This window comes from Paraburkholderia sp. JPY465, from assembly GCF_050436725.1.
Taxonomy (GTDB): domain Bacteria; phylum Pseudomonadota; class Gammaproteobacteria; order Burkholderiales; family Burkholderiaceae; genus Paraburkholderia; species Paraburkholderia youngii.
The window spans coordinates 1,307,910-1,362,539 of sequence record NZ_JBNDMT010000006.1; the positions used below are offsets into that span (position 1 = coordinate 1,307,910).

Genomic DNA, 54,630 nt, shown 5'->3' on the forward strand with positions numbered 1-54,630 from the left:
TCGACCAGCCTGGCGATATCAAGGGCCTGCTGAGTCAGACCCAGACGGATGCGCAGGCCGCGTTCAAGAAGCAGTAACACCTCCACGAAGGCGGGTCGCCCGGCGGCGGCCCGCCTTGTTTTCCGGTAGAGACGCGAGATGAGGAAACACGATCGGCTATGGCGCGTGGTATTTCTCGCGCTGCCCCTGGGGTTTTTCGGAATACTGGTGGTGGGCCCCCTGCTGTCGTCGTTCTACTACAGCTTTACAGACTGGAATGGCTTTTCGTCCGACTATGATTTTGTCGGGTTGTCCAATTTCACGCGGATTCGCGACGATCATCTGTTTTCGCATGCGGCGCTCAATACCGCGCTGTGGATCGTTGCCGCTATCGCGTTGCCGACGCTGTTGGGCTTAGGTCTGGCGCTGCTGCTCGATTCGAAGGTGCCCGGTTCCCGGGTGTTCAAGAGCATCTTCTATCTGCCGATCTGTCTGTCGGCCGTGATCGTCGGCCAGATTTGGATCTGGATCTATCAGCCCGACTGGGGGCTGCTCAACCTGTTTCTGTCTCACGCGACAAGAACCCCTCACGACTTTGCGTGGCTCGCTAAACCGAATACGGCGCTGTGGTCCGTGATCGTCGCGTGGTCGTGGCAACAGACCGGGCTGTCGATGGTGATCTATCTCGCCGGGCTCACCGCGATTCCCGAAGACTTGCAGGAGGTATGCCATATCGAAGGCGCGAGCCGCTGGCAGCGCATCCGCCTCGTGATTCTGCCGTTGTTGACGCCGTCCACCGTGGTCGCGGTGGCGCTGTCGGTGATCAACTCACTGAAGGGTTTCGACATTCTCTACATCATGACCGGCGGTGGACCGTTCAACAGTTCCGATACGCTGGCCATGCACATGTACAACGAGAGCTTCAAGAAATATCACATGGGCTATGGCAGTGCGATTTCCGTGGTGCTGTTCCTGATCGCCGTGTCGGTGATCGGCCTGTATTTCCGTCAGTTGCGCAAGGTGGACCGCATCTATGGATGAGCGTCTGTATGCCCGCTTCAATCCGGCGAGAGCGGCCACTTTCACGATTCTCGTGGTGCTGGCGGTGCTGTTCCTGTTACCCACTGTCGGCGTCTTGCTGTCGTCGGTGAAGGAGCAGCGCGACATTGCGCTGGGCGATCTCTGGAGCTTGCCGGTCAGGCTGTACCTCGGCAATTTCATCGAAGTGCTGTCGAAGCCCGCGGTACACCAGTATTTCGTGAACACGCTGACCGTCACCGTGCCCGCCACGATCGTCTCGACCGCGCTCGGCGTGCTCGCCGGTTACGTATTCGCGAAGTTGCCTTTTCGCGGCTCGAATGGCCTGTTCCTGGTGCTGGTGTCCGGCATGTTCTTTCCGCCGCAGGTGATTCTGATTCCGCTGTTCCGGCTCTTCAATTTTTTCGGCCTGATCGACACACTGTGGCCGGTCTTCCTCGTGCATACGGCGCTGGGTATTCCGATCTGCTCGCTGCTGATGCGCAACTTCTTCGCAACGGTGCCGAGCACGCTGCGTGAAGCCGCGATCATGGAAGGCGCATCGGAGCCGCGCGTGCTGCTGTCGGTGGTGCTACCGCTCAGTTTGCCGGCGCTCGCGGTGCTGGCGACGCTGCAGTTCACGTGGATCTGGAATGACTTTCTGTGGCCGCTGGTGTTCACGCAATCCGACGACAAACGCACCATCATGCTCGGCATCGTGAATCTGAATGGCCAGTATTCCGTCGCCTGGGGCGTGCAGGGCGCGTTGTCGATTCTGGCGAGCTTGCCGACGCTGCTGGTGTTTCTGTTCTTCCAGCGCTACTTCATCAAGGGCATGACCATGGGCGCGGTAAAAGGGTGATCGAATGGCGCAATTGAGTCTGCAGGGCATACGCAAATCGTTCGCTGGCCATGAGGTCATCCATGGCGTCGATCTGAACATCGCCGACGGCGAGTTCGTGGTGTTCGTCGGCCCGTCGGGCTGCGGCAAATCGACGATGCTGAGAATGATCGCCGGCCTCGAAGACGTGTCGGGCGGGACGATCCATATCGATGGCCGGGATGTGACGCAGGTGCATCCGTCGAAGCGTGAAATAGCGATGGTGTTCCAGTCCTACGCGTTGTTTCCGCACATGACGGTGGCTGAAAACATCGGCTTCGGATTGCGGCTCGCGGGCGTCGACAAGCGCGAGATCAGGCGGCAGGTGGGCGAGGTCGGCAAGACGCTGCAGCTCGATCATCTGCTGGAACGCACGCCGAGAGAATTGTCGGGCGGGCAGCGGCAGCGCGTGGCGATCGGGCGCGCCATCATTCGCCATCCGAAGATCTTTCTGTTCGACGAACCGCTCTCGAATCTCGATGCCGCGTTGCGGGTGCAGATGCGCCTCGAGATCGCGCGACTGCATGCCGGGTTGCGGGCGACGATGGTGTACGTCACGCACGACCAGGTCGAGGCGATGACGCTGGCGGACCGGATCGTCGTGTTCAACGGCGGCAAGATCGAGCAGGTCGGCACGCCGATGGAGCTCTATGAACGGCCCGCGAATCTGTTCGTCGCGCGCTTTATCGGCGCGCCTGCGATGAACGTGCTACCGGCGTCGGCCTGGCCGTATCTAATGAGCCGGGATGATGCCGGTCCGCGCAGCGCGCCGGATGGTGTGGACTGTATCGGTATCCGGCCCGAGCACATCACACTTTGCGCGCGCGGGCAGGCGAGCGTTGGCGGGCGCATCGAACTCGTCGAGCAGCTTGGCGCGGAGACACTGTATTACCTCGGCATCGGCAATGGCCTGCCGACGCTCACGGTGCGCTCGCCGCTCGCGCACGCGGTGCGCCGCGGAGACGAAGTCGGACTGAATGTGGAAAGCTCAAAGCTGCATCGCTTCGACCCGGACGGAATCGCGATCGGGAATCACGCCACGCGAAGCGATGAACGCAAACCATCGCCAACAGAGACTATTCAAATAGAGGAAGAAAAATGACGGGATCTCGTTTTCGCGTGGGGATCATCGGTGCGGGTCGCATCTCCGATCTGCACGCCATCGAATACCTGCAAAATCCGCTGGCACGCATCGTCGGCGTCTGTGACCGGGATGTGGCGCAGGCGCGCAGCAAGCTCGCTGCTTGGGGCATTCCCGACGTCGCGGTCGAGGAGGACGTGGATCGCTTCCTCGCGCGTGAGGACATCGATCTGGTCGAGATTCTGTTGCCGCATCATCTGCATCTGCCGGTGGCGCTGAAAGCGATGGCGGCGGGCAAGATCGTCTCGCTGCAAAAGCCGATGTGCGTCGATCTCGCCGAGGCGGACCAACTCGTGGCGGCCGCCGAGGCCTATGACCGGCCTTTCAAGGTCTTCGAGAATTTCATCTTCTATCCGCCGGTGCTGAAGGCGCGCGAGCTGATCGATCAGGGCGCGATCGGCACGCCGCTGTCGATCCGCATCAAGTCGAACCCGGCGCGCAGCGCGACGGCGTGGGAAGTGCCACCGTCCGCATCGGCATGGCGCAGTGAGAAGTCTCACGCGGGCGGCGGGCCGCTCGTTTTCGACGACGGACATCACAAGTTCGCGCTCGCCTGGCATTTCATGGGTGATCCGGAAGAGGTGCATGCGTTTATCGGCGATACCGAAGGTCCGGGCGGCATGCGTTTCGATGCACAGTCGATCATCTCGTTCCGGTTTCCCGGCAATCGTGTCGGCAATCTGGAGATCGTCTATTCGCCGGACATGGAACTCGTGACGCGCCACTATGCGCAGGACGATCGCGTCGAGATCACCGGCACGTCGGGTGTGCTCTTCATCAACGGCGGCCATGGACGGCTCGGGGCGACGCCGCCCGTGACCCTGTACCGCGACGGCCAGCTCACGACCTACGACGTGCCGAGCGGGTGGGAGCAGAGCTTCGTGCTGTCGACCCGGCATTTCCTGAATGCGCTGCAAACGGGTGGGGCGCCGGTGCTAACGGCGAGGGAGGCCCGCGAGGTGCTGCGTTTCTCGTCGGCGGCCGAGCAGTCGGCTCGTGAAGGCAAGGCGATTCGCCTGGCATTTTGATCCCGCGAGGCACAACCATGTCTGATCTCGTTACTCCGTCGAAGCAGCTTCCGGTCACGACAGAAAGCCGCGCCGCCTGGTTGCGCGAGGCGGGCGGGCTGAGCGAGGCGTTGGCGGACGGCCTGCTTTCCGATGTCGTCGAACTGCCTTTGGCCGAAGCGCTCGTGCTGGGTTTGATGAAGCAGGGCGTGACCAAGTATCTGGCGATCTTCGGACACGGCAATACCGCGATTGCCGAGATTCTGCGTATCTACGAGGCGCACGGTCTCGTGAAATGCTGGCAGTTCCGCAACGAAGTGGAAATGGCGCACGCGGCCACCGCGCTTTCCTGGGTCTACGGCGAAGTCGCCGCGGTGCTCACGTCGATCGGGCCCGGCGCGTTGCAAGCGCTCGCCGGCTCGCTGGCCGCTGCGTCGAACGGGGTCGGCGTCTACCATCTGTATGGCGACGAGACGACGCACGGCGAGGGCTACAACATGCAGCAGATTCCTCGCCCCGGGCAGGGACTGTTTGGGTCCCTGACAGAACGGATGGGGGCGTCCTATACGTTGCATACGCCCGCTGCATTGCGCGACGCGTTGCGCAATGGCAGTGCGGCCGTGTTTCATCCGTGGCGGCCCGCGCCGTTCTATCTGAATCTGCCGCTGAACACGCAACTGGCGCGGGTGTCGCTGAGACTCGATGCGCTTGCGGCCCGACCCGTTTGGCCGCGTTTGCCGATACCGGACGAGGCGTCCCTGGCCGTGGCTGCGAAGCTGATCGCGGGCGCGGACCGGGTGGCCATCAAGGTCGGCGCCGGTGCGCGTCATGCTGCGGCGGCGGTGCGGCGGCTGGCCGAAGCCAGCGGTGCGGTCGCGGTCCTGAGCCCCGGAACGGTTGGTGTGCTGCCCGACGCCCATCCGCATAACCTGCACGTGGCGGGCTCGAAAGGGTCGATCAGCGGCAACTGGGCCATGCAGGAGGCCGAGCTGCTGATCGTGATCGGCAGCCGCGCGGTGTGCCAGTCGGACTGCTCGGGCATCGGCTGGCCCAAGGTTCGTCATGTGGTCAATATCAACGCCGATCCGACCGACGTCCAGCACTACAACGAAAGCACCGCGTTGCTGGGAGATGCGGCGGCCATCTGCGAGCGGCTGGCGGTGGCGCTGGCCGGTTCTTTGACGCCGGCGAAATCGGCGTGGCTCAAAGAGGCCGCGCGCAAGAAAGCCGAGTGGCTGGCCTTGCGCGACGCGCGCGCCGGCGGCCCTCGATGTTTCGATGCGGTCTGGCGGCGCGAGGTGCTGACGCAACCGCAGGCCATCGCCATCGCCGAGCGTTTTTGCCGCGAGATCGGTGCGCTGAAGTTTTTCGATGCCGGCGACGTGCAGGCTAATGGCTTCCAGGTGATCCGCGACGACTTGCCCGGCGAAACGTATACCGAGTCCGGTGCGTCGTATATGGGTTTCGCCGTTTCCGCGCTGCTGTCTCAGGCGATCGCGGGGAAAGGATGCTATGGCGTCGCGTTCACCGGCGACGGCTCGTTCATGATGAATCCGCAGATCCTGATCGACGGTATCGAGCATGGCGTGCACGGCACCATCCTGCTGCTCGACAACCGCCGCATGGCGGCGATCAGCAGCTTGCAGGAAGCGCAGTTCGATACCGATTACCGCACCAACGATTCGGTCGCCGTCGATTATGTGGCGATGGCGGGAGCCGTGGCGGGCGTGATGGCATTGTCGGCGGGTGATACGGAGCGAGGTCTGCGCGATGCGCTCGCGCAGGCGCACGCTCACCCGGGCCTGAGTCTGATTCACGTGCCGGTCTATTACGGTGCGGACCCCGCGGGCGGGATGGGTGCGTATGGCCAGTGGAACGTCGGCCCATGGTCCGACGGCGTGCAGGACGCTTATACGAAGACGCGAATCTGAAAGGGGCGAGCATGTACGAATCTGGTGGCCTGCTAATCGATGGCGCGTGGCGCGGTGCGTCCGACGGCGCATGTATCGAAGTCAGAAGTCCGGCGACCGGCGAGCTGGTTGGCAGCGTGCCGGCAGCGACCGAAGCCGACGAAGCGGCTGCGCTTGCGGCAGCCGGGCGCGGGTTCGCGCTGTGGTCGAAGACGTCGGCGTGGGAGCGGGCCGCGGTGCTGCGCCGTGCAGCGGACCTACTGAGAGCCCGGATTGACACGTACGCGTTCCTGATGAGCGGCGAGACCGGCAAACCATTGCTCGAGGCGCGTGGCGAAATCAATGCGAGCGCGGATCAGTTCGAGTGGTATGCGGAAGAGGCCAAGCGCATCTACGGACACACTATTGCCGGGCGCCATGTCGACGAGCGGCTTGCCGTCGGGTATCAGCCAGTGGGTCCGTGCCTCGCGCTGTCGGCATGGAATTTCCCGATGTTGCTGCCGGCGCGCAAGATCGCCGCGGCGCTGGCGGCCGGCTGTAGCGTGATCGCGCGTCCGGCTTCGGAAGCGCCGGGGAGTTGCATGGCGCTCGGGCAGGTTCTGCTCGATGCGGGCTTGCCGGCCGCGGTGCTTGGCATCCTGACCGGTCACGCCAAACCGATGGTGGCCCGGCTGGTTCAATCCGCGGTGATCCGCAAGGTGTCGCTGACGGGGTCGGTGCCGGTCGGCAAGGAGATCTTGCGGCTCGCCGCCGATCACGTGAAGAAGGTTACGATGGAGTTGGGCGGACATGCACCCGTGATCGTCCATGCCGACGCGGACCCTGTGGAAAGCGCGAAAAAGCTCGCAACGACCAAGTTCCGCAATTGTGGTCAGGTGTGCATCTCGCCGTCGCGTTTCTATGTGCACCGCTCGATTCTGACGCCGTTTGCCGAGACGTTTGCGGCCGTTGCGAGGGAACTCAGGATAGGGGATGGGCGTGACCCCGAAACCACCCTTGGTCCGATGATTCGCGCCCGCGCGGTAGAGAGCGCACTGTCGCTGATCGAGGATGCCCGCGGCCGTGGTGCGCGAGTATTGGCTGGCGGGCAACGGCCGCCATATCTCGAACGAGGACATTTCATCGAGCCGACCGTGCTGGTTGACGTTCCCGACGACGCGAGGATCATGTGCGAGGAGCCGTTTGCACCCGTTGCGCCGATTGCGGCTTTCCACGACCTCGCGGACGTGATCGCGCGCGCCAATGCAACGGAATTTGGTCTGGCGGCCTACGTCTTCACGCACAACTCGGCACTGGCCGCGATGACCGCGGAAGCGCTCGAGGCAGGCATGGTCGGCATCAATGAGACGCTGTTGGCGACGGCCGAGGCGCCCTTCGGTGGTATCAAGGAATCGGGCTTTGGCCGCGAGGGCGGCAGCCTTGGCATACTGGACTACCTGACGCCCAAATACATCCGTCATCGCCTGATCGTAAGGAATGGGACATGAACCAAAAACCGCGTGGCCTGAACAATGGCCTGACGAACTACGGTGATCACGACTTCGCGCGCTATCTGCGCCGGTCGTTTGCCAAATCGATGGGCTACACCGGCGAATCGCTCGACAAGCCGATCGTCGGGATCTGCACGTCGGAGAGTGGTTTCAACAACTGCCATCGCCACTTCCCCGAAATGATCAAGGCGGTCGAACGCGGCGTGCTCGCGGCGGGCGCGTTGCCGGTGGTGTTTCCGGTGATTTCGCTTGGCGAGGTATTCCTTTCGCCGACTTCGCTGGTCTATCGCAATCTGATGGCGATGGCCGTCGAGGAAATGATCCGCGCCCAGCCGATGGATGCGGTGGTAATGCTCGGCGGATGCGACAAAACCGTACCGGCAATGTTGATGGGCGCGATCTCCGCAGGGCGGCCCGCGGCCATGGTGGTGGCCGGTCCGATGATGACCGGACGGCATCGCGGCGAGCGGCTTGGCGCCTGCACGGACTGCCGCCGCTTCTGGTCGAATTTCCGCGCGGGGAAAGTCCCGGAGCAGGAGATCAGGCAGGTGGAGGGGCGTTTGGCCGTCACCTCGGGAACGTGTGCGGTCATGGGTACGGCGTCGACCATGGCGCTGATTGCGGAAACGCTGGGCATGATGCTGCCCGGGTCGGCGGCGATTCCGGCCGTGCATGCGGATCGACTGCGCAATTGCGAGGAGACCGGAGCGCTGGTTGCGCGCATGGCCCTCGATGGCGGACCGAAACCGGCCGAGATCGTGACGCCCGCATCGGTGCGCAACGCGTTGCGTGTGCTGCTGGCGGTCTCCGGTTCGACCAACGCCGTGATTCATCTGGCGGCGATCGCCGGTCGTATCGGACTGAAGATCGATTACGACGAGTTCAACCGGCTGTCGGATGAAACGCCGGTACTCGTGGATCTCAAGCCGGTAGGCAACGGCTACATGGAGGATTTTCATGCTGCAGGCGGGCTGGAGGGTGTTCTGCGCGGCTTGATGCCCCAACTCGATCTGACCTGTCGCGACATCGCCGGGCAGAGCCTCGATGAGCGTTTGAACAAGCCGCTTGCCGATCCGATCGATACGGCCGTGATCCGCTCGACCGAGCAACCGATCAGTGCCGAGGGCGGCCTGATCGTTCTGAACGGTAGTCTTGCCCCCGGCGGCGCGGTGCTGAAGCGCGCCGCCGCGACTCCCGAACTGCTGGAACACGAAGGGCGCGCGGTGGTATTTACCTCGCTCGAAGATCTGGCCGCGCGCATCGACGCCCCTGATCTGGACGTTCGCGCGGACGACATCCTCGTATTGCAGAACGCGGGGCCGCGCAGTGCTTCAGGCATGCCCGAAGCCGGATATCTGCCGATTCCGCAGAAACTTGCACGGGCGGGGGTGAAGGACATGGTGCGGATTTCCGATGCGCGCATGTCGGGCACTGCATACGGGACGATCGTGCTTCACGTGACGCCAGAGGCGGCGCTCGGCGGCCCGCTGGCGCTAGTGCGCAACGGCGACCGGATCCGGCTGTCGGCGCGCGACAAGCGGATCGATCTACTGGTTGACGAGACCGAGCTGGCGCATCGTGCCAGTGAGTTTCGTCCGGCGGAAGGAATGTATGCGCGCGGTTACCAGCGGCTTTATCACGATCACGTGCTATCCGCCGCGGCAGGATGCGACTTTGATTTCCTCACGGCATTTCCTGCCGACGAGCTCAAGTAGGGTCATCCGCCCCAGCGGTGTCGTCGAACATGCGCTCGTCGAATTCGATCGGGAAGGGGGCGTTCCGGCTCAGCGTTCCGGCGTCGGACGCGTTCCGGTACTCGGCAAGACGGGCCGAAACAATGTTTCGAATGTGATTGCCGACTATCGCGGTTTGCTTGGGCCCCAGTGTTTCGAGGCGACCCAGCAGGTCACCGGGGAAGCGAAGCGAAATGTAGGGGGTATCGGGCCCGGCCGGGTTGCGCACTAGCAGCACGTTCAACCGACCGTCCGCCGCAGCCTCTTCGCTGTAGATAGCGTCATCGTGGAAGGCGCGCGATACCGCCTGGGCGACGCGCTCCAGAACACTGCGAGTGATCTGATAGATGGGCATATTCGTCTCCTGATCGGACGCCCGACAATCGTATCACTTTCCCTTTTTCGCGCCTGCACGTAGCGCGTCACTCTCGTACGCGTCGCCGACATCGGGCAAATTTGTTTGAGGCTGCGTTATACTCGATGCCATGGATACGAAACCGACCTCGCTGAAACTGCACCGTTGGTGGCACGCCTGAATCCGGCGGCCCGTTTCCACACACACACGCATATTTGCAAACATGATGCCGCCAGTCCTGGCGGCATTTTCGTTTCTGCGCGCTCGTGGCTGGTGGCATCCAAACCAGGAGCCTCCTGTCCATGACACACACCAACCGCCCCACGATCTTGACCGGTGACCGCACCACCGGCCCGCTTCACCTCGGCCACTATATCGGCTCGCTGCTTGCGCGCGTTCAACTTCAGCATGAGGCGCAGCAGTTCCTGCTTCTTGCTGACACGCAGGCGTTAACCGACAACGTGGGCCGGCATCAGAAGGTTACCCAGAACGTCATCGAAGTAGCGCTCGACTATCTTGCGGTGGGCATCGACCCAGCGAAGTCGACCATCTTCATCCAGTCCCAGGTACCAGAACTGGCCGAGCTGTTTCAGTATCTGCTGAACGTCGTGACGGTCGCGCGCCTCGAGCGAAACCCGACCATCAAGGAGGAGATTCGCCTGCGCGGTTTCGAGCGCGACATCCCGGCGGGCTTCCTCACGTATCCGGTCAGTCAGGCGGCTGATATCACCGCGTTCAAGGCAACCCACGTACCCGTGGGCGATGACCAGCTACCGATGATCGAGCAGACCAACGAATTGGTGCGGCGCTTTAACAGCACCGTCGACCGACCCGTGCTGGTCGAATGCGAGGCGGTGCTGTCACAGGTCACGCGATTACCCGGTATCGATGGCAAAGCCAAGATGAGCAAGTCCCTCGGGAACGCCATCGCACTAGGCGCCACGCCGGACGAAATCACCAAGGCAGTCAACAACATGTACACCGACCAGAACCACTTGCGAGTCAGCGATCCTGGTCAGGTGGAAGGCAATGTCGTGTTCGCGTTTCTCGATGCATTCGAGCCGGACGTGCAGAAAGTCGACGAACTGAAATCCCACTATCGGCGGGGTGGACTTGGCGATAGCGTGATCAAGCGCGTGCTGAACGAGCGGCTCCAGTCACTCATTGAACCGATTCGCACACGCCGTCGCGAGTTGGAGGAAGACCCGGCCGAGGTGCTTGCGATCCTGCGTCGCGGGACGATGCGCGCGCGGGAGGTGGCGGGAGAAACTTTGTCAGAGGTCAAAAGCGCGTTGGGCTTGACGTACTTTCAGCGCTGAACAGAGGGGATCGGCCGTGGCGCGCTCGCCCGCTTCATATGTTCAAGGTAAAAGGCAGCGACGACAAATACGTGGTGTTCGTGCGGCGAGGCCGGGCTTGGACATCCCGAACATTGCGCGATGATCCTCCATCTGTGCTTCGAGGGTGCCCAGATCGCGGCGCAAGGTTTAGGCGCGGATCGTGTCGCTACGCAGTTGGAGAATTTAGTCGACGCGATGCAGGACACGCGACGCGCGGCACGTTCCAGGCGTGACGTAAAAGGTGGTCGACATAGTAAAGCCCCTGGTACGAAACGATCCGTCTGACGAAGGCGCGAGCGATCAATTTTCGACGACGGCAGGAATCAGCAATCGCGGTGGCGGATTTCGCAATTGCCGCGTCGGGACACAACCGGCAGCATGAGTCACATCATGCATCGCTCTCCGTTGCCGGGGTCGCTTCAATGCTGCATCGCGACAACGGTTCGCCATTTTTTTCATTGGCGGTTTTTGGCTCTGGGTCGATTCAGGTCTTCGAAGAATCGGTTGCTGCCGCAGAAGGCGATGATGAGCTCAACAAATCATGGAAATGTTGCGCCTCAGGAGCCTCAAGGGCATTTTCCGACCTATGGAGATCGTGATGCAAACGCTGTCACACTGGATCGTTGTTCTTACCAATGCGTACATGGAATACACGACGTGCAACTGGAACGCCACGCACGTCTACCGGCGCACGGTTGGATATGACCAGGTGATATGGTGCTGAACGGAAGGCGGGCTTGTTGTTGCTTGCGGTGCGTGACGGTTCTCGTTCAACACTCGCAGTTTGTAAATTACGCCTTTTTCACGTAGGCGTTACACCATCCTTTTGCTTCGACCAGCTTGCCCCCATAGGTCGGGCACGGCCCATTCGTGGAACCGGGTTTGCCCTGATACAGTTGGCAATTGGCGCAAGTCTGCCCTGTCTGGTACCGAGGGAATTTCGACTTGTCGACCTTCGACGCGTCCATCTTGTATCCGAGCGCCTGCGCGGTCGGATCGTTTTCGGCGAGCACGGGCGCGTCCGCGTTTGACTTCGTCGAGAGAACGGTCGTTGAGGCAACGGATGCGGCAAGTATCATGAAATGACGGCGAGAGAGCGACACGATCGAAACTCCTTTCGAGACACAATCAGACGGCCGCAAAGTGACACTGAACCGGTCAATCGCGAACCGCCTCGTCATAACACATGAGCAATCAGCATACCTTTCGATTGTTGAACACCGGTTTCGCAGCCGGCCTGCCGGTCGACATATCACTTTGAGATATATTCAAAGTGGTACGTGCGCGATCCCGCGTGACTCTCGAGTTATCCGTCCACCGGCGAACGCATGTCATTGCGACTTCAGGTGCAGATCGTTGCTCACGGATTGCACCCCCGGCACGCTGTGGGTCACCGCAAGGGCTTCCAGAATCTGAGCCTGTGAATCCACGTCTCCCGACAACTGCACGACGCCTCGGTACGTTGCCACGCTGATCGGCAACGAACGTAGCGTGGAGTCCGCGGCAAGCGCCTGCTTCACGCGGCCGGCGAGCGTGGCGTCGTCAGTGGCGACTGCCGTCGGCGCGGTCGCGGACGGTCTCGCTGTGGTCGTCGACTTACAGCCGCTCGTGAACACGAACGCGGGCAGAGCGAACATCGCGACGATCAGTAACCGGCCTTGGATGTAGGGCGTGTTTCGCATTGAAGTCGATTTCCTGAACAAGCTCTGAATGAAACATTCGTACATTCACTTCATCTGGACGAAGCGGTCCGGCTTGTCGAGTATACGGCGTCACACTGATTTTCTACCGATGGTGCTTCGTGTCCCGTGACGGCCGCCGACCTCACGGAGCCGTGGTGGATCAACATGGGAGCGATGGTCATTACGACGTTGGCCGGCAGCCGTCTCATTCTGGCAGGGCATAACCTGGCGGGTTGGCCCCGCGACGACTACCTGGTGCTGAGGGTCCTGACCAGTGCGTGCTGGTTCATGGCGACATTCTGGATTCCTCTGCTCGCCGCGCTTTTCATCGAAAAGCACGTGATCGTCGGCGAGCCAATTCGCTATACGGCGGCTGAATGGTCGGGCGTCTTCCCACTCGGCATGTACGCCGCCGCGACCTGCCTGTACGCCGAGGCCACCCGGTTTCACTTTCTCAGTTTCGTGGCTCGCGTTACCGTCGAAAGCATCGTTCACCCAGTTGCTCGGTCGTTGACATATTTGCCTGAGGCATATAATAATTTGCCTGAGGCAAATATAAAGGTGCAATCATGTCCGATGTCACCGTCGACCAGCGTGCGCAAACCGTTCGCAGCTTCAACCGTTTCTATACGCGCCAGATCGGCGTGCTGCACGAGCATCTGCTCGAAAGCGAGTTTTCGCTGACCGAGGTCCGCATCCTGTATGAGCTCGCGCACCGCACGGACCTCACGACGTCGGACCTGTGCCGCGAACTGGGCCTCAATGCTGGCTATCTGAGCCGCGTGATCTCGGGCTTCGAAAAGAAAGGCCTCGTCGTCAAATCGCGCTCGGCGGCGGATGCGCGCGTTGCGCATCTGGAACTGACGGAGCAGGGCCGCGCGACCTTTGCGCCGCTCGATCAAGCATCGCAGCGCGAGGTCATCGCGATGCTCGAGCGGCTGCCGCAAACCGCCCAGCAGCAACTGGTCGACGCGATGGAACAGATCCGCACGCTGCTGAGCGATCCGGAGCCGGGCTTCATTCTGCGCGAGCCGCAACCGGGCGACATGGGCTGGATCGTGCATCGGCAAGCCGTGCTGTACGCGCGGGAGTTCGGCTGGAACGCAGAGTACGAGGCGCTGGTCGCTGAAATCGTCGCGAAGTTCGTCCGCGAATTCGATCCGAAGCGCGAACGCTGCTGGATCGCCGAGAAAGACGGCAAGCCGGTCGGCTCGGTGTTCGTGGTACGGCAGGACGACACGACCGCGAAGCTGCGGCTGCTTGCCGTCGAAGCAAGCGCGCGTGGCCTCGGCATCGGCCAGCGTCTGGTCGACGAGTGCATCCGCTTCGCGCGCTACGCCGGTTACCGGAAACTCGTACTGTGGACCAACAGTGTCCTCACCGACGCTCGCCGCATTTATGAAAGGGCGGGTTTCACGCTGGTAGAGGAGGAGCCGCATCACAGCTTCGGCAAGGACCTGATCGGTCAGAACTGGGCGCTCGATCTGTGAAGGTGGATGGCAAGGCGTCGTCGGCCGCTGCGATCACAGGTGTGCTGGTCGGTGTCGCAATGGTGTCGACGCGCGCGGTGTCGAGCGATGCATCGCCGCCAACGCTCGCTTTTCTTCGGTACCTGATCGGCACGCTGGTACTCGCCATCCCGGTGCTGTGCGGCCCGCGGCCGCGCTTCGCGCTGAAAGACGCGGTCGCGATCGCCGTGCTTGGCGTTTTTCAGTTCGCGCTGCTGATCGTGCTGATCAATGATGCGTTGCAAACATTGTCCGCCGCTAGCTGCGCGCTCGTGTTCTCGACCATGCCGCTTTTTACGATGATTTTCGCAATCGTGATCGGCCGCGAGGTCTTTCGCTGGACCAAGCTCGCCGGCCTGGCGCTTGCGGTTTGCGGCATCGCGTTGCTGTTGGCTGCGTCCGCTTCACCTACCGGCGCGCATCCGAGCACGGCCCCCGCATTCGCTGCTTTGTTCGGCGCGACGTTGATCGGCGCGGTGTGCAGCATCATGTACCGGCCGTATGTGCAACGCTATCCGGCGCTGCCCACCAGCACATTGGCGATGACCGCCGCGGTCGTCTTTCTCGCGGTATGGTGCGCTTTGGCCTCGCAGCCGCTCGTGCCCGGCTTGAGCGCAACGCAATGGGCGAACGTCGGCGTCATTGGCTTATCGAGCGGCATCGGATATTTTTGTCTGCTGTGGGCGCTCGCGCGTATCGATGCGAGCCGCGTCGTCGCGTTTCAGGCGCTCGGGCCGGTCACGGCTGCGGCCATCGAACTGTTCATCGCGCGGCGGCCGCCGTCGATGCCGTTACTCGTTTCGATAGCGATCGTCGTCATGGGTCTCAAGCTGGCGGTGAGCGAGGCACCGCCTTGGCTGAGACGATCCGGCATGCGGCGTGCAGCGCGGCGTTAATAGCGGTCATCGCGCAACTCAACCGAAAGCGGGGAATCGCCTAGACTACAGAACCGACGGACGCTGTCGTCCCCGCGACTCTATCCGGCCATGGCGCATATCTTTTTCGCAGCTTCGATTCAGCGGCATATCGCAACGCCCGAGCGCGAGATCGACGCGCGCACACTCGGCGAAGCGCTCGAAGCCGTGTTCGTCGCGCAGCCTCGACTGCGCGGCTACATCCTTGACGATCAGGGCTCGCTGCGACCGCATCTCGCGGTGTTCGTCGACGGCCGGCGGGTCCACGACCGGGAACATCTGTCCGACGCGCTCGGCGAGCAAAGCCGGGTTTACGTGGTTCAGGCGCTGTCGGGCGGGTGAGAGGGCCATCAGTACTCGAGGAGTCACTCGATATGAGCGATCGATTGCTTGTCGCGACCCGCAAGGGCCTGTTCGATGTCAGAGCCGACGGTGAGCGCGGCTGGCACGTCGGCGATCTGCATTTCGCCGGCGAGCCAGTGAGTATGGTGCTGCCCGATCCCCGCGACAGCTCGCTGTATGCGGCGCTCAATCTTGGCCACTTCGGCGTGAAGCTGCATCGCCGGCGCGCGGGCATGACGGATTGGGAAGAGTGCGCGGTTCCGGTCTACCCGCCGCAGCCTGCCGACGAGACGCCTGCCGCAGACGGCGCGCACGCGAGCGCAGGCGCCGACAGCGATGACGAAGCCGCGCCCAGCCGGCCGGCCACTCCCTGGACGCTTCAGCAGATCTGGTCGCTCGAAACAGGCGGCCCGGACGAGCCGGGTGTCTTGTGGGCCGGCACGATTCCGGGCGGGCTTTTCCGTTCCGGCGATGGCGGCGACACATGGGTGCTCAACCGCGCGCTGTGGGATCGCCCGGAGCGCCGTGAATGGTTCGGAGGCGGCTACGACGCGGCGGGAATCCATTCCGTGATGGTCGATCCGCGCGACAGCCGGCACGTGACGATCGGTGTGTCGTGCGGCGGCGTCTGGCAAACCGACGACGGCGGCGCGAGCTGGCGCGTGAGTGCCGAGGGCATGGAAGCCGACTACATGCCGCCGGAGCGGCGCGGCGAAGCCAACGTGCAAGACCCGCACCGCGTCGTGCAATGTCCGGCAAACCCGGATGCGCTGTGGACTCAGCATCACTGCGCCATCTTCCGCTCGATCGACGGTGCGGCTCACTGGCAGCGGATCGAAGCGCAGCCGTCGAGCTTCGGCTTCGCGGTTGCCGTCCATCCGCGCGACCCGGACACCGCGTGGTTCGTGCCTGCCGTGAAAGACCAGTGCCGCATTCCGGTGGACGGCCAATTCGTCGTCACGCGCACACGCGACGGCGGCCGCACGTTCGAACGCTTCTCGAGCGGGTTGCCGCAAACACCGGCGTATGACCTTGTGTATCGGCACGGGCTCGCGGTAGATGACACTGGCATGCGCCTCGCGATGGGGTCGACCACCGGTTCGCTCTGGGCGTCCGACGACGGTGGCGAAAACTGGCAATTGATTTCGGCGCATTTGCCGCCTGTCTATTGTGTCCGGTTTGGATGAGGGACCTGCGTCAGAAGATCGAGGGCGGGCAATGGGACGGACCGCGCGAATTTCCGCAGCGGCCCGTCGCGCGCGCTAACTCATGATTGGTGCCATCGCAGTTTCGATCCGGGACACCTGGTTCGCGGTAATCATGCTGCCGAGGGCATGACTAAAGCGCGGTTCCTGCACACCAGAAATGATGTATTGCCACCGGTATCTGAACCGGGGACTCGACATCGTCCGGACCTTACCTCGCACGCCGGCGCTGCTCAGGCATGAACTCGATTATTAAAAGGTCATGGGCGTGACGATGATGGCGGCGAAGGGCTGGGCTGCCAAAGAAGTGCTCGACGCCTATACGCGGGCCCGTTCGCTATGCGAGGAGCTAGCGGACGAGAGCGAGTTGTTCACCGTACTGCGAGGCGAAGGGCAATACCGGATGTTCCGGGGCGGCGGGATTCCACTGTGCAGGTGGCGCGCCATGCCCACCTCGGTCAACGTGCCGCCACGCGTATCAATCTTGCCGCCGGACCCGGCTTCGCCAGCGCGTCTGCCTGGTCAACGGCGACGCGCCACTTCGGAAACGTGCCGGAGCCGTCGACTGTCCACGACTCGCCCATTTCGTCGACATACATCGCGTTCGGGCTTCGCCCGGCCGCCGACGCGCGCCGCAGCGCGCCCGGCGCAGCGCGTTCGAACGACCGGCTGCCCAGTTCGTTGAACACTGTCGCCAGCGGCCGCCGCGCCTGGCCAGACCGGCTGAGCGGTGCGGCAAGCGGTCCGGCGGGCGCACGCAGCACCGCGTCGGCGCGCTCGCGGCCGGCGAGGATTGCACCGAGCAGCGTGGACGGACCGCTCGAAGCCGATGTCTCGTTGGACGCATCGGCGGCGCGCTTCGCGTTCGGTGAATCCAGTGCGAGCGGTTCGCTCGCGCCATCGATCCGCACGACGAGGATCACGTGCCAGTCGTCCGGCGTGTTGTTGTAGCGCGGCGCGAGCGACACGAGACGCAGCCGCTCGATCTCGAAACCCGCGTCGCGCAGCAGCAGGTATTTGGCGACGGCGAAATCCTTGCATACGCCGCTTTCGGCAAAGAATCGTGCCGGCGTGTAGTAGCTGCCGTCGGTTCCGTCGCGGTAGCGGACCTCGTTGACGAGCGCGTCAGCGAGCAGCACGGCTGACGCATCGCCGGCCTTCGCGCGCTCTGCCCGCACCTGCGTAACGAGACGGGTCCAGCCGGCGGGTTCGCGCATCAGGTGTCCGCGCAGCGCCTCGCGCAGGCGCTGCACGCGGCCGATCGCATCCGACGATGGTTCGAGCTGCCTGTCGGCAAGCGGCAGCAGGAACATCAGGTCGCCGACTTGCGCGAGTTCCGGGCGTATTTTGCGGTTGGCTTCCCACCACGTCCCGGTGCGTAGGCGCTCGATGCCGGCTTTCAGCTCGTGAGGCGTCGCCGAATCGCTGGGGCTCGCGTCGAGCGTGCCGGACGCATAGCGTTGCGATGCGTCTGGCAGGATCGCGGCGCCGGCGACGACCGGCAACAGTACCGCGGCTGCGAGCGAGCACTGGAGAAAGCAGAGGAGCAGTCGAGCGAGTGGCATAGGTAGACTCCAGGAAGCCACACCGGACGCCGATGCGCGACAGTGTTTTCGAAGTCCCTGGGATGGCGTCTTACGCCATTCAGCGCAGGGCAACGCTGGCTGGACCCAACACTGCACGCGACGTGCCAATTCGTCATATTTCTCTACCTCATTGATTTACAAGGAAATTGGCTTTGCGGTTCGGGCGCCGCAAACGCCCCTTGACGCCCATCGCCCAACAGACACGCGATACCTGTTGGCGTCACTCGCACACTTTGAGTTGACGGAAGCTGGAGGCCGTGTCTCCGTTACCATCGCTGATGGGGATCCTCGACGAAACAGGCGACCGCGCGGAACTATCCGAGAGCATTGGGAGGCTTGAATGGCTGCTGAGCACGACACGTTGCATCCACTCCGCCCGCTCCTGAAGAACTGGATCTGGGAGCATGGACGAATCGGGACTCGCTATCTGGACTGTATCGATGGCGAAATCAAGTTTGATGAAGGCAAGAAATCGCGCTTTGCGGCCGAAAAATATATCTACGTGCCGCTCGATCCGGACGCTGACGACGACACATCTGCGGATGGCCCGCCGATCCAGGAAGCGGGACTTGCCCGGTTTTTGCGGGCAGCGCAATTGGGCAAGCCAGATGAGGCCGGCTCGGTAGCGGAGATCCACCGCGCGGTTCAGGACTGCGTGGAGCTCGGGGTGTTCAGCGCATATCAGTCGGACGCGCGGGAGGCATTCGCGCGCTATGCGAACGAGCCGATGTTCGAGGATGAAATCCGCGCGGCAGTCATCGCTGACATCCGGCGCGGTTACGCGGGCCTGCGCAAGCAACTGGCGCTGTACGATTTCAGCGTGCTTTACGGTCTGGCCATGCCGCTGCTTATCAGCGAGACGCCCTTCATCGACTGGCGCACGCGAGGGAGTCCAGCGGTACCGTTCGTATCGCTTCCGCTTGGACCTTACTGCCTGCTGGTAGGCGCGCCGTCCGGCAGGAGTACCCGGGTGGGCCCGGTGGTCTGGAAGGCTGCGACCTCGATGGGGCCGCTGAAGGACCACAACCGGAAAATCGAGGAGCACGCACGCTTGTGGCTGGTAGCGACCACGGACGACCAACTCGTCGCGATACAACGCCGCTTCGCTGCGGTCAGGGGCCCCAAGCCAGACACATGAAGCCCCGGCTGAACTGCGCGGTTCCTTCAGGGCGGTTGTAAATCAAGCGCTGCCTTAACCGGAGGTTCATTGCTCCGATGAAACGGGACGATGTGCATCGTGGACTCACCAAGGTGCTGTTCAAACGTACAGTAGCGCGCACTTCATGTAACGGCCTAGACTTAACATGTGGATATGGACTAGAACGCGGAGCGAGTTATGGTCACGAGGACTGTCCGACGGACACTTTCCAGTCTGACTTCGGCGATTACGCATGCGCCCACCAGTAAGCGTCGGATCGAACATACCGTGAAATCGGCTCAGCAAAGAGCGGACGAGGCCTGGAGGCGCACGACTCACGGACCGCAAAACTCCCTGGTACGTAAAGATCCGAAGGGGTAATTTTCGCAAGGCAGACGCAAGGCCGAACCCGTCGGATTGGACGCATATGCTGCTTCTCCCAGAACCGGATGCGGAGGCACCACTATGTCGAGCAAAAGCGATAGGGACACCAGATCCACCCGATTGAATCCCGGCAATCCAGCCTCCGCGAGTTCTCGAGCGGGCAACTTCCGCGACGATGACGACGATGGGGAACCCATCTCTTACGTCGATCGGTACTTTTACACTCCGCCTCGCGCGACCCCGTTCCAGGTGATAGGGCAGTACGGAGTCGGGGTGGTTTCACAGGAAGGCGAAGCGAGGTTTGTCACCTTTCGTCTGGAAGCTACCGCGAGCGCGACCCTCCTTTATTCCCACTCGAGCCTGCAGTCGCGCATGGAGGACTATTTCGAGCGTTTCGCGATCCATGTGCATGGGCTGTTCCACATGCACTTCAAGGCTCCGCCGGTGTTGTATGTGCAGTTTGACGGAACATCTGGCCGGCTGCCGTGGCACGTTCCGCTCGACCTGGAACAACCAGAGACAATGCGGACGTTTCTGATGTCGCACAAGCCGTTCATGAACTGCGCACCCGCTCCCGATGCAGTGATCGAACTGTTATGTGACCGCCTCAGCGAACCAGGCGAGGATTGGGGTACTTTCCAGGTGCCGCATCGAGACGCTTCGGATCTGACATTCATCTACGCCACGCGCTGCAACGCTGAGATTGAGAAAAATTCCCGCCCGGGCGCGACAGCGTTCGAGACGACAAGAACGAGAACGATCATTTGAATTGACGCGTCGATCATTGCGTTTCCTGGCCTGGCAGCCGGAGTAAACTGGATTTGCGGCGTCGTTACCGCACAAGGAGATCGAGATGAAATTCGCCGAAATGTTCAGGTTCGCAAGGCGGAGCCCCAAGGCTGGTCAGGCAGCCGACGGAGAACATCAGCATGATCACGGCAAGTCGGCGCAAAAGGAAGCGAGAAAGCAGTGGGACGTAGTCGCTCGCAATCGTCATAAGCACGCGAAGTGGCAATAGGACACGACGACTGGGCCACGGAGACAAAGAACAAGGCGTGGTAGTCGTATTTCGGTTTACATCGGCTCGACACCCTCCCTCATGTTCTCGTGCAGCCAGTTCGACATGATGCCGCCCGGCGTGCGCTTGACCGTAATGGAAAGCGTATGGGGGCGTGTCGGCGGCGAAGAGATCGTGTAGCAACGGCTGACCTCCTTGCCGGCGATCTCGGCGGACACCGTAATGAACTGGCCCGGCTCAAAGTTGAAGAGCCGGCCGTCCCGGGCGCTAAACACGAGCTGAAAGCCTTCGGACCCTCGGGCGTATTCACACCTTCTTCGGACCCCGCTGCAAGGCTTCTGTATCTTGCGGCGGGATCGGGAGTGACACCGTTGCTGTCAATGACGCGGGCGGCGCTCGACCTCGGCCTGAATCGCGACATCGTGTTTATTCATAGCGCCCGGACGCCGGCAGACATCATCTTTCGCAACGAGCTTGCGTGCTTGTGCGCACTCTCGGACAAGCTCCGGGTCGTGCACGTATGCGAGGCGACCGGGAACGAGCCGGATTGGTCGGGTCCCGTGGGGCGTCTTGATCTTGAACTGTTGAGCCGGCATGTGCCGGACTACCGCGATCATGAAGTGTTCATCTGCGGCCCGGGCGGCTATATGGACGCTTCCGAAAGATGCTCGAGGAAGGTGGGCACGATCCCTCCGGATATCATCAGGAAAGCTTCAACTTCGCGGAGACTGTGGAGTGCGCCGAAGGGCCGGGCGCGCAGTCCACCGCAGAAGCGAGCGGGCAGATAGGCTATACGGTGCAGCTGGCGCGCTCGGGTCGCACGTTCATGATGGACGGTTCGCAGACGGTGCTCGTCGCCGCGCGCAAGGACGGTGTGCCCTTGCCATCGTCATGCAGCCAGGGCATATGCGGGACCTGCAAGACGAAAGTCCTCGAAGGCTCGGTGGACATGAAGCACAACGGAGGCATCCGCCCGCGTGAAATCGACAAGGGCATGCGCTTGATGTGCTGCAGCCGGCCGACTTCGGATCTGATTCTCGATCTGTAGCTTTTCCGATTCCGGGGAGCCCTCGGCCCGGAGCATCCTCGATTGCCCATGCAGCGCCGGCGAACGCAATACCTGATCGGTGCCGGGACCATGGGCAAATTGTCGAGCGACGCGTCGGCGCCTCGCGTACGAGCAGTTGGCGTGGTCAACGGACGGACGAATTGCCGAGACCCAGGCCTCTCTCCGTCCTTCGGTGTCAGTAGTGAACCACGGTCCGGATCGATTTGCCCTCGTGCATCAAATCGAACGCTTCATTGATGCCGGACAGCGGCCTCGTGTGGGTGACGAACGGCGCGAGCTGGATCTTGCCCTCCATCGCGTCTTCCACCATGCCGGGCAGTTCCGAGCGGCCCTTCACGCCGCCAAAGGCCGTGCCCAGCCAGCGGCGGCCGGTCACGAGCTGGAACGGACGGGTGGAGATTTCCTGGCCCGCACCGGCCACGCCAATGACGACCGACTGGCCCCAGCCACGGTGCGCGCATTCGAGCGCCGCCCGCATCACGTTGACGTTGCCGATGCATTCGAAGCTGTGGTCCACACCCCAGCCCGTCATTTCGACGATGACCTGCTGGATCGGCTTTTCGTGATCATTGGGGTTGACGCAATCGGTCGCCCCGAAGGCGCGCGCAAGGTCGAACTTGCCCGGATTGGTGTCGATGGCGATGATGCGGCCAGCCTTGGCGAGCTTGGCGCCCTGGATCACGGCGAGGCCAATGCCGCCCAGCCCGAATACGGCGACGGTATCGCCTTCCTGAACCTTGGCGGTGTTCTTCACCGCGCCCAGACCCGTGGTCACGCCGCAGCCGAGTAGGCACACCTGCTCGGGATTGGCCTGCGGGTTGATTTTGGCGAGCGACACCTCGGCCACCACGGTGTACTCGCTGAACGTGGAGCAGCCCATGTAGTGATAGAGAGGCTGGCCGTTGTAGCTGAAGCGGGTCGTGCCGTCCGGCATCACGCCCTTGCCCTGCGTGGCGCGCACGGACACGCACAGATTGGTCTTGCCGCTCTTGCAGAACAGACACTCGCCACACTCCGCGGTGTAGAGCGGGATCACGTGATCGCCGGGTTTTACGCTCGTCACGCCTTCACCCACTTCCACGACGATGCCGGCGCCCTCGTGACCGAGCACGACGGGGAAGAGGCCTTCGGGATCGTCCCCCGAGAGGGTGAAGGCATCGGTATGGCAAACACCGGTATGCGTAATCTTGATCAGCACCTCGCCCTTGCGAGGCGGTTCGACGTCGATCTCGACGATCTCGAGGGGCTTACCTGGCGCAAACGCAACTGCAGCACGCGATTTCATAGTGGTCCTGTTAAGAAAGGGGCGGCCAATTGCGGGTTGGAAATCCCGCATTCAACTAGCGTAGATAGGTTCGAACGAGGGTCACGACATCGTCGATCGACCCCGATGGGGCATCCGCGGATCCCGCAAGGTGCGTGAACTCCTCGCGCAGATGACTTTCGAGCACACCGGCCATCACCCCGTTGATCGCGCCGCGGATGGCAGCCAGTTGCTGGAGCACCGGCGCGCAATCGGCGCCATCCTGCAGCGCGCGCTCGAGCGCGTCCAGCTGGCCGCGGACCCTGCGCACGCGTGTCAGGACGCGTTTCTTTTCTTCGACGGAATGAGGCATGACAGCGACGATGTGTGGATACTAGGGGGCAGTATAGGGCAATACTTTTCGGGAGTATAGCTTTCCGGGGATTCGGCGGCCGAAATACCAGGTGAATAGCCGGACTGCTACCGTGGTGCATCCGGCGCATAATGAATTCCTACTGGTCGTGCCGCGGCGAGGTTGTATGCGCTGCACAAACTGCGGATTCGATAATCTCAGCAGGGCCAGGGTCTGCGAAGCCTGCGTGACCATGCTGACGTGCGTGTGTCCCCGTTGCGGGCGCGGGTCCGCCGCAACCGCCCGATTCTGTAGCAAGTGCGGGGCGCCGCTCAGCGAAACGCCGGAGCCGGCGAGCTCCGTCCAGCAACCACCGCCTGCACCGGTCAACTACACGCCCCATCATCTTGCCGAGCGTATCCGTGCCGAGCACGTCGCGATGGAAGCAAGAGGCGAAACTCGCGCGGCACTACGCGGATATCTGTCGACGCTCCAGCATCGACATTCGCGCGGAGTTTCTCTGAGCAGCCTGCTGACTAAAGCGTCTGGCAGTCGTAGTGAGCCGAAGTGCGCGAAGGAGCAGAGATGACCCACTTGCAGGAACGCTTCGTCGAGTTGTGGACGCGCTGCGGCGGCGCACGCGCTGAGGCGGTCTATGCCGACCTCGCGCAACGTTACGGCGAACCCATTCGTCACTATCACACGCTGCGTCACGTTCGCCGCTGTCTGCGCTATTTCGATGTGGCGCGCAGCGCGATTCCGCATCCTGATCTCGTGGAACTTGCGCTGTGGTGCCACGACATCATCTATGTTCCAGGCGCAAGCGACAACGAACAGCGCAGCGCGGACTGGCTTCGACGCTCGGCCGGCGATCGCATTGCGATGTGTCAGCGCATCTGCGAAATGGTCCTCGCTACCCGTCATATCGGCGCGCCGGAAGAACTCGATGAACGCTTTACGTGCGACATCGACCTCGCTGTGCTAGGCGCCGCGAGATCCCGGTTTCTGGCGGAAGGAGTGCGCGTGCGCAGAGAGCGCTCCGACCTCGACGACCTCGCGTATGACTTGCAGGAACGAAAGTTCCTCGGCAGCCTGCTTGCACGACCTCGCATCTATTTCACGGACTATTTCCACGCGAGATGCGAGATGCGTGCTCGCGGGAATCTCACGTGGCGGCTCGCGTCGGAGACGCCGGGATCGCGGTAGACCCGGACGCGAGAGCGGGGCTCGCAGACCTCAGCGATGTGGCTTGAAAAGGAGACCCCGGCAGCGAACCGCCGGGGTCGTACTTGCCGCGCGCTGCGAAGTCGCCGCAAGCTCTGCACTTCGGGGTGCTTAATCCCGGGATCAATGCAGCATGCCCAACATGGTCCGGTCGTTGAAGTCGTACACTGGAGATCCCGGACCACGTTGATGCCATTGTTGATCTCGCGGCGATGAAAACGAAGCAGCAGATGGCACCGATTGGAGCACAGCAGTTGGAACTAGTGCGCTCGGTGGATTTACCGGGCGCAATGCTTAGAGCCGGGCGCCGCCTGTCGCGTCGATCACCTGTCCCGTAGTCCAGCGTGCGTCATTCGAAGCCAGGAAGGTGATGACGTCAGCGACGTCGTCAGCTCGACCTACTCGCGAGAATACCGACATCGCCTCCGCGCCGGCGCGCGCCTCCGGTACGGTGAGCCACTCCGCATTCATGTCCGTGTCCGTCACGCCCGGCATGACCGTATTGACCGTGATGCCGCGACGCCCGAACTCAGGGGCAAGCGCCAGCGTCAGGGTCTCAACGGCACCTTTCGATGCGGCGTACGCGGGATGCGTTGGAGCGGCGACACGCGTAAAGCCCGTCGAAACGTTGATGATTCGTCCATTGTCGCGAATGTGATCGGAAACGGCCTGGATCAGAAAGAACGGTGCCTTGAAGTTGACCGTCAGCACCTCGTCGAAGGTCGCCTCACTGGTTTCAGACAAGGGAATCCCCGGTGCAATGCCGGCGTTGTTGACCAGAATGTCAAGCCGAGGCTCACCGGTGGCGGCAATCGCGGCTGCCTTGAACTGCTCCCAGATACTGTCCGTTGCTTGTTTCCCGCGGCTCAAGTCCGCTTTGATGGCGACGGCTTTTGCTCCGAGGGCCTCGATCTCGCGAACGGTGGCGTGAGCAGCATCCGCGTTGCTGCCGTAATGCACGCCGATGAGCGCGGCTCCTTCTCGCGCGAAGGCCAGCGCCACAGCACGGCCGATACCCCGCGAGCTTCCCGTTATGATGGCCGTTTTACCTGAAAGTTTTCCAGACATCATTCATTCCTTTTCGAATTGAATAGTGATCGTTATATTAATAACGCTGAAAACACGCTGTCAATGTTTTTTATAGGAATCGCTACAAAATGAGTCACCCCGCCCGAAAACGTGGCAGACCGAGGTTGCTGGAGCGCGACGTGGGGCTTGATGTCGCCGCGCGGCTGTTCTGGGAGCATGGATACGAGGGCACCTCGATAGCCGATCTGACCGAGGCCATGGGTATTCCGCCGCCGTCCCTCTACGCAACGTTCGGCTCAAAGGAGGAGCTTTATAGACAGGCGGTCGACCACATTAGCAAGCGTGAGAACGGGAAGTGGCTGGAAGCGCTGCAAGGAGACATGCCCGCCTACGATGCGATAGCGTTCTACCTGCACGACGCCGCGGCACGCTTTACCGACCCCGGAAGGCCGCGCGGCTGCATGATTTCGACGGCTGTTCTTCAATATGCCGAAAAGAGCGAATCCGTCGCACGGGCGGTCGCCGAGCGGCGGGAGTCCTGGTTCCAGGCCGTCAAGGCACGCTTTGACCGTGCCGTCGCCGAGGGTGAGCTTGCCCCGGAGACCGACACTGAAGCTCTCGCCCGCTTTTACGAGGCGGTCGTGCAAGGCATGTCGGCGCAAGCCTGCGACGGGGCATGCAGGGCAATATTGAAGCGACTGGCTGATATTGCGCTGTCGGCATGGCCTCAACCTCAACCTCAACCTCAACCTCGTCGCAGGAAACCGGTTGCGTGAGTGGATGGGTCCGGAATTGGCAAGGTCTGCCTGGATATGCGAATCCCGCGCGGCCGGCCACTTGCAGTCTTCGGAGATGGGTTGCCGCGAAATAGTGAAAACCTTCCAGCTATGCTTCTGGAACAGTTTTACGGTCGCATGTCCGATTCCGCGACTCGCACCGGTAAACAACATATAGCGGGTTGGCTTATCCGTGTGTGGCGATTCGGAAAGTTGACTGCTCGATGCGGGTACCGGGTTCATGTTTCGCCGGCGATAGCGCCGTCCTTAAGACGTTGGGGCAATCTGAACCGCGAGACCTCAATGCGTCGCTTCCGCCAGCAGTAGCGCAGCCAGGTCCGCCGGACGATCCAGCATGATGGAGTGACCACACGGAATATCGTGGACCTTCCATCGGGGGGCGTCCTTCAATCGGGCATACGTCTCGACAAACCAATCGCCTCCGTTATCGCTCGCGAATACATAGGTGCGGTTAGCAACGGGTGCCGAATCCACTCCTGCGCGGACGCCTTGAACGAACGTGGCCAGCGGCTGCGGCACCGACATCCTGTCGACCCAGGCGGCGTCTGCTTCATTTACATTGAATAGGGCTGCTGGAATAGGCGGAATCATTCCGCCGGATTGGCCCGCCTGCGTGAGGAAAGCCAGCGCGGTCTCGGCGCCGGTAATATCGACAAGTGACTGCCCATCGGCTGGCGCGTAGGCATCGAGATAGAAAAGCCTGCGGATGCGCTCCCCGATTTCATGCGCTACACCAGTTATGACGAGGCCGCCATACGAGTGACCGCACAAGATTGCGTCGGTGATGTCCTCGTACTTGAAGACGTTAACAATGTCCTGAATGTGAGTGTCCAGGTTGATCGCCCGGTCGGCCAGGTGAGAGCGTTCGCCGAGGCCGGTCAGCGTGGGAGTGTAGACATCATGTCCGGCCTCGCGAAGGTGGCGGGCGACTCTTGCGTACACCCAGCCGCCCTGAAAAGCACCATGAACTAGCACGAATTTCGCCATGACGATTGTTCCTTCTGTTTCCTTGTGAGCGATTCACTGCGCCCTGTCTCCGGTACGCGGCTTGGTGGAGATCGGCCACTGGCTGAGCGCGACTCCGAAAACGCAGATAATGGCGCCCAAAATCAGCGTAGGGGTAATGGGTTCATGCCTGAAGGCGACGCCAGCGCCAATCGCGAAGAATGATTGAAGCAACGCGTAGGGGGCAACCCGAGCCATCGAGAATCGGGCTATAAGCCAGAACCAGATCGTAAATGCGACGATTCCGCCGAGCATCACGGTAAAGGCGAAAGCCAGCCACTCTGAACTTGACGCCCTCTGAAGCGCGTCGATCTGCCCACCTTCCACGATCATCGAAAGTCCAAGAAGCTGGAATGCCGTGAAGAGCGATACCCAGGCGAAGAGCATCACAGGATCGAAAGGGCCGAATTTCTTTGCGAGTACGTTGCCCATCGCCAACCCGAAGGCAGACGCGATCACGAATAGAGTCGGAATGGTCGAGACCTTCAACCCCGGATCGGCGATTGACAGGACCACACCGCATAGCGCGAAGCCGACGCCGATCACCATTCGGGCAGAGGGCCTCTCTCCAAGCATTGGCCAGGCAAGCATCAGGGTAAAGGGCGTCCAAAGCTGATTGGCAATCCCGGCGATTCCCGCCGGCGATTGCGTCAATCCTATGAATGAACACGCGAAATTCACCCCTCCCATGAAACAGGAAATCAGGAAGATCGGCCAAATCTCCGGGCCCCGAATTCGTGCCACGAACGGAATAAGAATCGCGGCAATCACGGCAAATCGCAGGCCCGCGAAGAAGAGCGGTGGCAGCACCGTGAGCCCCGCTTTTACGACGACAAACTGAAATCCCCACAGCAAAGGAACAAGCAGCGCCGCTGCTATATGAATAGCTTCCATTGATAACTAAACCAATCAGTCCATAAATAGACGCGGGAAATGCGTCGCGCCTCATCGTCAGCAGTCAACGTGCCAGACTGCTGATCAGTGTCTGCACGGCATCCCTTGCCCTGTCAGATTCGATTCCTGTCTTGCGAACGACACGAAGCCCTTCGAGAAAGCAAACCAGCACGTGAGCCGCCGCCTCGGGGCTAACGTTCCTGCCCAGATCGCCTTCCTTCTGGGCGTGCTTCAACGCTTTGACCAACCGGGCCTCCATCGCCCTAAAGAAATAGGCGATCCGGTTCGAAACCTCGTGATCATGCGCCGCCAATTCCATCGCTGTAGCCACAACCAGGCAGCCGCGCTTGCCGGCAGCACCATTGGTACGCTCGACGTAGCCGTCCATACACGCCTTTAGCCCCGCCAGAGCTTTCTGCCCTGAGGCAAGCTCAAAGTCGAGACGTTTGAGCGCCTGCACGATGTAGTGATCGAGGGCGAGCAGGAAAAGACCGTGTTTGTCGCCAAAGGCTGCGTACAGACTCCCTCGGGAGAGCCCGGTCGCTTGCATCAGGTCCGGCAAAGACGTGCCTTGATAGCCGAGCGTCCAGAAGACCTGCATTGCACGCTCGATAGTGTGGTCGACGTCGAACTCGCGGGGACGTCCTCGCTGCCGGTCGGTGATGGAGTTTACGTTACGCATGCTCAATTTATAAACCGCGCAGTCCAGAAAAGTCAATGAAGATTTGCAAAGCTCATCTGTATGAGCATGCACGCTCTACGGTGGTTCGCGTTTCGTCACGGCACGCAGGCTTGCGCGGCGCGAATCATTGCCCGAAGGCTCGTTTGCACATCCGCGTCAGTGGTGGCCCAACTGGAGACACTGATTCGCATGGCGACGCGGCCCTGCCATACTGTGCCGCCACACCAGCAAATGCCCTCGGCCTGAAGACGGTTGATCACGGCGCGCGTCACCTCCGGCGTACCAAATGAGACGAGCACCTGGTTGAGTACGACACGATTCAGGATTTCAAAGCCACTGGCCTCGAGACCTTGGGCAAAAATTCGGGCATACCGGCAGGTACGTTCGACTAGCCCCGCAACGCCATCTTTGCCCAGGTTAAGAAGCGCGGCCCAGATATCCACACCGCGCGCTCGTCTCGAGGATTCCGGCGTGTAGTGCGACGGTTCCCGCTCAGTCGCGTCGCCCTCTGCCAGGTACGCGGCATTCAACGACATTGCCGCACGCAGAGTGGCGGCTCTGCGCACTAGAACGATGCCATTGTCATACGGTACGTTGAGCCATTTATGCCCATCCGTCGCCCAGGAGTCGGCTTCGGCCACGCCATCCGTCAGACTGTCGAACTGACGATTTGCAAGCGCCCATAGCCCGAATGCACCATCAACATGGACCCAGGCACCGGCTTTCTTCGCGAGGCGGCATATCTCGCGCGCCGGATCGAAATCGCCGGTATTGACGTTGCCAGCCTGGATGCACACGATCGTTTGCTCATCCAGTTCCGGAAGTTCGCTGACTCGCATCCGGCCCTGGTGATCTGTTGGCACTACGATGACCCGCTCGCGTCCGAGTCCTAACATCGACAACGCCTTGGAAACGGTCACGTGAGTCTCTTTACTGACGACTACACGGAGTTCCGGAGCGCCGTAGAGTCCCTTCGCCTCCACGTCCCAGCCCAGGCGGGATAGCAGGGAGTGGCGTGCTGCTGCCAGCGCCGCAAAGTTGGCCATCGACGCACCCGTAACGAAGGCTCCTCCGACGTCGTCCGGCAAGCCGAACAGATCGCCGATCCAGCGTAGCGCAACGTCTTCGAGCGTTGCCGCGATCGGCGAAGTCCATCGAAAGCACGCGTTTTGATCCCAGGCAGTCGCGAGCCAGTTCGCTGCGATGGTTGCGGGCAGCGCGCCGCCGATCACCAAACCGAAGTACCGTCCGCCCGTTGTCGCGACGGTAGCGGGGGACCCAGCCTCGTCGAGGCGGCGCAAGACTTCACGTGCATCCAGCCCGGCGTCTGGCAATGTGTGCCGGAAGTCATTCAGGCCTTGCAATGCCTGAGTAGAAACGTTGACCGGCCTGTCATGCACAGACTGAACATAAGCGAGCGCACGTTGCCCGGCGTCCTGCAGCAGTTCAGCGGTCGGGGTCAGTCCGGCTGCTTTTGCACTTTCGTCGAGTTTCATATGGTTCGTTCCGGAGGTTTAGGCATACGACCATGCGGGCGCAATAGAAACCGGTCACGTTTGTCGAGCAGCGACTTGCGACCAACGTTACCCGAGCGACGCTGGGTCGCTCACTACCTTGGTCTGATATTGCGCACGCAATGATGCAGCGAAAATCGTGTCTATGTCGCGCGGAATACCCGGGCGGGTGAACAGCGCAACGGGTGGCAAGGTCCAGTCGAACGCATAGGGGACAATCGCCACGCCCGCAATCCGTACGAGTTCTTCCGCGATGTCTGCCGGCATGATGGACACGGCGTTCTCGTTCAATGCGACCGTCTCGCCAATCAGCCGCGGCGATAGGCTTTCGACAACAGGAAAGGGCGGTGTGACGCCGGCGTGCAGGAACAGATCGGATATCTGGTCGCGCATCGGGGTTTGCGATGCACCGAGAATCCAGTCGAGTTCGGCGAGTTTTCGCCAGTTCATTGCGCTGCGTGAGAGTCTGGCAGCGAGGCGCCGGGAAGCGATCAAACGGGGTTTTTGCTGATGAATCACTTCGAAATGAAGATCATCGAGATCGACGCTCGACGATGCACGTCCGATCACAATGTCGAGTGTATGGTCGCGCAATTGGGACATTAGCCCTTCGCTCGTGCCTTCGTGGATGGAAAAAGTGAGCCGCTGCGTAATCTGCGACTGCGTATGACGGATTGCCGCCGCCAGAGTCTTTCCTGAAATGAAGGAAATCACGCCGATGTGAAACCGCGTCGCGTGACCGGAGATCAGCGCGCCGACATCGGATGCGAGGTGGTCGAGATCGTGCAGCATCGACTCAGCGCGTGAGAGGACGGTCGTGCCGAGCGCGGTCGGAATCATGCCGCGTGACGAACGCTCGAACAGCGAACCACCGAACATATCTTCCAGTTCAGCGAGCGCATTCGTGATGGCAGGCTGGCTGCTCGCCATGTGCTCGGCTACGCGTGTGAGAGAGCCATGTTGCCGTATTTGCAGCAGCAACATGAGATGGCGCATTTTCAGGCGTGCACTCAAGCGCCTTATCACTTCGTCCGTGTTGAATGACACGATAGGGCGAATCCAGACATAACCAAAAGGTGATGCCCCGATAATAAAACAAAATAAACCTCGCATGCCTCGTTCCTAGAATGTGTTTCATGACGATCAGCCGGGATGGGCCCGGCGCACACATAGGAGCACGGCACAAATGGACAGGACCGAACGCGAGGCAGCCCTGCAGTATCACGAGTTTCCTACGCGGGGGAAGATATCGGTGAGCGCAAGCAAACCGCTCGTCACGCAGCGGGATCTCGCACTCGCCTATACGCCCGGCGTCGCCGTCGCATGCGAGGAAATCGCGGCGGACCCGCGCGAGTCGTTTCGCTACACGAGCCGAGGGAACCTGGTCGGCGTGATCACGAACGGCTCGGCGGTGCTGGGTCTCGGCAACATCGGTGCGCTTGCGTCCAAGCCGGTGATGGAGGGCAAGGCGGTCCTGTTCAAGAAGTTCGCGGGCATTGACGTCTTCGACATCGAAATTACCGAGAGCGATCCCAACAAGCTCGTGGATATTATCGCGAGTCTCGAAGCAACATTTGGCGGGATCAATCTGGAGGACATCAAGGCGCCCGATTGCTTTATCGTCGAGCAAAAGCTGCGCGACCGTATGAAGATTCCCGTTTTCCATGACGACCAGCACGGTACTGCGATCACCGTGTCCGCTGCGTTTCTCAACGGTCTGAAAGTGGTGGGCAAGGACATCTCGAAGGTGAAGGTCGTCACTTCAGGCGCAGGTGCCGCGGCGCTCGCGTGTCTCGAACTGATGGTCGATCTCGGGCTGCCGCGCGAAAACGTCTGGGTGACCGACATCGAAGGTGTGGTCTATCAAGGACGCAAGGCAGCGATGGACCCCGACAAGGCGCGCTTTGCACAGGCCACGTCGGCGCGGCTGCTGTCCGATGTCATCGAAGGCGCCGACGTGTTCCTTGGTCTTTCGGTGGGTGGCGTGCTGACCGCGGAGATGGTGAAGCAGATGGGGCCGCGTCCGCTGATTCTCGCGCTCGCCAATCCGACGCCGGAGATCTTTCCCGAGAAAGTGCGCGAGGCCCGTGATGACGCGGTGATCGCGACGGGCCGTTCGGACTATCCGAATCAGGTCAACAATGTCCTGTGCTTTCCCTATGTGTTCCGCGGTGCGCTCGACGTTGGTGCGACCACCATCACGCGGAACATGGAAGTGGCCGCCGTTCAAGCGATTGCCGGCCTCGCGCAAGAGGAACCGAACGACTCCGTCGCCGCCGCCTATGGTGCGTACGATCTTTCCTTCGGGCCGCAGTATCTGATTCCAAAGCCGTTCGATTCGCGGCTTATCGTGCGCATCGCACCCGCGGTCGCAAAGGCCGCGATGGAGGACGGCGTGGCTACGCGCCCGATTGCCGATTTCGACGCTTACGCGGATCAGCTTCAGCAGTTCGTCTATCACTCCGGCGCGTTCATGAAACCGCTGTTCTCGGCCGCGAAGCAATTCGTGCGCGAGGGTGGAAACTCGCGCATTGTCTTCACCGAGGGCGAGGAGGAGCGTGTTCTGAGGGCGGTTCAGGTGATCGTCGACGAGAAGCTGGCGCGGCCGATTCTTGTCGGCCGGCCGGAAGTGCTGCTGTCGAGAATAGAGAAATTCGGGCTGCGGCTGAAGCTGGGCGAGGACGTCGAGGTCACGAATCCAGAAAACGACGAACGCTTTCATCAATACTGGACGACGTATTGGGAACTGCGGTGCCGCGATGGGATCACGAAGGAAATGGCGCGGGTTGAAATGCGCCGCCGCCTGACGCTGATCGGCGCCATGATGGTACGACTGGGCGACGCGGACGGGATGATATGTGGCACCGTCGGTGCTTATCACAAGCATCTGCGCTTCATCGACGAAGTGATCGGCAGGAAACCCGACGCACAAACTTATGCGGCCATGAATATCCTGCTGCTCGACAAGCGCACGCTGGCACTCGTCGATACACACGTCAACGACAACCCGACTGCCGAACAGATCGCGGAGTTCACCATTGCGGCCTCAGCGCAAATGGCATGGTTGAATCTGTCGCCCAAAGTTGCGTTGTTATCGCGTTCGAACTTTGGCTCGGGCAGTTCCGCGTCGGGCGAGAAGATGCGCAAAGTACTCGCACTCGTCAGCGAAAAGGCACCCGACCTCGAGATCGACGGCGAAATGCACGGAGATTGCGCGCTGGATGAAGCGCTGCGTCAGCGTGTTTTGCCCACGTCGCGACTGAAGGGCGCGGCCAATCTGCTGGTCTGTCCGAATGTCGACTCGGCAAATATTGCGTATAACCTGCTGAAGACCGAGGCAGGAAGTAATGTCGCCGTGGGGCCGTTCCTGCTCGGCGTCAACGCGCCCGTCAACATACTGACGTCCAGTTCGACGGTTCGTCGAATCATCAATATGGCCGCGCTCACGGTGTTGCAGGCAAATCGCGACTAGCTAGCTAGCTGTCGTCAAGGAAGTTCACGGTGGCCTGGTTGAATGACTTTGGATTCTGGGTCGCGTCTCTTCGTTGACAACCTGCTTCGATAAGCCGGGCGACGGCCATCATGGCTACAACTGGCGGACTTCTCAAATAGCTCATCCTCAAATGGCTCGCGCAGTCGATTCAGAGCATCGCTGACGGACGACTGCGTAATCTCAAGCCTTTCTGCGGCCCGCGTGACATACCTCCCGGTCATGACAGGATCGAATACTCCCATCAGATTTCAGGTCGAGCCGGATACGTGCGGGATCGACTTTCGCTGAATAAGGGATTTCCCTCGATCGAATGCGTGGCACATTCTTTCTGCCGCAACGGCTGGCGCGCCGTTTAGTCGGGAGCGCCGATGTCGGGGGACACGCCCGTTCGATCATCAATATCTCCTCGGCGACGCATTTCTGATCGCTCCCAACAGAGCGGAGTACTGCATCTCGAAGTAGGCATTGACCACGGTAACGAAACTTTTCGCCGCCGGACTCGGCGAGCTTGGCGTACCGGTGTACGAGGTACGGCCGTGAATCTTTCGAACCAGAATGACGGAAGTCGCACAGGCCGACTACGACGAGAAGATTCGACGAGGATTTTCGCCAATCGCGCGATGGGGGACAGTGGACGAGATCGGCAAGGCCGTCGCGTCGTTGGCGTTGGGCTGTTTGCCGTTTAGCACCGGAGACGCTTTGCATATCGATGGAGGTCTTCACATTCATCGACTCTGAATTCGGAGAGTCGATCGAAGAGATCTGCGTCATCGCGATCGGTGATGGTGCCTTGCCAAAAGACCACGTCCAACCCGTCTGGCCTCGGGCATGATGCTCGCACATCTGCATCAACCACATTGATGGAGCGCGACGAAGCAATGCAACCAGACCAGGCGACGGCTGGTCCGCGGACGCTTTGCGACAAGATCTGTCCGGGCCGGATCTTCGGCGTGTCCCAGAAGCGCCAGGGCGAAGTCAAGTCGGCGAAAGACCTGAAGGGCATGCGTATCGGCGTGAGCGCGCCGGGTTCGAGCACGCACATGGCGGTCAACTACATTCTGCATAAGGCGGGGCTGCAGCCGACGGACGTTGCGATCATCGATGTGGGCCAGGCGGCGGGCGCAGTCGCGGCGGTGCGGGCAGGGCAATTCGATGCGCTGATCGTCAACGATCCGAGCGCCACGATCCTGACGAAGGACGGCAGCCTCAAGCCGCTCGAGAACATGCGCACGGCCGAGGGCAACGTCAAGGTGTTCGGCTCCGATTACCCCGAGTCCAGCCTATTCGCGACGCAGGACTTCATCAGCAAGAATCCGAAGACGGTGCGAGCATGGCGGTTTTTTTGACCACGTTTCGCCGCTTCGCCTTCCCTGTAACGTCGCTGGCTTCGCTTTCGAAACGACAGGGCTACGCGTTCCCGCGATTCCCGTGTCGCCCTACGTGTCGGCGGGCGGCGTGTTTTCGGGCGACCTCGACCATACTTCGATCTTGCAACTGCTGGCGGAAAAGTTCGATTCGCACAAGGCTTACTCGCCGGCTGTTTCAGCGCGCAATGCGTACCCAGCCTGAGCAGCGCGCTGAACACCTCGGCGACAGCCGGTTCCCCGCCTGCTCTCGCGGGCGACGATAAGGTGTCATTCAAGACCACGTTCAACGGGGAGTTGAAGACGGGCCAGTCCGACGTAAATCAGGGGTTTCATGCGGTCGCACTTGGCGACGACGTACTATCATGCAATCGAAGGGAAGTCCACGCACTATGACCAAGTCGCTTAAAACACGATTGACACTTCCTGCCGCGGTGCTTTTGCTCGCTGGCTGTGTCGTCGGCGGCACGCCATATACCGGGCGGCATCTCAGCCCGGCAGAGTGCCGCGATCTGGCGGCGCTCAAAACCAACGCGCCTCCGACCTTGGCACAGCACCAGAATGAACTCGCGGCTCTGAGGAAAGCCGGTTACGACCCGTCGCCGTGGAATGACGACCCGTACTATCCGGATGATCTGCAAGCGGCCCAGCGCCTGGTCGACTATTGGTTCCAAACCGAGTGCCTGCCGCATTGATTGCGGTTGGGCAGGCGTCTTCGGCTATCAACCGCTTACTGCGTCTTCGTCAAATCCTGCCCGATTGCTGCGACGACCGCCTGTTCGCAATCCTTGAGGCCTGCTACCGACTGGTCGAACTGGTCGGTCAGCGTGCCGAAGCTGCCAAAACGATATTTGGCGTCTGCTTCGATATGAATCGAATTGGCCTTGATGTCCCAGCCGCAAGCGAATGTCTTAAAGTACATGTCCTGCATGGACTTCGAATCGAGCAGGCGCGCACGGATAACGACCCACGGAATGAAGTCGCTCGTATTCGGTGGGGATGCATAGCCAAACGAAGTAATCCATACATTCAGGATGGCATCCGCGTCGGTCTTGATATCTGAGAAGTCGTCTGACTTGCCATCGCTTGCGAGCTTGACGCTCTGGCCATGCAACGCAACGATCTGATAGCCGGCATTGGAAAGTCGCTCTGTAAGCCCATTGTCAACAACGGGAGCGAAAACGATTTTTTCGCTCGCGACACGCTGCGTGTACGTACTCGTATGATTGGCGTTGACCCCTGCTTGCACCAATCCACCAATCAGTCCAAATGCTCCGGCAGCGCCACCGAAGTTCACCACGCTCTCTCCGCGCGGTTCCTTGACGTCCAACATGGCGATCGTATGGAGCTTTTGTCGATTGCTGGCGGCAAGGTCGGTTTTCGGAAGCGAAGCGCAACCGGTGAGCAGTGTTGTGACGACAAACCCCGCGGCGAGTAAGAACTTTGAAAGTGCTTTGGTCTTCATGATTCTGTATCTGTGGATTGAGAGCGTCGACGCCCAGCGCCTTTGAATAATGACCATCCCGGGAAATCAGGAACCGGCAAACCGTTTATCGGCATCACTGCTATGAACTTTAGAACTGCAACGGGGAGCAACGCGCTTGCCGATCCACGAGGACCTCGAACACTATTGCGCGCGTCCGGAGTCGACAAGCAGCAGTTTTACGCGGCACGATTGGAAATCTCGAATCGATGCAATTTTCGCGCTTCGTGTTCTATTTCTATTCGCGTCGAGTGCAGCGGATCGTGCCAGCGCTGGTGGTGTGCCTGCTGGTGACCGGCTTGTTTTCAGCACTGTTCATTCCAAACGCATGGCTGAGCGATACCAACAAATACACCGGCTTCTTTGCTTTCTTTGGGTTGAGCAATCTGGTGCTCGCGTTCATCGGTGATGACTATTTTTCACCACGCGCCGAATTCAACCCATACCTGCATACCTGGTCGCTTGGGGTAGAAGAGCAGTTTTACCTGATCTTTCCGTTGCTTTTCTTCATGTGGGTGAGCAAACGTCCGAGAAAATCGCTTTGCGTTGTTCTGTTCGCCGGCGGGTTCGCTCTGTCCGTGTTGAGCGCATGGTGGCTTTCGAGACGGAATGAAGGGATCGACTTTTACCTGATTCCAGGGCGTTTTTGGGAATTGGCATCCGGTATCCTGCTATACCAGTTGCTCGCGCTCGCGAAGCGCCCGCTCGGCGTGATCGACCGCAATGGGACGCTGGTTTCGATGGCGTTGCTCGGCGGTTCGCTGGTGCTGCTTGCGGCCGGTTTCAACGGCTTGCGCCCGCAGCAGCTTCCTTTTCCGGGTGCGCTGCTGCCGGTTGCCGGCACGCTTGGCGTACTGTATGCGCTGCACGGAAGAGAGCCGCGGGATTGGCTGCACAAGCTGCTCATTTCACCAGCGGTGACTTTCGTCGGCAAGATCTCATATTCGCTTTATCTCTGGCACTGGCCTGTGATCGTGCTGCTGCGGTGGACGACGGGGCTCGATGCGCCAGTCTGGCGGGTGCTTGCGGCCGTACTGACCTTCGCACTGGCGACAGCGTCCTGGTACTACGTCGAGAATCCGGTGCGGCGCTCGGCGGTCCTCAAAGGCATGCGGCGTCCCGCTGTCGTAGGTGCGGGCGTAGCTGCGTTGATGTGCGGAGCGCTGTTGTGGGCAGGCATTCAGGTAGCCCAGCTGAATCTGTCGCTGAGCGTGGTGTCACAACGTGCCGACGACTGGTATCCGAGCCGCCCCCTTGAGGCCAGCACTGACGGATGTCTGGACACGTGGGATAGGACCAAGCTCAACGGGGGGCGCTTATGGACGTATTCACGTGCGGGATGTTCGCTTCCGGCGACCTATCGCGGGCGCCTGTACGTGATCGGCGATTCGCATGCGATGGCCTACAACAGGATGTTGCGCGAATTCGCCCGGGATACTGGCGTGAAGGTCTTCGCGTACAACAATGGCGGCTGTCCGTTCATGGTTTTGCTGCCGCGCAAACAGGATGAGGTGGAGAGCTGTGCGCCGGAGACAGATGCGGCACTCGCTCAAATCGAGGCACAGGTAAGGCCAGGTGACGTGATCTTCCTGCCTTCGCTGCGACTGCCACGTTTCTCCGACGAGTGGGCCCGCTTCGACGACTCGAGCGCCCGGGACTACATGTTTGGTCCAGAGGCCGTGAAAAGCCGGGTAGACGGCGTGCGAGAGGCCATTCCAATCTTGCAGAAACTGGCAGCCAAAGGGGCGAAGGTCATCCTGGAGGGACCCACACCCGAGTTTCGGAGCCAGCCGTTCCGATGCTCGGACTGGTTCAATCGCGACAATCCGATCTGTTCCGGCGGCGACAGCATCGCGCGTGAGGATCTGGAAGCCTTGCGGGCGCCGGTGCTCGAATCGTATGCTCACATCGTGCAGGCGGTCCCTGAAGTTAGCGTATGGGACCCGTTGCCACCACTGTGCCCAGATTCGGTCTGCTCAACGCACACCGCCGACGGCCGGCCGCTCGTCTTCGATGGCGATCACCTCAGCGGCTATGCGAACAGGCTTCTGCTGCCAAGCTTTAAGCAGGTCGTCAGCAAGCTTATGGAAGCGGGGTCCGCGAGCTGAGTGCTGACTACCGCTCTGCCAATAGCGTCAGGGGACAATCGGCCAAATTGCGCAAGTCGATGCCCACATCCAGATCGCCGACGATCTGTAGCGAGAACTGATTAGTGACAATGGTCGGCCTTATCGAAATTGTCCGAAACGCCTTTATTCATTTTCGTTGGATTTCCTGAAGCAGACTTGCCAGGGCACCGACCTTGGGCTGCTGAGTGTCTTTGCGCCAGATGCAGGTCTGCAACGTTGTGCGAGACACGGCCGGCCATTGGTCGCGCACTGCAGTGTCACGACCGATACTCTAATGTGAAGCCACATACACCGAGTCTCTGAGTGTCCGTTTTGGAGAGCTGCGAAGATCTGTTGAGGGTCGAACTGCCCGCGGCGATAACACGTGTACTGCGAACAGATGTCGTCGGTGACCGCGCAATCGACTCACACACCGAAGTCGGCAACAAGTGGTTCGCTGGTGTGATAACGGCGAGGGCACGAATGGACGTTCGATCGCCCCTCACGCTCTGGCACCACCACGGTAGAGCCGTGGTATTCCTGAGTACTGGGTATGCAGATGAAGCGAGCCGGCATTATCGGAGATGCGCGGTACTAACGAGTCTGGCAAACCATACGAAAGGATTTTGTCTTTCACACGCAGCGGCCTGCTGGTGCAGGCCGGTTGCGAGGATACTCCGCGATGACACGTCTGACCAAACCCTGAATGGGCAACCCTGCGATGAAAGTGGCGAGCGATCCGTCCTCGAGATCGAAATGGATGCGGCGGTGTCGCGTTTCGCAAGCTCGCGGCCCAATGTGGGAGTATCGGTGCAGTGGCGTTCTCACCAGTTGCTGCCCGGGATACCTGTCGAGGGTTTGCCGTACCAGGCGTTCTATCGCGATCGTCTTGGGAGTGCGCAAGCTGTTGCGGCGAGACGTGCCGAGGTTCTCGCGCGTCTTAGCCTCGAATGCGGCCTCGAGTACACGAGTCTGACGGCACACCAGGCGGCGTCAAAGCGTGCCGCGGACCTCCCCGGCCAGCGAAGCTCGTTCGGCGACACGCAGGCGAGCGGTGTGCCGCATTTCGTGTTCAACACGCGCTACTAGCTGTCGGGCGTCCACTCGCCAAAGGCGTTGGCAAGCGCCATGACGCTGGCAGTTGCGAATTGAAGTCGATCGGCAACGGGATAACTCGCCGTGTTGCGACCCATACGGACGTGATCAAAACGTATGCGTGCGACAGACAAGCTCGCAGGCGCCGCACCTGGCGGCGCCCGCGTTTGCAACGACTCGTGTGTCACCGCCGCATGAGGCCCATCACGAGCGTAACAAGGAAAATCACGACGAATATGACGAAAAGTATTTTTGCGATGCTGGCTGCGCCTGCGGCGATGCCGCCAAAGCCGAACGCTGCGGCAATGATCGCAATGATGAAAAATACAAGGGCGTAATACAACATGATGTGTCCTCCTTCCATCGGGGGCAGTTCGTCTCAGGTGCACGCATGACGCCTTCATGGCAGCAATTCCCGTTCCCCGCCGGGTGGCGCAGGCAAATCAACGCCAGGCGAACGAAATCAGCCAGCGATCGCAGTGCTCCGGGATTGCCGAGTGGCAGGCCCTTCCATTCATGGATTTGATCCGACGAATGACCCTCCGGTTCATTCATCGCGGCCGGCGGCTTCGACCTCTCAAGCGCAGAAAACCTCTCCGTTTAAGCCTCGGAACTTCTATCGGCCTCGATCTGCCGGTTCGCTTCCGCTACAGGCTGCGCGGGAATGCTCGTTGCGCACCCGCGGCAAGGATCGTTAGCGACGCTAAATCGGCGACTTCCCGAGATGACAAGAAAACTCCCTCCGCTCAACGCTGTGAGAGCCTTCGAAGCAGCGGGCAGGCATGTGAGCTTTACGAGGGCCGCCACGGAGCTAAACGTGACCCATGGCGCCGTCAGCCGACAGGTTGCGTCGCTGGAGGAATGGCTCGGCGTGCCGCTATTCATGCGCACTGCCTCGCAGCTGGTGCTGACAGAAGCAGGCCGGTGCTATCTCGCCGAGGCGACCGCGGTGCTAGACCGCCTTGCCGTCGCGTCGATGCATCTCGTGGACCAGGTGGTACCCAGCGCGCTAACCATCAATGCGCCACCCACTTTTACGATGCGCTGGCTCATTGCGCGCATCTCGAGTTTCCAGCGCAGGCGGCCCGACGTCGAGATCCGCTTCACGACGTCGATCGCACCGGTCAATTTCCATGAAAATGCCTACGATATTGCGATTCGCGGTGCGTGCGAGCCGATCCAGGGCTGCGTGTCATTGCCGTTCATGACCGAGGTGATCGTGCCGCTTTGCCACTGTGATCTGCTTGAGGGAGGATGTCTGCGCGAACCCGGTGACCTCGCGGGCCACACGCTCATCCACTATGTGACGGAGCCGTACCCATGGGAGGAATGGCTTGATGAGGCCGGTGTGCCAGGTCTGAAGCCAATCGGCCAACTGAAGTTCGAACAGATGTACTTTGCGTTGCACGCGGCCGCCGAGGGGCTAGGCATCGCCCTGGTGCCGCTTTTTCTCGCCATCGACGAGATCGTTTCGAACCGATTATGCGTTCCTTTTGGTCCGCGCGCAGCGCGGTACCGGAAGTACTTTGCGTGCGCGAGCCACATGAACCCTGTGACGGAAAGCTTTTACGAATGGCTATTGAAGGAAGGCCAGGACACTGAACAGTCGATCGCAGCCTGGGCTGCGTCGGCCGGCTGGCCAGCCAGCGTCGTTTCCGGCTGAGTGTGCTTGGCGGTGGAAGCGCATCGAGCTCATCGATCGCATCCTGCAACCGTCGGCAACGCGGCTGCCGACAGCTCGTCTGCGAGTGTGAGCGGTATTCACACGCCGTGAGTTAATGTCGTTTGCAGGCAAACGGAAATGGATCGACCATTTTCAAACCCGGTTAAGTGAGCCGGCTCACGCATACCCTCGCGCTTCCATCAAGGGAATAAGTCATGAGTGAAACCTGCATGGGCCTCATTATCGGAGGCTCCTCCCTTGGCATCGCCGCGCTCATGGTGGTTGGCCACTATCGGCGTGAGCGGTCGCGGTCAAGAATGCTACGACATCTGAATCATCATGAATGGTGGCATCAAACGCATCGGCGAATGTGATTGCACCGTCGCGCGTGGAAACGCGACGAGCGTCTAAAGATAACAACGGAGAGCACCGTCATGAGTTGGTTGAGAGAATCGGTCTCGACGAGAGAGCCGAGGTATGACCGGACTCAGTCGGCTAGCACAAGAGAAAGATGGATGAAAACAAAAACATTCAGGAAAGGGCCTGCGGAAAGGACGAGTCCTTATACCCCACATACTGCCGAAGCGGCGATAACCCATCTCGAACGGATCCTGTCAGCCGATGGCGCAAACTCGCTATTCGGCCGGACCTACTGGCGTGCGCGGCTTGAACAGGTAAGCGCGACACCGGGGCTGGCTCCGGAGCAGCGAGCAAGGCTTGCAAAACTTCTTAAGTCTCTTGGGCCCGCGTTTGAGGACAATGGTTCATCTTAGACACTGAGCCGGGCCAAGGCTGACATCCGTCAGTCGGCGACAACCACATCAACTGAAAGTCGATAAATATTCGTGGTGCCGATCGGCCGTCGCGAGCGCGTCTTACTTCAAACCCGTCGGCGGCGCAGAGGGCGCCCCACGCGGTCAATGTTTCCATATCGTCGTCAACCTCGCGTCAAGGACGCCATACTGACCGCGCGGTGGGCGTCGATGGGAGCTTCCGGTTGGGCAGCACCTGAGGTGCGGCTACTCATGACGCGTGTCTGGCATAGTCGTTGCGCTTCGGGAAATGCCGGCGTGCGAAATCTGGCACCCCACCGGGTATAGCGCAGTTTCGTCCCACGTCGTTGCCGCGAGTTTGCGGTCACTGAAGGGAGGCAATCATGAAAGCAACGAAGACAGCAACCGTATGTGTTGCATTGGCGCTAGCGTCGGTCGGCGCGGCCTATGGGCAGGGCGGTGGAGGCGGTGGAGGCGGCGGGACGAGCGCTGGTGCTGGCGTGGCGGGAGGAGCCAACGGAGCGGGCCAGGGTGGTGCGGGAATCAGTGCGCCGAACACAGGCGCGACCAGTGGTTCGACATCCATGTCGAAAGGTTCGACGGCGAGCTCGCCGACCCGACTCCCACAGAAAGGCTCACACGCTAAAGGCGCGTCGGACACGGCTGCATCAGGTGCGCAGTAAACAGGCACAGCGAGGCGATGTCCGATGAGCTGCTTACTCGTGTACTCGTTCTGTCAGTCGCATCTTTGCATCCCGACGGCGGACGCATGGGGGTTCAAGGAATGACCACTGATGCAACGAAAACAGGCTGAAGCCGAAGCCGCGCCAACGGAGGACCAATGACTCAGTCATGCATTGCCATAACTGTCCGCCGCGAGGACCCTGCCTCGCTTGATGGACAAATCCTGCTTGATGAACTCAGCGCCACGCTGGCGGTATTTTCAGGCGATGGCGGGCAGTCGAGGTTTTGTCTCGCCGATTTTCACTCATCGCACGGACGGTTTTTTGTTGCCCGCACCCTTGCCGGTGAACCGGTTGGGTGCGGCGCATTCTGGCATTTCGACTCGCGCACGGCGGAACTCAAGAGAATCTACAGCAGGCCGCATTATTCAGGTGTCGGCAAAGTGATTCTGCAGCAGCTTGAAGTCAACGCGGCGGCAGCCGGTTATAAAAGGCTGGTCCTCGAGACTCGCGCGGTGAACCGGCGCGCGATCCGATTTTATGAGCGCAACGGCTTCAGGGCCGTTCAACGGTACGGTTCCTATATAGAACAGTGCGATGCGTGCTGCTTCGAAAAGATGCTCGTTGCCGCGGGAGGTGAAGAGGCTGGTTGGCCGACCGGCAGGCAAGGCGGCGCAGATCGATGTGGCGATGCCGATCGAATTGACCGTCGCTAACGAAGCCGAATAGGTGGGTCCATGACATGAGCAGCCGGTGGAACTCCTCGCGGACCCGTCGCGCCCATGCTCCTGTGGGTGAGCCAGGGACGTTCCCCGTTCTGATCGAGCCACAGCTCGCTACGCTGGTCGATCGCGCACCGGCGGGCGGCGACTGGTCCTACGAAATCAAGTTCGACGGCTATCGGATGATGGTCCGGATCGAGCGTGGCACCGTCCAGATCTTTACCCGCAACGGACATGATTGGACTTCGCGTTTGCCCAGTCTGACCGACGCACTCACGGCTTTGCCAGTCGAGGAGGTGTGGCTCGACGGCGAGGTGGTCGTGTTGGACGCGGAGGGTCGCCCCGACTTCAATGCGCTTCAGAATGCCTTCGACCGGCGCAGCACCGCGGACATCGTCCTGTTCGTCTTCGATATCCTCTGGCTGAACGGCACCGATCTGCGTGAACACCCGTTGCGTGCGCGTCGCAAGCTTCTTCGCGCATTGATGCATGAAACGGACGCCGATGTGTTGCGATTGTCGGAAGACTTCGCGAAAGACCCGGTGTCGCTGGTCGCTTCAGCTTGCCGCATGAAGCTCGAAGGGATCATCGGCAAGCGCGGCGATGCGCCATACCGCTCCGGACGGTCTACCGAGTGGATCAAGCTCAAATGCAATTTGCGCCAGGAATTCGTGGTCGGCGGCTTCACGCGGACAAAAGGTGCGCGCTCAGGTGTTCATTCCCTGCTGCTCGGCGTGTACGAACAGGATGGGTCGCTGCGCTACGCGGGCAACGTCAAGCCATACCTGTCCAGTCGCGCCACGAACGCTTTCCTGCGGCGTGCCGGCACGGTCACCGCTAGTAAAACAGCGTTCTACAACCCTCCCAAACCGGAAAAAAACCGCGACTACCTCTGGTTGGAGCCGGTGCTCGTCGTCGAGTGTTCGTTCCTCGAATGGACGCCCGCGGGCGAAGTCCGACATCCGGTTTTTCACGCGATCCGGGAAGACAAGGCCGCTGGCTCGATCACCGAAGAACCGATGATCGCCGTCGAGTCGGACGAACCGCTCGAGGCCGATGCGGGTTCGACTCGCCAGCGTCCAGGGCCGAAAGGTGCGGTGACGATCGGCGGCATCCGGATATCCAACCCGGAGCGGGTCATGGATGAGGTGACCGGGCACACCAAGCGCGACATGGTCGAGTACTACGCTGCGATATCCGAATGGGCGTTGCCGCATCTGCATAATCGGCCGTTGGCGTTGGTTCGCGCGCCAAACGGAATTAAAGGCGAGTTGTTCTTCCAGAAACACAGCGAAAAGTTCCAGATTCCCGGCGTGGAAGAACTGCCGCCGGAATTGCATCCGAGGCATCCGCCGCTGCTGGTTGCCAACAAACCGGAGGCGCTGGTCGGTCTCGCCCAGATGGGCGTTGTCGAACTGCACTGCTGGAACGCCGCGGCACCGGACCTCGAGCATCCCGACAGGATCATCTTCGACCTCGATCCCGACCCGAACCTGCCATGGAGTGCAATGCTGGAAGCGGCCGAGCTGCTGAAGGTGGTACTCGACGAGATAGGTCTGCGGTCATTCCCAAAAACCAGCGGAGGCAAAGGATTCCACGTCGTCGTGCCGTTGACGCGACGACAGGCCTGGAGTGAAGCGAAGGGGTTCTCGCAGGCGGTTGCCCGTCACATGTCGCGGGTGGTACCGGACCGCTTTTCGGCGGTCCTTGGTCCTAAAAACCGCATCGACAAAATCTTTATCGACTATCTTCGCAATGGCCGCGGCGCGAGCACCGTTGCCCCTTTCTCGGTCAGGGCGCGTTCCGGAATGGCGGTTTCGATGCCGGTGTCGTGGGACGAATTGCGGCGGGTCGGCCGAGGCGACGAATGGACCATGCGCAAGGCGATCGAACGTCAGCGTTCGCTGCAGTTCGATCCATGGGAAGACTACTGGCGCACGCGGCAGGGAATCACCGCCGCAATGCGCCGCGCCGTGGGCATGAAGCGCTAGCTGCCGCGCTGCTCGGTGCCTTTCAGCTCAGCGTGCCGGTGCGAATGCGTCGCTGCGTACTTGAGCTCGTAGTGAGCTCCTTTGCCGCTGCGTGTCGGGGGAAAATGCTCTCCCTCCACGCACGTTACTTCGAAAGTCCCCTTGCCATCGTCATGGACGACCGAATAGATGCCGGACGTTTTGACGATCTCGCCCGGCTTGAAAGAGTTATCGCCTGCCATGTTGACTCCTCCGTTGATGAATAAACCGGTTCAGCAATGGCTGTACCACGCGCGCCCATGGGGATGTTGATGATTTCCGTCGCGGTGGTGCGATAGGTTCGGACACCCGTTTGACGACGGCACGTCCGTTGCTCCTACACGGTGGCGCTTGCGATGGCGTCGGCGCGATCGACACGCCGCATCGTCGCACGCGTATCCGCGAATCCCGACCCTGTTGGCCCGCGCGACGGGCCCATCGACTACGAGGCACGACATGAGAGCCCTTTGCTGGCACGGCAAGAAAGACGTCCGCGTCGACAACGTCCCGGACCCGGTCATCGAGCATCCGCGCGATGCGATCATCAAGGTGTCCAGTTGCGCCATCTGCGGCTCGGACCTGCATCTGTTCGATGGCTTTATGCCGTCGATGAAGTCGGGCGACATCCTCGGCCATGAGTTCATGGGGGAGGTCGTTGAAGTCGGCTCCGGCAACGCGAGGCTGAAAGTGGGCGAGCGCGTCGTCGTGCCGTTTACGATCGCGTGCGGCGAGTGCGATCAGTGCCGGCGTGGCTTCTTTTCGGTGTGTGAGCGTTCGAACCGCAACAAGGAGATGGCCGACAAGGTGTTCGGCCATACCACCGCTGGCCTTTTCGGCTACTCGCATCTGACGGGCGGCTATCCGGGCGGGCAAGCCGAATACGTGCGCGTGCCGTTCGCGGACGTCACGCCGGTCAAGATTCCCGACGGCCTGACCGACGAACAGGTGTTGTTTCTTGGCGATATTTTGCCGACCGGCTGGCAGGCCGCGGTGCAATGCGAAATACAGCCGACCGACACTGTCGCGATCTGGGGCGCTGGCCCGGTCGGCCAGTTCGCGATCCGCAGTGCGATCCTGCTCGGCGCAAAGCAGGTGATCGTGATCGACCGCGTTCCCGAGCGCCTCGACATGGCGCGCGCCGTCGGCGCGATCACGATCAACTTCGAGGACGAGAGCGTGCTCGACCGGTTGAAGGAACTAACGCAGGGCAAGGGTCCGGAAAAATGCATCGACGCGGTCGGTATGGAATCGCATGCGACGCGCTCGTTCGATGCGCTTTACGACCGCGCAAAGCAGGCGGTGATGCTCGAAACGGACCGTCCGCATGTGCTGCGCGAAATGATCTACGTATGCCGGCCGGCGGGCGTGCTGTCGATTCCGGGCGTGTACGGCGGCCTGATCGACAAGATCCCGTTCGGCGCCGCGATGAACAAGGGCTTGACGTTTCGCATGGGGCAGACGCACGTGAATCGCTGGACCGACGATCTGCTGAAGCGGATCCAGGATGGGCATATCGATCCGTCGTTCGTGATCACCCATACGGTTCCACTCGAACAAGGGCCCGACATGTACCGCGTGTTTCGGGAGAAGGAAGACGGCTGCATCAAGGTGGTGATGAAACCGTAGAACTTCCAGGCACTTTCTTCATTTCGTATCGGCGGCGACAACAAAGGCGCGCAGCCGACCCTTCATGTGTTTCAGCAGAAGGGCGGCTGGCCCCGGGACGTCAGTGCGAGTTGCAAAGTCGCCAGCGGGAGCCCGGCGGCCTCAGGGCGAACGCCCCGCAGTCTTTCAGCCTTGCGCAAATCTGTACCAGCAGTGCCGGCGGCGGATCGGCGGCGACCAGCAATGCGTGGGCGGCACGGCTGTCCTCACGCAGGCTCGCCACGAAACAGTCGGCTTGCGGCTCGACGAACCGGTTGACGGCGTTCAACCCCCATTCCCCGTGAGCCGCATATTCCGCATGATCCATTTCGTGCGTCGGGAGCACCCATTTCGCGGCGCCAGGCGAAGCCGCGAGTGAGAAAACGAACACGTCCAGCTCACATAAACCGGACTCAGCGAGAACCTGGCGTGCGTCGGAAGCATCGCGATACGAGCGAAAGATTGCGCTCAGATACTCGGCCATTTGGCGCCCCGTCCTTTTTTCTATCGCTTAAGCGGGAAGCACGCTCTGTGCCGCGTTCCGGCCTCCGGTCGAGATTTCAGCGGCTACGCCAGTCCGTGAACCTCAGCCACATCGCACAGCAGGCGCGGGTGCCTGGGATCGGAGACGTCGATCTGGTTCCACGCAATCCGATGATGCCGCCAGCGCCCCTTGCGCTGTGCCACTTCACGCAACAGCCTTGGCAGCCAGCGGACGGCGAGCCGCTCGACCAATGCACTGGGACCGATGTGAAATTCGCTGATCATCCAGGCGTCGTGGTCGCGAACCACCTTGATCGCCTCTATGCGGCCTAGTGATGAGCCGTCTCGCGTCAGCACTTGCCGACCGACGATCAGATCGATGTTGATCTGCGCCATTATCGCGATCCCGGAATACGCTCGACGATGTGCTCGCGTAGCCAGCGCTGCCAGTTGCCAAGCGGGGTATCGCGCGCATCCAGGTCCACCTCGATGTCGACCTCCATGCGACGGACCCGACTCCACGGAATCCGGTACGGTTCGACGTAACGCGCGCCGCCGATTTTGCCAGCGAGTCGCGCTACCCGACGCCCGGCGTGCTCGCCAATGCGTCGCGCCATCGCGACTGATCCGGTCTCGAGCGCAACCAATTCGGGCGGGCGCCCCGGCCGTAATTCGGCGACGATACCGTCGACCCGCCCCATCTTTGCACCGCGCGGTGAAGGAGACGATGATGGAGAGGAAGCCGCGGTCGCTGCATGCCATGGCGGACAAATGGCTCGGCTTGCAGCCAGAGAAGCAGGTACGCGCAAAGCGGTTAGCGCATGGCCGACGCTGGCGGGGGTCGTGCGTCTACGTTAGCGCGGCCGGCGCCATGGGCGAAGTGGGGATGTTCTTCTTCCGTCACGACGATGGCGCTTGGTACATCTTCCCACCGGGCGAGTCGCGCCCTTCGATCGGCGCCTTGCGCACGGCCGCCTAGGGGCGCACAAGCTCCTGTCCTGTGCTGCTATCGGCCTGTCCCGGAAGCCTTTTCGATATCCTCGAGAAGTCTCAGTACGGTTTCGCCGCCGCCGCGTTCCCAGCAATTGGTGTGATCCGCACCCTCCAGCATGAATAGTCGCCGCGGCGCGGCAGTGTGCGCATATAGGTGGGCGAAATGCTGCGGTGGGATCACGTTGTCATTGGTGCCGCCATAGATCACGACGGGCACCCGCACCCGCGCGATCTTCGCGAGATTGTCATACTGATCGCGAACCAGCAGGCCCACTGGCATGAACCAGAAGACCTGTGCCGCGACATCTGCGATCCGTGTAAAGGGCGCTTCGAGGATCAGGCCTTCGATCTGCCCTTGAGACTGTGCTTCGGCGGCGAGTTGCACCGCCACGCCGGAGCCGAGCGAATAGCCGTGCAGAACGATGCGCGCATTCGTACGCTCGACGAAGCGAAGTGCTGCGCGCCCATCCTCGTAAAGGCCCGCTTCGTGAGGTATGCCCGAATTGCCTCCGTAGCCGCGATACTCGGCGAGGTAGACTCCGTAGCCGCAGTCGAGCAGTGCGCGCGCGATATGCCCGCGTTGCGAGAGGTCTTCGCCGTTGCCGTGAAAAAGCACGACGGTCAAGCGTCGAGACGATGCCGGCGCTTTGTACCAGCCACGCAGATCGAGTCCGTCCGCTGTGGTGGCGGTCACGACCGACATGTCGGCGAGTCCCGCTTCGTTCGGCTCACGCCGCCGCCATTCCCCCGGATAAATCAGGCGTCCCTGTATCCAGAATAGTGTGGCGGCCGCCGCGCCATATGTCGCGGCGCAGGCCCCGCAAAACCAGGCCAGCAGCGCGGTGGCGCCGGTCATGACACCTGCTCGGCACCCGGCAGCGTCGCGGCGACGCCATACCGGCTCCCGTGACGCAGCAGGGCGGCGTCGAATGCTTGCACGGTCAGCGGCGCCGGTGAGGGCATGCGTGGCCTTTCGCTGCCGCGTTGAGCGAGTGCTTCGTCGAAGCGCACAAAGGTGGCAAAGTCGAGAGGAAAACGTTGCGCGTCGACGCCGCACAGACGCGCGTCGGGCGAGGCCGCCGCGATGATCGTTTGCCACTCGCGCGCGGGCACCACGCCGACGCCTTCGGTGCCGTGCGAAAACAGCATCAGGTCAATATGTTCGAAACGGCCTTCCCGTTGAAGCAGCCGCGCGAGGTTGTGTGCCGATGGCTCGGTGCAGAACACCAGCCAGAACGGCAACGCGCCAAGATGCATCGTCGTGTATGGATCGAGCAGGACGAAGCTATCGACGACGAGATGCTGCGGCTCGATACCTTCAAATCCGTACCATTCGCGCAGCGTGTCGAACGCGAAAAAGCTCAGCGATTCGGGTTCCTCGAAGCGAAACTCGACTAGACGCCAGTCGGCCTGCCGGGCGAGGGCACGCAGAGAGTCGAGCAGGTTCATGTCGAAGCCCCATTCGGCTTCAGGCGCGAGCGCATCCGGCGAGGGCGGCTCCCAGCAAGTGCGGGCGCTGCCATAACGGGCCAGGTATTCCCGCACGCGCGGGCCGCCACCGAAGTATTCGTCGCGTGTCGCGCCACCCGCCGCGCCAAACTGAAAGAAGGCGCGCTCGCCGATACGCGTGACGGGCCACTGCAACGTGCATATGTCTACATACAGCGTCGCGCCGGCGGGCAGACTGCGTAGCAGGAACTCGCGAAACCCGAGCGCCAGCGCGCGCTGCTTGATGCGGTAGTAGCGCATCGTGCGCAACATGAGCCGGTCCTGATTCGGATCGTGCATGTGGTGAACGGCGATTCGTCCGTCTGCTGCGAGTAGCGCCTCGCGCGCACGTCTGCCGTCGCGCAGGCCTGCTGCGGCATCATCGGGATCGCTGCCGGGCGCACGGACGGGGCAGAGAAAAGTCTGTGGCAGCCAGGGCACGCCCATGGCGGCGGCCAGATGCACGAGCGCGCCGTTGGACGAGCCAACGAAGGCGGCCGGGTACTGGCGGCGCGGATAACGATCGGCAAGCCACGTCGCTATGGTCTCGACGTCGAGACGCCGCGCCGCGCGCTCACCTATCGCCTCGGTTGCGCCGCCGATGGAGTACGCCCATTCGCGAGCGAAGCGAGGCAGGAGATTGATCAGCGGCATGCTGCGGTCGAGCAGTGGTGACCCGCTCGGGCTGCTAAAAGGCTTGCCATGCAGGCAGGCGCCCAGTGCACCGACCATCGCGGCGGCCGAATCGAATCGCGCAATTCCTCGCGGTGCGCCGCTCATGGCTGCTCCATTCGCCCGGAAGGTTCGCCGGGTAACGTGTCGACGAACTGACGGATCGCCAGCGCAAGACTGTGCGGATACACATAGTTCAGGGTGTGTGTGCCGCCGTCGATGACGACCAGTTGCGCAGCGCGCAGCCGCGCGGTCACCTCGATGGCCCACTCGCGCGGCGACACAGGGTCCCGTGAGCCGCACACCACGAGGACCGGCGCGCGAACGACCGGCAGCCGGTTCTCGATGCGGTCACGAATCATGATGCGCATCGTGGCCAGTGCGCGCAGCAGTCCGGCCTTGGCGTAGTCGATGCGCGCTGGCGCGGCCGGCGAATGAGGCCGCTCGCGGCGGCCGTTGACCAAGGCGCGCCACATTTGGACCGGCAGATGCCGGGCCCCGCGATCCGCGGTGGGCCCTTGCAGCACCAATGCCTTGACGTCGCCGGGATGACGCGCGGCGAGCTCGGTCAGGATCTGGCAGCCGAACGAGTTGCCCACCAGAATGGCGGGTCGGAGGCCGGTGGCAACCAGCCACAGGTGCAAAGCATCGGCGAGACCGGGCAGATCGAGCCAGCGGCCGCGCAATGCGCTTTCACCGAAGCCAGGTAGATCGGGAGCAAACACTGGAAACCACCTGGCTAGCGCTAGCGCAAGCGGTTCCATGTAGCGGCTGGAGACGACGAGACCATGGACGAGTATCACTGGCGGGCGAGCGGCCAATGTATTCGTGGCGGTGGCGTCGGTCGGGCTTGCGGTCCGAGCGAACATCCGGTACGGACCCGCCTGCACCCAGCGCCCTCGAATTCCAGCGAGCCGGCTTCCTTCAGTAAGCGCCGGCGTTTGACGCAGGCGGCCCCAGTAGTGCAGCAGCGCGACGGCGGCGGCACTCCCGGCGATGGCGCTGGCAACCAGCGCGATCTTGGGATGCATACGCGGGTGGCCCGCTTCCGTGCGGTCGACATCGCAGTGATCGTCGCGAGAACGGGCGCCCGGGTTCGCGGCCCGTGTGCTGCTTGTGTTGGCCCGACGTTGACTCATCCGTCATCCTTGGTGCGATGGTGGCAGATTGAGCTAGTTTGCAGCGGTCTCTCCAACGCACTGTTGCGACCGGGCACTGCCACCATGCCCGCGCGCGATGCGCGGCATCGTGGGTGTGCAACCGGCGTGCCACGAATGCCGCTTGTTGGCGATTGCGAGCTTGTCGGGCCCGGTGCATGTCGGTTCGCGATTGCGCTGAGCCGTCCGTAAATGTCGAGTTAGGAACAGAGAGTCCGGGTTCCCGATCGGTGAAGGACGATGCAGGGCGCCTCCGGGCCGATACTGTGCCGGGAGTGCATCGAGGCGAGGGGCAGCGCCCGAGCCTTCGGCGAATGCCGGCCGGAGCGCTCAGCACGCGAGCCGAATTCCAGAACAGCAACTCACGCCACCCACCTTGAAATTTTCACCGTGCATACTATTCTAAATTCCGCTCAGGCAGTCGCGCCCGCCATGCGGCGCGCTGCGTGTTTCGATTTGTTTGCCGCAGCCCGGCAGACGGACTGGAGCGCGTAGGCCGGTTCGTTTCCGTGCTGCATCCAAGGAGGAAACGATCATGAGTGACCTTTACTTCGGGGCCGATCTGTTCAGTGAGTTCGACCGTCTGCAACGGCAGATGGCGAGCCTCTTCGGCGGCTTCCCTTCCAGTATCCGTTCGGGCCGCGTGGGCGCCTTCCCGCAGATCAACATCGGTTCGACCGACGACTCGATCGAGGTCGTCGCGTTCGCGCCGGGGGTCGATCCGGCCAGGCTCGAAGTATCGCTAGACAAGGGCTTGCTGACCATCAGCGGCGAGCGCGCGAGCTCGCAACCGGAAACCCGCGGCGACGATGCGCGCACCTATGCACAGGAGCGATTCGCCGGCAGTTTCCGGCGCGTGGTCGAGCTTCCGCAAAACGCGGACCCTGGCAAGGTGAGCGCGCGGTACACCAATGGATGCCTGATGGTGAGCATCGGCAAAAGCGAGGCGTCGAAGCCGCGCGCGATTACCGTTCAGTGAGCACCGACAGAACTACGGAGGACATCATGAACGACACGACTGAACTCGCCAGAAAGGAGCAAACGGCGGTGACCCAGCGCGACGGTGAGGCATCGCAACGCCGGATCACATTGACGCCGCCGGTCGACATCTTCGAGGACAGCCACGGCATCACGCTGTGGGCGGATCTGCCGGGCGTGACGAGGGAGCGGCTGGAGGTCAAGGTCCACGATGGCAACCTGTACATCGAAGCCGAGGCGATGGTGCCGACCCCGGCGGAACTGCGTCTGCAGCATGCGGAGATCCGTGAGCCTCACTTCGCGCGGGCGTTCTCGATGAGCGCCGACTTCGATGCGTCGAAAATCGAAGCCAATCTGAAGGACGGCGTATTGAAGCTGACGATACCGCGCCATGACGAAGCGCGACCTCGCCTCATCGAGGTGCGTACCGACTGAAGTCGGCCGGGGGAGGGGGACAGCAGTAGCAAGAAGCTGGATGCTGTCCTCCAGCCACCGCCTTTCGGCTGTCGAGTCGAAGCAGTCGTGGCGCGGAGACCGGAATCCCGTTTTGTCGATGATAGGAAAGGAGCACACGATGAACACTGATCCGAAAAAATGGAACCCCTTCAAGTTCCTTCGCGGAACCGCCCGCAAATCCGATGCGGACGACTCAGACGGTCGGCGCGCGGATGAGTGGCGGGCCGCATGGCCTGACATTCCACGACTATCTCTTCGCGAACCGTGGCGCGCCGTGGAGGAATTCTTTCGTGACCCATTTGCAGGCGGTGGTCCGTTTGAACGATGGTTTGGCGACTTCAGTTCCTCGCGCTTCCAGCCGCGCATCGACGTCGTGGACGAAGGGCCGGTGCTTCGCGTAACTGCGGAACTGCCCGGGATGGTACGCGAGGACTTGAACGTGAGCGTCGAGGAAGGGGCAATCGTGCTGCGTGGCGAAAAGAAGCAGGACGTGCGCAGCGAGGAAGACGGATGCTATCGGTTGGAGCGCGCCTATGGAAGCTTCGTGCGCAGAATTCCGATGCCGGACAATGCCGACCCAGACCATGCATTGGCAAAGTTCGACAACGGCATTCTTACATTGACCGTGCCAAAAACGGAGCCGGCACGGTCCGCTACTCGAACCATCGATATCGGTTAGCACCGCCGCCAGAATTGCCCGGCGGCGGGCGACTTTCTGGCTGGCCAGGCCGTTAGCTCAATTGGTAGAGCAGTGGCGGTCTTTGCGAGATCGACAAGCAACGTGGCTTCACGAAAGCCCCCGGCATTCGCGCCCGTCGAATCCGTGGGTATCTTGACGCATGGGGGGTACTCGCAAAGCGGCTGCTTGCGCTCATCAGATTCCGCTTGTCGCGTCGATGTCGAGTCGTCGCACCAGCACGGTTTCCAC

At 61.5% G+C, this 54,630-nt stretch carries 58 protein-coding genes and 2 pseudogenes (2 of these 60 running past the window's edge); 36 read left to right on the forward strand and 24 right to left on the reverse strand.

From position 1 onward, the window contains the following. The 8 genes from QFZ94_RS39395 to QFZ94_RS39430 all read left to right on the forward strand — a co-directional run. Positions 1-77, forward strand: partial view of an extracellular solute-binding protein gene (locus QFZ94_RS39395; RefSeq protein ID WP_429463329.1) — the end only. 1,207 nt of this gene lie to the left of the window's left edge; the window shows 77 of its 1,284 coding nt (coding positions 1,208-1,284); its start codon lies beyond the left edge, outside the window; its stop codon occupies positions 75-77. 61 nt (positions 78-138) lie between these two features. Further along, positions 139-1,020, forward strand: a complete 882-nt coding sequence (locus QFZ94_RS39400; protein ID WP_410848343.1) for a carbohydrate ABC transporter permease — start codon at positions 139-141, stop codon at positions 1,018-1,020. After that, complete coding sequence (locus QFZ94_RS39405) at positions 1,013-1,858, forward strand: carbohydrate ABC transporter permease (RefSeq protein ID WP_410848344.1); 846 nt, start codon at positions 1,013-1,015, stop codon at positions 1,856-1,858. Before QFZ94_RS39400 ends, QFZ94_RS39405 begins: the two co-directional genes overlap by 8 nt. Positions 1,859-1,862: 4 nt before the next feature. Continuing rightward, complete coding sequence (locus QFZ94_RS39410; RefSeq protein WP_429463331.1) at positions 1,863-2,978, forward strand: ABC transporter ATP-binding protein; 1,116 nt, start codon at positions 1,863-1,865, stop codon at positions 2,976-2,978. After that, a complete protein-coding gene (locus tag QFZ94_RS39415) occupies positions 2,975-4,045 on the forward strand; it encodes a Gfo/Idh/MocA family protein (RefSeq protein WP_429463333.1) in 1,071 nt (356 codons plus the stop codon). The genes QFZ94_RS39410 and QFZ94_RS39415 overlap by 4 nt, the downstream gene beginning before the upstream one ends. A gap of 17 nt (positions 4,046-4,062) precedes the next feature. Further along, positions 4,063-5,955: a thiamine pyrophosphate-dependent enzyme gene (locus QFZ94_RS39420; protein ID WP_429463335.1), complete on the forward strand. Its 1,893-nt coding sequence runs from the start codon at positions 4,063-4,065 to the stop codon at positions 5,953-5,955. Positions 5,956-5,966: 11 nt separating this feature from the next. Further along, positions 5,967-7,421 carry an NAD-dependent succinate-semialdehyde dehydrogenase gene (locus QFZ94_RS39425; protein WP_429463337.1) on the forward strand — a complete coding sequence of 485 codons (1,455 nt, stop codon included), beginning with the start codon at positions 5,967-5,969 and terminating at the stop codon, positions 7,419-7,421. Next, entirely contained in the window at positions 7,418-9,139 is a 1,722-nt protein-coding gene (locus QFZ94_RS39430; RefSeq protein ID WP_429463339.1) for a dihydroxy-acid dehydratase, read from the forward strand. The genes QFZ94_RS39425 and QFZ94_RS39430 overlap by 4 nt, the downstream gene beginning before the upstream one ends. Here the strand turns inward: QFZ94_RS39430 and QFZ94_RS39435 are convergent. Then, on the reverse strand, positions 9,132-9,512 hold the full coding sequence (locus QFZ94_RS39435; protein ID WP_429463340.1) for a hypothetical protein: 381 nt from the start codon (positions 9,510-9,512) through the stop codon (positions 9,132-9,134). The two genes, QFZ94_RS39430 and QFZ94_RS39435, sit on opposite strands and share 8 nt — an antisense overlap. 302 nt (positions 9,513-9,814) lie before the next feature. Between QFZ94_RS39435 and trpS the strand changes: the two genes are divergently transcribed. The 3 genes from trpS (at position 9,815) to QFZ94_RS39450 (ending at position 11,576) form a co-directional block, all read left to right on the forward strand. After that, positions 9,815-10,831: a tryptophan--tRNA ligase gene (gene trpS / locus QFZ94_RS39440; protein ID WP_429463684.1), complete on the forward strand. Its 1,017-nt coding sequence runs from the start codon at positions 9,815-9,817 to the stop codon at positions 10,829-10,831. Positions 10,832-11,187: 356 nt separating this feature from the next. Further along, on the forward strand, positions 11,188-11,451 hold the full coding sequence (locus QFZ94_RS39445) for a hypothetical protein (RefSeq protein WP_429463342.1): 264 nt from the start codon (positions 11,188-11,190) through the stop codon (positions 11,449-11,451). Continuing rightward, the gene (locus tag QFZ94_RS39450) at positions 11,451-11,576 is read left to right on the forward strand and encodes a hypothetical protein (RefSeq protein WP_260332324.1); all 126 of its coding nucleotides are present in this window, start codon (positions 11,451-11,453) and stop codon (positions 11,574-11,576) included. Before QFZ94_RS39445 ends, QFZ94_RS39450 begins: the two co-directional genes overlap by 1 nt. 67 nt (positions 11,577-11,643) lie before the next feature. Here QFZ94_RS39450 and QFZ94_RS39455 read toward each other — a convergent pair whose 3' ends face one another. Together QFZ94_RS39455 and QFZ94_RS39460 are read right to left on the reverse strand one after the other, a co-directional pair. Further along, complete coding sequence (locus tag QFZ94_RS39455) at positions 11,644-11,955, reverse strand: high-potential iron-sulfur protein (RefSeq protein ID WP_429463344.1); 312 nt, start codon at positions 11,953-11,955, stop codon at positions 11,644-11,646. A gap of 228 nt (positions 11,956-12,183) precedes the next feature. Beyond that, the gene (locus tag QFZ94_RS39460) at positions 12,184-12,534 is read right to left on the reverse strand and encodes a BON domain-containing protein (protein ID WP_368581426.1); all 351 of its coding nucleotides are present in this window, start codon (positions 12,532-12,534) and stop codon (positions 12,184-12,186) included. Between the two features lie 126 nt (positions 12,535-12,660). Here QFZ94_RS39460 and QFZ94_RS39465 point away from each other — a divergent pair, with 126 nt between their 5' ends. From QFZ94_RS39465 to QFZ94_RS39485, 5 genes are all read left to right on the forward strand, one after another. Further along, entirely contained in the window at positions 12,661-13,218 is a 558-nt protein-coding gene (locus tag QFZ94_RS39465) for a hypothetical protein (protein WP_429463346.1), read from the forward strand. Beyond that, the gene (locus QFZ94_RS39470) at positions 13,104-14,024 is read left to right on the forward strand and encodes a bifunctional helix-turn-helix transcriptional regulator/GNAT family N-acetyltransferase (RefSeq protein ID WP_410848355.1); all 921 of its coding nucleotides are present in this window, start codon (positions 13,104-13,106) and stop codon (positions 14,022-14,024) included. The genes QFZ94_RS39465 and QFZ94_RS39470 overlap by 115 nt, the downstream gene beginning before the upstream one ends. Next, positions 14,021-14,938, forward strand: a complete 918-nt coding sequence (locus QFZ94_RS39475; RefSeq protein ID WP_429463348.1) for a DMT family transporter — start codon at positions 14,021-14,023, stop codon at positions 14,936-14,938. The genes QFZ94_RS39470 and QFZ94_RS39475 overlap by 4 nt, the downstream gene beginning before the upstream one ends. A 90-nt stretch (positions 14,939-15,028) precedes the next feature. Then, complete coding sequence (locus QFZ94_RS39480; RefSeq protein WP_013093592.1) at positions 15,029-15,298, forward strand: MoaD/ThiS family protein; 270 nt, start codon at positions 15,029-15,031, stop codon at positions 15,296-15,298. A gap of 32 nt (positions 15,299-15,330) precedes the next feature. Then, entirely contained in the window at positions 15,331-16,485 is a 1,155-nt protein-coding gene (locus QFZ94_RS39485; RefSeq protein WP_429463350.1) for a WD40/YVTN/BNR-like repeat-containing protein, read from the forward strand. A 476-nt stretch (positions 16,486-16,961) separates the two neighbouring features. Here the strand turns inward: QFZ94_RS39485 and QFZ94_RS39490 are convergent, their stop codons facing one another. After that, the gene (locus tag QFZ94_RS39490; protein ID WP_429463352.1) at positions 16,962-18,068 is read right to left on the reverse strand and encodes a transglutaminase domain-containing protein; all 1,107 of its coding nucleotides are present in this window, start codon (positions 18,066-18,068) and stop codon (positions 16,962-16,964) included. A 361-nt stretch (positions 18,069-18,429) separates the two neighbouring features. Between QFZ94_RS39490 and QFZ94_RS39495 the strand changes: the two genes are divergently transcribed. Further along, positions 18,430-19,227 (forward strand): hypothetical protein, encoded by a 798-nt coding sequence (locus QFZ94_RS39495; RefSeq protein ID WP_429463354.1) that lies wholly within the window; start codon positions 18,430-18,432, stop codon positions 19,225-19,227. Between the two features lie 465 nt (positions 19,228-19,692). Then, on the forward strand, positions 19,693-20,379 hold the full coding sequence (locus QFZ94_RS39500; RefSeq protein WP_429463356.1) for a hypothetical protein: 687 nt from the start codon (positions 19,693-19,695) through the stop codon (positions 20,377-20,379). Positions 20,380-20,694: 315 nt separating this feature from the next. On the opposite strand, the pseudogene QFZ94_RS39505 reads toward QFZ94_RS39500, so the two are convergent. Further along, a pseudogene (locus QFZ94_RS39505) lies at positions 20,695-20,904 on the reverse strand (FAD-binding oxidoreductase); the annotation flags it as partial. On the opposite strand from QFZ94_RS39505, the pseudogene QFZ94_RS39510 reads away from it, so the two are divergent. Further along, positions 20,905-21,677, forward strand: a pseudogene (locus tag QFZ94_RS39510) (flavin reductase family protein); the annotation flags it as partial. Between the two features lie 196 nt (positions 21,678-21,873). Here QFZ94_RS39510 and QFZ94_RS39515 read toward each other — a convergent pair. Together QFZ94_RS39515 and frmR are read right to left on the reverse strand one after the other, a co-directional pair. After that, a complete protein-coding gene (locus QFZ94_RS39515; RefSeq protein ID WP_410848361.1) occupies positions 21,874-22,983 on the reverse strand; it encodes an S-(hydroxymethyl)glutathione dehydrogenase/class III alcohol dehydrogenase in 1,110 nt (369 codons plus the stop codon). A 55-nt stretch (positions 22,984-23,038) separates the two neighbouring features. After that, positions 23,039-23,314, reverse strand: a complete 276-nt coding sequence (gene frmR, locus QFZ94_RS39520; protein ID WP_368581437.1) for a formaldehyde-responsive transcriptional repressor FrmR — start codon at positions 23,312-23,314, stop codon at positions 23,039-23,041. 166 nt (positions 23,315-23,480) lie between these two features. Here frmR and QFZ94_RS39525 point away from each other — a divergent pair, with 166 nt between their 5' ends. Both QFZ94_RS39525 and QFZ94_RS39530 read left to right on the forward strand, forming a co-directional pair. After that, positions 23,481-23,882 (forward strand): zinc ribbon domain-containing protein, encoded by a 402-nt coding sequence (locus QFZ94_RS39525; protein WP_368581438.1) that lies wholly within the window; start codon positions 23,481-23,483, stop codon positions 23,880-23,882. Further along, on the forward strand, positions 23,879-24,499 hold the full coding sequence (locus QFZ94_RS39530) for an HD domain-containing protein (protein WP_410848362.1): 621 nt from the start codon (positions 23,879-23,881) through the stop codon (positions 24,497-24,499). Before QFZ94_RS39525 ends, QFZ94_RS39530 begins: the two co-directional genes overlap by 4 nt. A 312-nt stretch (positions 24,500-24,811) precedes the next feature. Here the strand turns inward: QFZ94_RS39530 and QFZ94_RS39535 are convergent, their stop codons facing one another. Then, positions 24,812-25,585: an SDR family oxidoreductase gene (locus QFZ94_RS39535; protein ID WP_429463359.1), complete on the reverse strand. Its 774-nt coding sequence runs from the start codon at positions 25,583-25,585 to the stop codon at positions 24,812-24,814. 125 nt (positions 25,586-25,710) lie between these two features. Here QFZ94_RS39535 and QFZ94_RS39540 point away from each other — a divergent pair, with 125 nt between their 5' ends. Continuing rightward, positions 25,711-26,322, forward strand: a complete 612-nt coding sequence (locus tag QFZ94_RS39540; RefSeq protein ID WP_429463361.1) for a TetR/AcrR family transcriptional regulator — start codon at positions 25,711-25,713, stop codon at positions 26,320-26,322. Positions 26,323-26,622: 300 nt separating this feature from the next. Here QFZ94_RS39540 and QFZ94_RS39545 read toward each other — a convergent pair whose 3' ends face one another. From QFZ94_RS39545 to QFZ94_RS39565, 5 genes are all read right to left on the reverse strand, one after another. Continuing rightward, positions 26,623-27,330 carry an alpha/beta fold hydrolase gene (locus tag QFZ94_RS39545; protein WP_429463363.1) on the reverse strand — a complete coding sequence of 236 codons (708 nt, stop codon included), beginning with the start codon at positions 27,328-27,330 and terminating at the stop codon, positions 26,623-26,625. A gap of 33 nt (positions 27,331-27,363) precedes the next feature. Continuing rightward, on the reverse strand, positions 27,364-28,242 hold the full coding sequence (locus QFZ94_RS39550; protein WP_429463365.1) for a DMT family transporter: 879 nt from the start codon (positions 28,240-28,242) through the stop codon (positions 27,364-27,366). Positions 28,243-28,306: 64 nt separating this feature from the next. Continuing rightward, the gene (locus tag QFZ94_RS39555; protein ID WP_410842392.1) at positions 28,307-28,924 is read right to left on the reverse strand and encodes a TetR/AcrR family transcriptional regulator; all 618 of its coding nucleotides are present in this window, start codon (positions 28,922-28,924) and stop codon (positions 28,307-28,309) included. Positions 28,925-29,019: 95 nt separating this feature from the next. Beyond that, positions 29,020-30,420: a pyridoxal phosphate-dependent decarboxylase family protein gene (locus QFZ94_RS39560; protein WP_429463367.1), complete on the reverse strand. Its 1,401-nt coding sequence runs from the start codon at positions 30,418-30,420 to the stop codon at positions 29,020-29,022. 87 nt (positions 30,421-30,507) lie between these two features. Then, on the reverse strand, positions 30,508-31,434 hold the full coding sequence (locus tag QFZ94_RS39565) for a LysR family transcriptional regulator (protein ID WP_429463687.1): 927 nt from the start codon (positions 31,432-31,434) through the stop codon (positions 30,508-30,510). 190 nt (positions 31,435-31,624) lie between these two features. Between QFZ94_RS39565 and QFZ94_RS39570 the strand changes: the two genes are divergently transcribed. Next, positions 31,625-33,910 carry an NADP-dependent malic enzyme gene (locus QFZ94_RS39570; protein WP_368581446.1) on the forward strand — a complete coding sequence of 762 codons (2,286 nt, stop codon included), beginning with the start codon at positions 31,625-31,627 and terminating at the stop codon, positions 33,908-33,910. A 14-nt stretch (positions 33,911-33,924) separates the two neighbouring features. Here the strand turns inward: QFZ94_RS39570 and QFZ94_RS39575 are convergent, their stop codons facing one another. Then, on the reverse strand, positions 33,925-34,173 hold the full coding sequence (locus QFZ94_RS39575; protein ID WP_429463369.1) for a LysR family transcriptional regulator: 249 nt from the start codon (positions 34,171-34,173) through the stop codon (positions 33,925-33,927). Positions 34,174-34,486: 313 nt separating this feature from the next. Between QFZ94_RS39575 and QFZ94_RS39580 the strand changes: the two genes are divergently transcribed. From QFZ94_RS39580 to QFZ94_RS39595, 4 genes are all read left to right on the forward strand, one after another. Beyond that, positions 34,487-34,669 (forward strand): hypothetical protein, encoded by a 183-nt coding sequence (locus QFZ94_RS39580; protein ID WP_429463371.1) that lies wholly within the window; start codon positions 34,487-34,489, stop codon positions 34,667-34,669. A 212-nt stretch (positions 34,670-34,881) separates the two neighbouring features. Next, the gene (locus QFZ94_RS39585) at positions 34,882-35,277 is read left to right on the forward strand and encodes an ABC transporter substrate-binding protein (RefSeq protein WP_429463373.1); all 396 of its coding nucleotides are present in this window, start codon (positions 34,882-34,884) and stop codon (positions 35,275-35,277) included. Next, the gene (locus QFZ94_RS39590) at positions 35,243-35,500 is read left to right on the forward strand and encodes an alkaline phosphatase family protein (RefSeq protein WP_368581685.1); all 258 of its coding nucleotides are present in this window, start codon (positions 35,243-35,245) and stop codon (positions 35,498-35,500) included. The genes QFZ94_RS39585 and QFZ94_RS39590 overlap by 35 nt, the downstream gene beginning before the upstream one ends. 187 nt (positions 35,501-35,687) lie before the next feature. Continuing rightward, positions 35,688-35,990 (forward strand): DUF4148 domain-containing protein, encoded by a 303-nt coding sequence (locus QFZ94_RS39595; RefSeq protein WP_429463375.1) that lies wholly within the window; start codon positions 35,688-35,690, stop codon positions 35,988-35,990. Positions 35,991-36,025: 35 nt separating this feature from the next. Here the strand turns inward: QFZ94_RS39595 and QFZ94_RS39600 are convergent, their stop codons facing one another. Further along, positions 36,026-36,760 carry a hypothetical protein gene (locus QFZ94_RS39600; protein WP_410848372.1) on the reverse strand — a complete coding sequence of 245 codons (735 nt, stop codon included), beginning with the start codon at positions 36,758-36,760 and terminating at the stop codon, positions 36,026-36,028. A gap of 227 nt (positions 36,761-36,987) precedes the next feature. Between QFZ94_RS39600 and QFZ94_RS39605 the strand changes: the two genes are divergently transcribed. Both QFZ94_RS39605 and QFZ94_RS39610 read left to right on the forward strand, forming a co-directional pair. Beyond that, positions 36,988-38,886, forward strand: a complete 1,899-nt coding sequence (locus QFZ94_RS39605; protein WP_429463377.1) for an acyltransferase family protein — start codon at positions 36,988-36,990, stop codon at positions 38,884-38,886. A gap of 810 nt (positions 38,887-39,696) precedes the next feature. Beyond that, positions 39,697-39,975, forward strand: coding sequence for a hypothetical protein (locus QFZ94_RS39610; RefSeq protein WP_429463379.1), 279 nt, complete (start codon positions 39,697-39,699; stop codon positions 39,973-39,975). 190 nt (positions 39,976-40,165) lie between these two features. Here QFZ94_RS39610 and QFZ94_RS39615 read toward each other — a convergent pair whose 3' ends face one another. Further along, positions 40,166-40,327 carry a DUF1328 family protein gene (locus tag QFZ94_RS39615; protein WP_176122082.1) on the reverse strand — a complete coding sequence of 54 codons (162 nt, stop codon included), beginning with the start codon at positions 40,325-40,327 and terminating at the stop codon, positions 40,166-40,168. Positions 40,328-40,645: 318 nt separating this feature from the next. On the opposite strand from QFZ94_RS39615, the gene QFZ94_RS39620 reads away from it, so the two are divergent. The 3 genes from QFZ94_RS39620 to ligD all read left to right on the forward strand — a co-directional run bounded on the left by QFZ94_RS39620 (position 40,646) and on the right by ligD (position 45,813). Then, positions 40,646-41,644 (forward strand): LysR substrate-binding domain-containing protein, encoded by a 999-nt coding sequence (locus QFZ94_RS39620; protein ID WP_429463381.1) that lies wholly within the window; start codon positions 40,646-40,648, stop codon positions 41,642-41,644. Positions 41,645-43,258: 1,614 nt separating this feature from the next. Next, positions 43,259-43,816 carry a GNAT family N-acetyltransferase gene (locus QFZ94_RS39625; RefSeq protein WP_429463383.1) on the forward strand — a complete coding sequence of 186 codons (558 nt, stop codon included), beginning with the start codon at positions 43,259-43,261 and terminating at the stop codon, positions 43,814-43,816. A gap of 26 nt (positions 43,817-43,842) precedes the next feature. Then, positions 43,843-45,813, forward strand: coding sequence for a DNA ligase D (gene ligD, locus QFZ94_RS39630; protein WP_429463385.1), 1,971 nt, complete (start codon positions 43,843-43,845; stop codon positions 45,811-45,813). On the opposite strand, the gene QFZ94_RS39635 is transcribed toward ligD, so the two are convergent. After that, complete coding sequence (locus tag QFZ94_RS39635) at positions 45,810-46,034, reverse strand: hypothetical protein (protein WP_368581456.1); 225 nt, start codon at positions 46,032-46,034, stop codon at positions 45,810-45,812. The two genes, ligD and QFZ94_RS39635, sit on opposite strands and share 4 nt — an antisense overlap. Before the next feature lie 253 nt (positions 46,035-46,287). Here QFZ94_RS39635 and QFZ94_RS39640 point away from each other — a divergent pair, with 253 nt between their 5' ends. After that, positions 46,288-47,457, forward strand: coding sequence for a zinc-dependent alcohol dehydrogenase (locus QFZ94_RS39640; RefSeq protein WP_368581457.1), 1,170 nt, complete (start codon positions 46,288-46,290; stop codon positions 47,455-47,457). Between the two features lie 100 nt (positions 47,458-47,557). Here the strand turns inward: QFZ94_RS39640 and QFZ94_RS39645 are convergent, their stop codons facing one another. The 6 genes from QFZ94_RS39645 to QFZ94_RS39670 all read right to left on the reverse strand — a co-directional run bounded on the left by QFZ94_RS39645 (position 47,558) and on the right by QFZ94_RS39670 (position 52,250). Further along, positions 47,558-47,959: a hypothetical protein gene (locus QFZ94_RS39645; RefSeq protein ID WP_429463387.1), complete on the reverse strand. Its 402-nt coding sequence runs from the start codon at positions 47,957-47,959 to the stop codon at positions 47,558-47,560. A gap of 83 nt (positions 47,960-48,042) precedes the next feature. Next, positions 48,043-48,354: a hypothetical protein gene (locus tag QFZ94_RS39650; protein WP_410848378.1), complete on the reverse strand. Its 312-nt coding sequence runs from the start codon at positions 48,352-48,354 to the stop codon at positions 48,043-48,045. Beyond that, complete coding sequence (locus tag QFZ94_RS39655; RefSeq protein WP_368581460.1) at positions 48,354-48,659, reverse strand: hypothetical protein; 306 nt, start codon at positions 48,657-48,659, stop codon at positions 48,354-48,356. Before QFZ94_RS39655 ends, QFZ94_RS39650 begins: the two co-directional genes overlap by 1 nt. Positions 48,660-48,964: 305 nt before the next feature. Next, positions 48,965-49,807 carry an alpha/beta hydrolase gene (locus tag QFZ94_RS39660; protein WP_429463389.1) on the reverse strand — a complete coding sequence of 281 codons (843 nt, stop codon included), beginning with the start codon at positions 49,805-49,807 and terminating at the stop codon, positions 48,965-48,967. Then, positions 49,804-51,219: a hypothetical protein gene (locus QFZ94_RS39665; protein WP_429463391.1), complete on the reverse strand. Its 1,416-nt coding sequence runs from the start codon at positions 51,217-51,219 to the stop codon at positions 49,804-49,806. The genes QFZ94_RS39660 and QFZ94_RS39665 overlap by 4 nt, the downstream gene beginning before the upstream one ends. Next, positions 51,216-52,250, reverse strand: coding sequence for an alpha/beta fold hydrolase (locus QFZ94_RS39670; RefSeq protein ID WP_429463393.1), 1,035 nt, complete (start codon positions 52,248-52,250; stop codon positions 51,216-51,218). Before QFZ94_RS39670 ends, QFZ94_RS39665 begins: the two co-directional genes overlap by 4 nt. Before the next feature lie 553 nt (positions 52,251-52,803). Between QFZ94_RS39670 and QFZ94_RS39675 the strand changes: the two genes are divergently transcribed. The 3 genes from QFZ94_RS39675 to QFZ94_RS39685 all read left to right on the forward strand — a co-directional run bounded on the left by QFZ94_RS39675 (position 52,804) and on the right by QFZ94_RS39685 (position 54,381). Then, positions 52,804-53,247, forward strand: coding sequence for an Hsp20/alpha crystallin family protein (locus QFZ94_RS39675; protein WP_368581464.1), 444 nt, complete (start codon positions 52,804-52,806; stop codon positions 53,245-53,247). Between the two features lie 26 nt (positions 53,248-53,273). Next, positions 53,274-53,681 carry an Hsp20/alpha crystallin family protein gene (locus QFZ94_RS39680; RefSeq protein WP_429463395.1) on the forward strand — a complete coding sequence of 136 codons (408 nt, stop codon included), beginning with the start codon at positions 53,274-53,276 and terminating at the stop codon, positions 53,679-53,681. A gap of 139 nt (positions 53,682-53,820) precedes the next feature. Next, a complete protein-coding gene (locus QFZ94_RS39685) occupies positions 53,821-54,381 on the forward strand; it encodes an Hsp20/alpha crystallin family protein (protein WP_410848384.1) in 561 nt (186 codons plus the stop codon). Between the two features lie 195 nt (positions 54,382-54,576). On the opposite strand, the gene QFZ94_RS39690 is transcribed toward QFZ94_RS39685, so the two are convergent. Continuing rightward, a protein-coding gene (locus QFZ94_RS39690) for a hypothetical protein (RefSeq protein ID WP_429463398.1) crosses the window boundary here: on the reverse strand, positions 54,577-54,630 show its 3' end. It continues 216 nt past the right edge of the window; only the last 54 of its 270 coding nucleotides appear in the window; the start codon falls outside the window, past its right edge; the stop codon is at positions 54,577-54,579.

Excerpts from the sequence above, each read along its gene's own strand:
- QFZ94_RS39660 (WP_429463389.1), bottom strand. The coding sequence starts at position 49,807 with ATGACCGGCGCCACCGCGCTGCTGGCCTGGTTTTGCGGGGCCTGCGCC.
- QFZ94_RS39430 (WP_429463339.1), top strand. The coding sequence starts at position 7,418 with ATGAACCAAAAACCGCGTGGCCTGAACAATGGCCTGACGAACTACGGT.
- QFZ94_RS39595 (WP_429463375.1), top strand. The coding sequence starts at position 35,688 with ATGACCAAGTCGCTTAAAACACGATTGACACTTCCTGCCGCGGTGCTT.
- frmR (WP_368581437.1), bottom strand. The coding sequence starts at position 23,314 with ATGCCTCATTCCGTCGAAGAAAAGAAACGCGTCCTGACACGCGTGCGC.
- QFZ94_RS39580 (WP_429463371.1), top strand. The coding sequence starts at position 34,487 with ATGACGGAAGTCGCACAGGCCGACTACGACGAGAAGATTCGACGAGGA.
- QFZ94_RS39680 (WP_429463395.1), top strand. The coding sequence starts at position 53,274 with ATGAACGACACGACTGAACTCGCCAGAAAGGAGCAAACGGCGGTGACC.
- QFZ94_RS39415 (WP_429463333.1), top strand. The coding sequence starts at position 2,975 with ATGACGGGATCTCGTTTTCGCGTGGGGATCATCGGTGCGGGTCGCATC.
- QFZ94_RS39560 (WP_429463367.1), bottom strand. The coding sequence starts at position 30,420 with ATGAAACTCGACGAAAGTGCAAAAGCAGCCGGACTGACCCCGACCGCT.
- QFZ94_RS39550 (WP_429463365.1), bottom strand. The coding sequence starts at position 28,242 with ATGGAAGCTATTCATATAGCAGCGGCGCTGCTTGTTCCTTTGCTGTGG.
- QFZ94_RS39460 (WP_368581426.1), bottom strand. The coding sequence starts at position 12,534 with ATGCGAAACACGCCCTACATCCAAGGCCGGTTACTGATCGTCGCGATG.
- QFZ94_RS39545 (WP_429463363.1), bottom strand. The coding sequence starts at position 27,330 with ATGGCGAAATTCGTGCTAGTTCATGGTGCTTTTCAGGGCGGCTGGGTG.
- QFZ94_RS39410 (WP_429463331.1), top strand. The coding sequence starts at position 1,863 with ATGGCGCAATTGAGTCTGCAGGGCATACGCAAATCGTTCGCTGGCCAT.
- QFZ94_RS39565 (WP_429463687.1), bottom strand. The coding sequence starts at position 31,434 with ATGCGCCATCTCATGTTGCTGCTGCAAATACGGCAACATGGCTCTCTC.
- QFZ94_RS39670 (WP_429463393.1), bottom strand. The coding sequence starts at position 52,250 with ATGAGTCAACGTCGGGCCAACACAAGCAGCACACGGGCCGCGAACCCG.
- QFZ94_RS39620 (WP_429463381.1), top strand. The coding sequence starts at position 40,646 with ATGCTCGTTGCGCACCCGCGGCAAGGATCGTTAGCGACGCTAAATCGG.
- QFZ94_RS39485 (WP_429463350.1), top strand. The coding sequence starts at position 15,331 with ATGAGCGATCGATTGCTTGTCGCGACCCGCAAGGGCCTGTTCGATGTC.
- QFZ94_RS39650 (WP_410848378.1), bottom strand. The coding sequence starts at position 48,354 with ATGGCGCAGATCAACATCGATCTGATCGTCGGTCGGCAAGTGCTGACG.
- QFZ94_RS39435 (WP_429463340.1), bottom strand. The coding sequence starts at position 9,512 with ATGCCCATCTATCAGATCACTCGCAGTGTTCTGGAGCGCGTCGCCCAG.
- QFZ94_RS39530 (WP_410848362.1), top strand. The coding sequence starts at position 23,879 with ATGACCCACTTGCAGGAACGCTTCGTCGAGTTGTGGACGCGCTGCGGC.
- QFZ94_RS39600 (WP_410848372.1), bottom strand. The coding sequence starts at position 36,760 with ATGAAGACCAAAGCACTTTCAAAGTTCTTACTCGCCGCGGGGTTTGTC.
- QFZ94_RS39625 (WP_429463383.1), top strand. The coding sequence starts at position 43,259 with ATGACTCAGTCATGCATTGCCATAACTGTCCGCCGCGAGGACCCTGCC.
- QFZ94_RS39500 (WP_429463356.1), top strand. The coding sequence starts at position 19,693 with ATGTCGAGCAAAAGCGATAGGGACACCAGATCCACCCGATTGAATCCC.
- QFZ94_RS39525 (WP_368581438.1), top strand. The coding sequence starts at position 23,481 with ATGCGCTGCACAAACTGCGGATTCGATAATCTCAGCAGGGCCAGGGTC.
- ligD (WP_429463385.1), top strand. The coding sequence starts at position 43,843 with ATGAGCAGCCGGTGGAACTCCTCGCGGACCCGTCGCGCCCATGCTCCT.
- QFZ94_RS39450 (WP_260332324.1), top strand. The coding sequence starts at position 11,451 with ATGCAAACGCTGTCACACTGGATCGTTGTTCTTACCAATGCGTACATG.
- QFZ94_RS39555 (WP_410842392.1), bottom strand. The coding sequence starts at position 28,924 with ATGCGTAACGTAAACTCCATCACCGACCGGCAGCGAGGACGTCCCCGC.
- QFZ94_RS39645 (WP_429463387.1), bottom strand. The coding sequence starts at position 47,959 with ATGGCCGAGTATCTGAGCGCAATCTTTCGCTCGTATCGCGATGCTTCC.
- QFZ94_RS39655 (WP_368581460.1), bottom strand. The coding sequence starts at position 48,659 with ATGGGGCGGGTCGACGGTATCGTCGCCGAATTACGGCCGGGGCGCCCG.
- QFZ94_RS39515 (WP_410848361.1), bottom strand. The coding sequence starts at position 22,983 with ATGAAATCGCGTGCTGCAGTTGCGTTTGCGCCAGGTAAGCCCCTCGAG.
- QFZ94_RS39570 (WP_368581446.1), top strand. The coding sequence starts at position 31,625 with ATGGACAGGACCGAACGCGAGGCAGCCCTGCAGTATCACGAGTTTCCT.
- QFZ94_RS39605 (WP_429463377.1), top strand. The coding sequence starts at position 36,988 with ATGCAATTTTCGCGCTTCGTGTTCTATTTCTATTCGCGTCGAGTGCAG.
- QFZ94_RS39425 (WP_429463337.1), top strand. The coding sequence starts at position 5,967 with ATGTACGAATCTGGTGGCCTGCTAATCGATGGCGCGTGGCGCGGTGCG.
- QFZ94_RS39480 (WP_013093592.1), top strand. The coding sequence starts at position 15,029 with ATGGCGCATATCTTTTTCGCAGCTTCGATTCAGCGGCATATCGCAACG.
- QFZ94_RS39535 (WP_429463359.1), bottom strand. The coding sequence starts at position 25,585 with ATGTCTGGAAAACTTTCAGGTAAAACGGCCATCATAACGGGAAGCTCG.
- QFZ94_RS39640 (WP_368581457.1), top strand. The coding sequence starts at position 46,288 with ATGAGAGCCCTTTGCTGGCACGGCAAGAAAGACGTCCGCGTCGACAAC.
- QFZ94_RS39470 (WP_410848355.1), top strand. The coding sequence starts at position 13,104 with ATGTCCGATGTCACCGTCGACCAGCGTGCGCAAACCGTTCGCAGCTTC.
- QFZ94_RS39405 (WP_410848344.1), top strand. The coding sequence starts at position 1,013 with ATGGATGAGCGTCTGTATGCCCGCTTCAATCCGGCGAGAGCGGCCACT.
- QFZ94_RS39615 (WP_176122082.1), bottom strand. The coding sequence starts at position 40,327 with ATGTTGTATTACGCCCTTGTATTTTTCATCATTGCGATCATTGCCGCA.
- QFZ94_RS39665 (WP_429463391.1), bottom strand. The coding sequence starts at position 51,219 with ATGAGCGGCGCACCGCGAGGAATTGCGCGATTCGATTCGGCCGCCGCG.
- QFZ94_RS39400 (WP_410848343.1), top strand. The coding sequence starts at position 139 with ATGAGGAAACACGATCGGCTATGGCGCGTGGTATTTCTCGCGCTGCCC.
- trpS (WP_429463684.1), top strand. The coding sequence starts at position 9,815 with ATGACACACACCAACCGCCCCACGATCTTGACCGGTGACCGCACCACC.
- QFZ94_RS39675 (WP_368581464.1), top strand. The coding sequence starts at position 52,804 with ATGAGTGACCTTTACTTCGGGGCCGATCTGTTCAGTGAGTTCGACCGT.
- QFZ94_RS39495 (WP_429463354.1), top strand. The coding sequence starts at position 18,430 with ATGGCTGCTGAGCACGACACGTTGCATCCACTCCGCCCGCTCCTGAAG.
- QFZ94_RS39635 (WP_368581456.1), bottom strand. The coding sequence starts at position 46,034 with ATGGCAGGCGATAACTCTTTCAAGCCGGGCGAGATCGTCAAAACGTCC.
- QFZ94_RS39575 (WP_429463369.1), bottom strand. The coding sequence starts at position 34,173 with ATGGGAGTATTCGATCCTGTCATGACCGGGAGGTATGTCACGCGGGCC.
- QFZ94_RS39420 (WP_429463335.1), top strand. The coding sequence starts at position 4,063 with ATGTCTGATCTCGTTACTCCGTCGAAGCAGCTTCCGGTCACGACAGAA.
- QFZ94_RS39490 (WP_429463352.1), bottom strand. The coding sequence starts at position 18,068 with ATGCCACTCGCTCGACTGCTCCTCTGCTTTCTCCAGTGCTCGCTCGCA.
- QFZ94_RS39685 (WP_410848384.1), top strand. The coding sequence starts at position 53,821 with ATGAACACTGATCCGAAAAAATGGAACCCCTTCAAGTTCCTTCGCGGA.